Annotated in this window: 56 protein-coding genes and 1 other annotated feature (1 of these 57 running past the window's edge); of the genes, 51 read left to right on the top strand and 5 right to left on the bottom strand. The window is 56.7% G+C overall.

Annotated features, from left to right (window positions below; genetic code table 11):
• The 3 genes from BUB44_RS08860 to BUB44_RS15985 all read right to left on the bottom strand — a co-directional run.
• Positions 1-802: the 5' portion of a polysaccharide deacetylase family protein gene (locus BUB44_RS08860; RefSeq protein WP_073165313.1), read on the bottom strand. It extends 503 nt beyond the left edge of the window; only the first 802 of its 1305 coding nucleotides appear in the window; its start codon is at positions 800-802; its stop codon lies off the left edge, out of view.
• A gap of 119 nt (positions 803-921) precedes the next feature.
• The gene (locus BUB44_RS08855) at positions 922-2097 is read right to left on the bottom strand and encodes an MFS transporter (protein WP_027356117.1); all 1176 of its coding nucleotides are present in this window, start codon (positions 2095-2097) and stop codon (positions 922-924) included.
• Between the two features lie 411 nt (positions 2098-2508).
• On the bottom strand, positions 2509-2643 hold the full coding sequence (locus BUB44_RS15985) for a hypothetical protein (RefSeq protein ID WP_259497669.1): 135 nt from the start codon (positions 2641-2643) through the stop codon (positions 2509-2511).
• 176 nt (positions 2644-2819) lie between these two features.
• Between BUB44_RS15985 and BUB44_RS08850 the strand changes: the two genes are divergently transcribed.
• The 36 genes from BUB44_RS08850 (at position 2820) to BUB44_RS08680 (ending at position 40760) form a co-directional block, all read left to right on the top strand.
• Entirely contained in the window at positions 2820-4049 is a 1230-nt protein-coding gene (locus tag BUB44_RS08850) for a D-alanyl-D-alanine carboxypeptidase family protein (protein WP_027356116.1), read from the top strand.
• Positions 4050-4162: 113 nt separating this feature from the next.
• Complete coding sequence (locus BUB44_RS08845) at positions 4163-4624, top strand: Fur family transcriptional regulator (protein WP_027356115.1); 462 nt, start codon at positions 4163-4165, stop codon at positions 4622-4624.
• Positions 4625-4795: 171 nt separating this feature from the next.
• A complete protein-coding gene (locus tag BUB44_RS08840) occupies positions 4796-5245 on the top strand; it encodes a DUF4912 domain-containing protein (RefSeq protein ID WP_073165311.1) in 450 nt (149 codons plus the stop codon).
• A gap of 27 nt (positions 5246-5272) precedes the next feature.
• Entirely contained in the window at positions 5273-8107 is a 2835-nt protein-coding gene (locus BUB44_RS08835) for a 1,4-alpha-glucan branching protein domain-containing protein (RefSeq protein WP_073165308.1), read from the top strand.
• A gap of 56 nt (positions 8108-8163) precedes the next feature.
• Complete coding sequence (locus tag BUB44_RS08830; RefSeq protein ID WP_073165305.1) at positions 8164-9081, top strand: patatin-like phospholipase family protein; 918 nt, start codon at positions 8164-8166, stop codon at positions 9079-9081.
• An 82-nt stretch (positions 9082-9163) separates the two neighbouring features.
• Entirely contained in the window at positions 9164-10234 is a 1071-nt protein-coding gene (locus BUB44_RS08825) for a uroporphyrinogen decarboxylase/cobalamine-independent methonine synthase family protein (RefSeq protein ID WP_073165302.1), read from the top strand.
• 2 nt (positions 10235-10236) lie between these two features.
• Positions 10237-11040 (top strand): histidinol-phosphatase, encoded by an 804-nt coding sequence (locus tag BUB44_RS08820; RefSeq protein WP_073165299.1) that lies wholly within the window; start codon positions 10237-10239, stop codon positions 11038-11040.
• Positions 11041-11197: 157 nt separating this feature from the next.
• Entirely contained in the window at positions 11198-11620 is a 423-nt protein-coding gene (gene mraZ, locus BUB44_RS08815; protein ID WP_027356110.1) for a division/cell wall cluster transcriptional repressor MraZ, read from the top strand.
• Between the two features lie 67 nt (positions 11621-11687).
• Positions 11688-12641 carry a 16S rRNA (cytosine(1402)-N(4))-methyltransferase RsmH gene (gene rsmH / locus BUB44_RS08810; RefSeq protein WP_073165296.1) on the top strand — a complete coding sequence of 318 codons (954 nt, stop codon included), beginning with the start codon at positions 11688-11690 and terminating at the stop codon, positions 12639-12641.
• Between the two features lie 23 nt (positions 12642-12664).
• Positions 12665-13162, top strand: a complete 498-nt coding sequence (locus BUB44_RS08805; protein ID WP_073165293.1) for a cell division protein FtsL — start codon at positions 12665-12667, stop codon at positions 13160-13162.
• 47 nt (positions 13163-13209) lie between these two features.
• The gene (locus BUB44_RS08800) at positions 13210-15393 is read left to right on the top strand and encodes a stage V sporulation protein D (protein WP_073165291.1); all 2184 of its coding nucleotides are present in this window, start codon (positions 13210-13212) and stop codon (positions 15391-15393) included.
• A gap of 118 nt (positions 15394-15511) precedes the next feature.
• Positions 15512-17005, top strand: coding sequence for a UDP-N-acetylmuramoyl-L-alanyl-D-glutamate--2,6-diaminopimelate ligase (locus BUB44_RS08795; protein WP_114362140.1), 1494 nt, complete (start codon positions 15512-15514; stop codon positions 17003-17005).
• A complete protein-coding gene (locus BUB44_RS08790; RefSeq protein ID WP_073165289.1) occupies positions 17002-18405 on the top strand; it encodes a UDP-N-acetylmuramoyl-tripeptide--D-alanyl-D-alanine ligase in 1404 nt (467 codons plus the stop codon). The genes BUB44_RS08795 and BUB44_RS08790 overlap by 4 nt, the downstream gene beginning before the upstream one ends.
• A 77-nt stretch (positions 18406-18482) precedes the next feature.
• Positions 18483-19484 (top strand): phospho-N-acetylmuramoyl-pentapeptide-transferase, encoded by a 1002-nt coding sequence (mraY, locus tag BUB44_RS08785; RefSeq protein WP_073165287.1) that lies wholly within the window; start codon positions 18483-18485, stop codon positions 19482-19484.
• Between the two features lie 34 nt (positions 19485-19518).
• The gene (gene murD / locus BUB44_RS08780) at positions 19519-20910 is read left to right on the top strand and encodes a UDP-N-acetylmuramoyl-L-alanine--D-glutamate ligase (protein WP_073165285.1); all 1392 of its coding nucleotides are present in this window, start codon (positions 19519-19521) and stop codon (positions 20908-20910) included.
• A 30-nt stretch (positions 20911-20940) separates the two neighbouring features.
• Positions 20941-22050, top strand: a complete 1110-nt coding sequence (gene ftsW / locus BUB44_RS08775; RefSeq protein WP_073165283.1) for a putative lipid II flippase FtsW — start codon at positions 20941-20943, stop codon at positions 22048-22050.
• Positions 22051-22064: 14 nt separating this feature from the next.
• Positions 22065-23177, top strand: coding sequence for an undecaprenyldiphospho-muramoylpentapeptide beta-N-acetylglucosaminyltransferase (gene murG / locus BUB44_RS08770; RefSeq protein WP_073165280.1), 1113 nt, complete (start codon positions 22065-22067; stop codon positions 23175-23177).
• A gap of 134 nt (positions 23178-23311) precedes the next feature.
• A complete protein-coding gene (murC, locus tag BUB44_RS08765; protein WP_073165277.1) occupies positions 23312-24694 on the top strand; it encodes a UDP-N-acetylmuramate--L-alanine ligase in 1383 nt (460 codons plus the stop codon).
• Positions 24691-25602, top strand: a complete 912-nt coding sequence (gene murB, locus BUB44_RS08760) for a UDP-N-acetylmuramate dehydrogenase (protein WP_073165274.1) — start codon at positions 24691-24693, stop codon at positions 25600-25602. Before murC ends, murB begins: the two co-directional genes overlap by 4 nt.
• A 14-nt stretch (positions 25603-25616) precedes the next feature.
• On the top strand, positions 25617-26873 hold the full coding sequence (murA, locus tag BUB44_RS08755; protein ID WP_073165272.1) for a UDP-N-acetylglucosamine 1-carboxyvinyltransferase: 1257 nt from the start codon (positions 25617-25619) through the stop codon (positions 26871-26873).
• Positions 26874-27078: 205 nt separating this feature from the next.
• The gene (locus BUB44_RS08750) at positions 27079-27789 is read left to right on the top strand and encodes a cell division protein FtsQ/DivIB (protein WP_073165269.1); all 711 of its coding nucleotides are present in this window, start codon (positions 27079-27081) and stop codon (positions 27787-27789) included.
• Positions 27790-27816: 27 nt separating this feature from the next.
• On the top strand, positions 27817-28527 hold the full coding sequence (locus tag BUB44_RS08745; protein WP_375167396.1) for a DUF881 domain-containing protein: 711 nt from the start codon (positions 27817-27819) through the stop codon (positions 28525-28527).
• Positions 28524-29243 (top strand): DUF881 domain-containing protein, encoded by a 720-nt coding sequence (locus BUB44_RS08740; protein ID WP_073165266.1) that lies wholly within the window; start codon positions 28524-28526, stop codon positions 29241-29243. Before BUB44_RS08745 ends, BUB44_RS08740 begins: the two co-directional genes overlap by 4 nt.
• 5 nt (positions 29244-29248) lie before the next feature.
• A complete protein-coding gene (locus tag BUB44_RS08735) occupies positions 29249-29596 on the top strand; it encodes a small basic family protein (protein ID WP_073165263.1) in 348 nt (115 codons plus the stop codon).
• Positions 29597-29673: 77 nt separating this feature from the next.
• On the top strand, positions 29674-30891 hold the full coding sequence (gene ftsA / locus BUB44_RS08730; protein ID WP_073165260.1) for a cell division protein FtsA: 1218 nt from the start codon (positions 29674-29676) through the stop codon (positions 30889-30891).
• A 33-nt stretch (positions 30892-30924) separates the two neighbouring features.
• The gene (ftsZ, locus tag BUB44_RS08725; protein ID WP_073165257.1) at positions 30925-31977 is read left to right on the top strand and encodes a cell division protein FtsZ; all 1053 of its coding nucleotides are present in this window, start codon (positions 30925-30927) and stop codon (positions 31975-31977) included.
• 93 nt (positions 31978-32070) lie between these two features.
• A complete protein-coding gene (locus BUB44_RS15390; RefSeq protein ID WP_162164751.1) occupies positions 32071-32208 on the top strand; it encodes a hypothetical protein in 138 nt (45 codons plus the stop codon).
• Between the two features lie 135 nt (positions 32209-32343).
• Positions 32344-33279 (top strand): sigma-E processing peptidase SpoIIGA, encoded by a 936-nt coding sequence (gene spoIIGA, locus BUB44_RS08720; protein WP_073165254.1) that lies wholly within the window; start codon positions 32344-32346, stop codon positions 33277-33279.
• 34 nt (positions 33280-33313) lie between these two features.
• On the top strand, positions 33314-34045 hold the full coding sequence (gene sigE / locus BUB44_RS08715; RefSeq protein ID WP_051617891.1) for an RNA polymerase sporulation sigma factor SigE: 732 nt from the start codon (positions 33314-33316) through the stop codon (positions 34043-34045).
• Positions 34046-34163: 118 nt separating this feature from the next.
• The gene (gene sigG, locus BUB44_RS08710; RefSeq protein WP_073165251.1) at positions 34164-34937 is read left to right on the top strand and encodes an RNA polymerase sporulation sigma factor SigG; all 774 of its coding nucleotides are present in this window, start codon (positions 34164-34166) and stop codon (positions 34935-34937) included.
• Between the two features lie 116 nt (positions 34938-35053).
• Positions 35054-35842, top strand: coding sequence for a stage II sporulation protein R (gene spoIIR / locus BUB44_RS08705; RefSeq protein WP_073165248.1), 789 nt, complete (start codon positions 35054-35056; stop codon positions 35840-35842).
• Between the two features lie 83 nt (positions 35843-35925).
• Entirely contained in the window at positions 35926-36222 is a 297-nt protein-coding gene (locus tag BUB44_RS08700) for a YlmC/YmxH family sporulation protein (RefSeq protein ID WP_073165246.1), read from the top strand.
• A 238-nt stretch (positions 36223-36460) separates the two neighbouring features.
• Complete coding sequence (gene nrdR, locus BUB44_RS08695; RefSeq protein ID WP_027356089.1) at positions 36461-36916, top strand: transcriptional regulator NrdR; 456 nt, start codon at positions 36461-36463, stop codon at positions 36914-36916.
• A gap of 92 nt (positions 36917-37008) precedes the next feature.
• Positions 37009-39027 carry an anaerobic ribonucleoside-triphosphate reductase gene (gene nrdD / locus BUB44_RS08690; RefSeq protein ID WP_073165243.1) on the top strand — a complete coding sequence of 673 codons (2019 nt, stop codon included), beginning with the start codon at positions 37009-37011 and terminating at the stop codon, positions 39025-39027.
• A 24-nt stretch (positions 39028-39051) separates the two neighbouring features.
• On the top strand, positions 39052-39564 hold the full coding sequence (gene nrdG / locus BUB44_RS08685; RefSeq protein WP_027356087.1) for an anaerobic ribonucleoside-triphosphate reductase activating protein: 513 nt from the start codon (positions 39052-39054) through the stop codon (positions 39562-39564).
• Complete coding sequence (locus BUB44_RS08680) at positions 39549-40760, top strand: BsuPI-related putative proteinase inhibitor (RefSeq protein WP_073165239.1); 1212 nt, start codon at positions 39549-39551, stop codon at positions 40758-40760. Before nrdG ends, BUB44_RS08680 begins: the two co-directional genes overlap by 16 nt.
• A gap of 43 nt (positions 40761-40803) precedes the next feature.
• Here the strand turns inward: BUB44_RS08680 and BUB44_RS08675 are convergent, their stop codons facing one another.
• The gene (locus BUB44_RS08675) at positions 40804-41034 is read right to left on the bottom strand and encodes an FmdB family zinc ribbon protein (protein ID WP_073165236.1); all 231 of its coding nucleotides are present in this window, start codon (positions 41032-41034) and stop codon (positions 40804-40806) included.
• Between the two features lie 194 nt (positions 41035-41228).
• On the opposite strand from BUB44_RS08675, the gene BUB44_RS08670 reads away from it, so the two are divergent.
• The 15 genes from BUB44_RS08670 to BUB44_RS08600 all read left to right on the top strand — a co-directional run bounded on the left by BUB44_RS08670 (position 41229) and on the right by BUB44_RS08600 (position 55929).
• Positions 41229-42791 (top strand): MBL fold metallo-hydrolase RNA specificity domain-containing protein, encoded by a 1563-nt coding sequence (locus BUB44_RS08670; protein WP_073165234.1) that lies wholly within the window; start codon positions 41229-41231, stop codon positions 42789-42791.
• A 74-nt stretch (positions 42792-42865) separates the two neighbouring features.
• Complete coding sequence (gene pgeF / locus BUB44_RS08665) at positions 42866-43684, top strand: peptidoglycan editing factor PgeF (RefSeq protein WP_242655909.1); 819 nt, start codon at positions 42866-42868, stop codon at positions 43682-43684.
• A 29-nt stretch (positions 43685-43713) separates the two neighbouring features.
• Complete coding sequence (locus tag BUB44_RS08660) at positions 43714-44415, top strand: response regulator transcription factor (protein WP_073165231.1); 702 nt, start codon at positions 43714-43716, stop codon at positions 44413-44415.
• 3 nt (positions 44416-44418) lie between these two features.
• Positions 44419-45810: a two-component system histidine kinase PnpS gene (gene pnpS, locus BUB44_RS08655; RefSeq protein WP_114362138.1), complete on the top strand. Its 1392-nt coding sequence runs from the start codon at positions 44419-44421 to the stop codon at positions 45808-45810.
• A gap of 32 nt (positions 45811-45842) precedes the next feature.
• A complete protein-coding gene (gene pstB / locus BUB44_RS08650; RefSeq protein ID WP_073165228.1) occupies positions 45843-46604 on the top strand; it encodes a phosphate ABC transporter ATP-binding protein PstB in 762 nt (253 codons plus the stop codon).
• Positions 46605-46665: 61 nt separating this feature from the next.
• Entirely contained in the window at positions 46666-47325 is a 660-nt protein-coding gene (phoU, locus tag BUB44_RS08645) for a phosphate signaling complex protein PhoU (protein ID WP_027356080.1), read from the top strand.
• A gap of 84 nt (positions 47326-47409) precedes the next feature.
• On the top strand, positions 47410-48315 hold the full coding sequence (locus tag BUB44_RS08640; RefSeq protein WP_073165225.1) for a biotin/lipoyl attachment domain-containing protein: 906 nt from the start codon (positions 47410-47412) through the stop codon (positions 48313-48315).
• A gap of 19 nt (positions 48316-48334) precedes the next feature.
• Positions 48335-49018, top strand: a complete 684-nt coding sequence (locus BUB44_RS08635; protein WP_073165222.1) for a YggS family pyridoxal phosphate-dependent enzyme — start codon at positions 48335-48337, stop codon at positions 49016-49018.
• Positions 49019-49035: 17 nt separating this feature from the next.
• A complete protein-coding gene (locus BUB44_RS08630; protein WP_034634503.1) occupies positions 49036-49467 on the top strand; it encodes a cell division protein SepF in 432 nt (143 codons plus the stop codon).
• Between the two features lie 14 nt (positions 49468-49481).
• Entirely contained in the window at positions 49482-50303 is an 822-nt protein-coding gene (gene proC / locus BUB44_RS08625) for a pyrroline-5-carboxylate reductase (RefSeq protein ID WP_073165219.1), read from the top strand.
• 12 nt (positions 50304-50315) lie between these two features.
• The gene (locus BUB44_RS08620; RefSeq protein WP_073165216.1) at positions 50316-50579 is read left to right on the top strand and encodes a YggT family protein; all 264 of its coding nucleotides are present in this window, start codon (positions 50316-50318) and stop codon (positions 50577-50579) included.
• A gap of 19 nt (positions 50580-50598) precedes the next feature.
• Positions 50599-51387, top strand: a complete 789-nt coding sequence (locus BUB44_RS08615) for a YlmH family RNA-binding protein (protein WP_083543171.1) — start codon at positions 50599-50601, stop codon at positions 51385-51387.
• 14 nt (positions 51388-51401) lie between these two features.
• A complete protein-coding gene (locus BUB44_RS08610) occupies positions 51402-51713 on the top strand; it encodes a DUF167 domain-containing protein (RefSeq protein WP_073165213.1) in 312 nt (103 codons plus the stop codon).
• 133 nt (positions 51714-51846) lie between these two features.
• Positions 51847-52084 (top strand) — a binding site (T-box leader).
• Between the two features lie 60 nt (positions 52085-52144).
• Complete coding sequence (gene ileS, locus BUB44_RS08605; protein WP_073165211.1) at positions 52145-54925, top strand: isoleucine--tRNA ligase; 2781 nt, start codon at positions 52145-52147, stop codon at positions 54923-54925.
• 686 nt (positions 54926-55611) lie between these two features.
• Positions 55612-55929 carry a hypothetical protein gene (locus BUB44_RS08600; protein ID WP_073165208.1) on the top strand — a complete coding sequence of 106 codons (318 nt, stop codon included), beginning with the start codon at positions 55612-55614 and terminating at the stop codon, positions 55927-55929.
• 297 nt (positions 55930-56226) lie between these two features.
• Here the strand turns inward: BUB44_RS08600 and BUB44_RS08595 are convergent, their stop codons facing one another.
• The gene (locus BUB44_RS08595) at positions 56227-57435 is read right to left on the bottom strand and encodes an IS110 family RNA-guided transposase (RefSeq protein ID WP_073162470.1); all 1209 of its coding nucleotides are present in this window, start codon (positions 57433-57435) and stop codon (positions 56227-56229) included.
• Positions 57436-57671: the final 236 nt, after the last annotated feature.

The raw sequence follows: 57671 nt of genomic DNA, 5'->3' as shown, positions 1-57671 counted from the left end.
TGGAGCGTCCTTCATGGTAGAGGTCCTCTATACCGGACAACCTCACAACAAGGGAATCTATTTTCTGGCCCAGGCGCTGCCAGAAATTTTTCCGGGGCGCGTACAGTTCCGCCAGCGGGGCCACGGAAAACCCCCGCTGCCGGAGCCCTTCAATAATTGAGGGCAGGGCGGCCAGCATCTTTTCGGGCGCCCCCGAAGCCGCCCCCGGGGTATCGTCGCTATCGTGAAAAACCAGGATGGAGCCCTCGCGCACCCGGGAGAGAACCTGGCGGGTTATGGATTCGGGAGTGCAGCGCCGCCCCCAGTCCCAGCTCATAAATGACCACAGCACCACCCGCTGGCCGAACAGGTGGCTGTGGAGGAGGGAGAAAAGATTGAACAGGCCCCAGGGGGGCCGGTAAAGGCGCGGTGGCCGTCCGGTTATATCCGCTATTACCCGGCTGGATTCCCTTACTTCCCTGAACAGGGCCCGCGGTCCCAGAAACCAGGGGAAATGGTGGCGAAAACCGTGGCTGGCCACCTCGTGTCCCTCGGCAACCATCCTGGTGATTAACTCCGGGTAGGCCCTGGCCTTGTATCCCAGGACAAAAAAGCAGGCTTTAATGCCGTACTTTTTCAGGATATCCAGAACCCGGGGAGTGTAGGTGGGATCGGGACCGTCGTCGAAGGTAATGGCCACCTTCTTGCCGTTCCGGGGCCCCTGCCAGATAACCCCGATATGGCACAGGCGGGCCAGAACGGTGGGCAAGAGGGCATAGACGCCCACCAGGATGGTAATGATCTTAAAAAGGGATTGGGTCATGGTTTTTTCTCTCCTGTCCACAGTTCTCCGCTTTAAATTTATTCTTATTGGGCAGTTGCTTTTCTCATACCGTTGCCCGAACCGGGATGGCGGCCGTCGTTGTTGCCCCGGAACTCCTGTTATTTGACTATGGATTTTTCCAGCGGATAAAAGATGTAAAAAATAGCAATGGTTATGAGAAGAAATGTGGACAGCAGTATGGGAGCCGAGATACCGGCGTACCTGGCCACCAGGCTGCCCAGGGCCGGGCCAATGGCTGCCCCCAGGCCTTCAACGGTGGCGAAAAGCCCCCATCCCGTGGCCTGCTGATCCGGGGGGATGATCCTGGCCAGCAGGGTGTTCCAGGCGGGCAGGATTATGGCGTAGGAAAAGCCCACCAGGGCCGCCAGGATAAAAGCACTGTGGGGATTGTGGCTGGCGGCGAGCAGGCCCAGGCTGACGGCGCACAACCCGAACCCGGCGGCCAGGAAATTCTTCAGAGCCGTGTACCCCAGCAGCATGCCCATGGGGAGAAATGCTATCAGGGCGGTTCCGCCGCCGGTCAGGAGCAGGAGCCCGTACTGGTTATAACTCAAGCCCAGCTGGTTCTGAACAAAAAGGGGCAGGACGGGCAATAGCAACCCGGCGCAGAAGGTCTGCAGGAACATCCCCGGAATCAGGATTCCCAGCACTGCCGGGCTGGCCGCCATGCGAGCCAGGGAAAGGATAACGCCCCGCGCGGTTTGTACCCTGCGCCCGACCCCGGCCGGCAGGATGAACAGGGTCAGGATTAAGGAGGCCAGCCACACAAGGATAATGGCGGAAAAGGCTACATTAACCCCCTGGTGCAGGATAAAGTTTACGGTCACCAGGCCGGCGCCGGAACCTCCCAGCCAGGCGGCAAAAACCAGCCCTATGCGCTTATTCCGGCCGGGCAGGTCAACCGGGGCGACCTCGCTCATCACCCCCAGCCAGACCGGGGACATGCCCAGGCCCCAGAGGGCGGAGGCTATCACCAGGACCGGCGGCAGGGGCCACAGCTTCATGGTGAGCAGCGAAAAGAGGCCGGTGAGCAACCCGATCAGCAGCACCGGCCTGCCCAGCCGGTCGAAGTGCCAGCCCGCGGCCGTTTTAAATATGGTTTCGGTAAGGTAATGGGCGGTTACGGCCAGGCCGGCGGCGGTTATGGGCAGTCCCAGGTGCCGGACGGCATAAACCGGTAGAAAGGAAAGAAAAAAGGCTCCTCTGGCATATTCTGTCGCAAAAAGGATCGCCAGCAGCACCCATTCCTGGCGTTTCAAATTAAGGGGCAGCAATGAATCCTTTAACCTCCTGATGCGAGGCTTGTCTACATTATAGCGTAGAACAACAAATACCACAAGAAACCATGATTTTTCACCTGACAGAAAAAGGAAGTGGCCCGCCCCTTCCGGGACGGGCTCAGCTTGCAGACAAATTATTTCCGGGATGTGCCCTGGTTTTAGTCGTCGCTCCCGGTCGTATCGCTGGCCGGGCCAAAAGGCCCCGGCTCCGGTCTTCGGCGGGTACCGGCCACATTCACACCTCCTGTGTTCAGGTGGCCTCCGCGGACATCCTGTCCGCGGCACGTGGCCTGGCCCGGCAGCGCTCACTCCAGGTCGCTCCTCCTGTAAAACCAGGGCACATGGGGTGTTTGTCAACAGCCTGAGCCCGCTCCTTCCGGGACGGGCCGACCAGAATGTCTACCCTTATGATTCGCGGGTAAAGGCCAGAAGAATTATTTCCCTGCCCTGACGGCCGGCATTCAATTTTTTTTCCGCTTCCTGCAGCTGGCTGATCTGGACGTCGTTTAAAGTGGCCAGCTGTACACCCTGAAGGTCCATATGAATTTAATTCCCTCCTTTCCCGGGTCTATAATTAGTATTTCCCCGGAAAGGGGGATTAGCTTGCAAATTTCTGTTGAAAACGGGCTAAAATTTGAATATAATTAAGTCGCTTGATTTCCGCCAACCCATAATTATCTAAAAGTTGTTCATAAATGTTCTAAAAGGAGTAAATTATGCGTCGCTGGTGGTTGATCTTTTTTTGTTGTTTGATGCTTTTACTGGCTGAGGAGGCCCGGGCAGCTTCGCCAGCATCACCACCAACACCGCAGGTTACGGGAAAAGCGGCTGTATTGATGGATGCCCGGAACGGTCAGATTTTATACGAGAAAAATGCCGACCAGCCCATGTACCCGGCCAGTACAACCAAGATTCTTACCGCGATCATCGCCCTGGAGCGTTCCCGCCTGGATGAGGTGGTTACCGTTTCCCGAAAGGCCACCCTGGTGGAAGGTTCTGCCATCGGCCTGCAGGAAGGTGAAAGGGTCACCATGGAGGACCTTCTTTACGCCCTGTTGCTGGCTTCAGCCAATGATGCTGCGGTGGCCATTGCCGAGCATGTTGCCGGGTCGGTTCCTGCTTTTGCGACGCTGATGAACGAAAAGGCCCGCTCCATTGGGGCAAAGGAAAGCAATTTCCGCAATCCCAACGGCCTTCCCGACCCGCAACATTACACCACTGCCCACGACCTGGCCCTGATTGCCAGGTATGCCATGCAGAACCCCACTTTCAGGACCATTGTTTCCACCCGGCTGAAGCAGATTCACCGCCCGGACGCGGATAGAAGCAAGGGACCGCCCCAGGAGCACCTCTGGAATCATAACCGGCTCCTCTCCAGCTACGAGGGAGCCATTGGAATTAAGACCGGTTATACCGTTGAAGCGGGGCAATGCCTGGTAGCCGCCGCCCGCCGCGGTAACCGGGAGCTGATTGCCGTAATTATGAAAAGCCAGGGGGCTGCTGTTTACAGTGATGCCAGGTCCCTGCTCGATTACGGTTTTTCGGCCTTCACGCCTGTGAAAATGGTGGACAGGGGAGAGAAGATATCATCCTATTCCGTGACCGGGGGGGCTGAAAAAGTCGAAGTGGTTGCCGGGAACAGCCTGTTTGTTAATCTCCCCGCCGGCCGGGAGCCGTCCGTTGAACGGCAGGTTGTCATGCACCGGGACCTGAAAGCCCCCATAACCCGGGGCCAGGAACTGGGGGAACTGGTTATTACCGGGGAAGGTAAAGAGCTGGGGCGGGTGGAGCTGGTAGCGGCCAACGACGTGAAGGTAAGTGCCATCAGGCGCTGGCCTGTCTGGCTCCTGGGGGCCCTTGTCCTGGTGGTATCCCTGCGCTTGAGAAAAATAATGGTGCGCCGGCGCCTGCGGCGGCAGCCGCGCTACCTGCGGTACCTGCGCTAGTGCCCGCCCGGCCAAAATAAAAAAAACGGGGGCCTGGAGAACGGGCCCCCATTGACTTTTTTCATTATGTTCATTATACTTACACCAAGGGTTTGGTGGCGGGGTGAGCTAAAATGCAGAAGGTCATCGATGAAGTGGAAGAGAAGCTCCGCGCCGGCGATTCCAGGCTTACGCCGCGCAGGGAACATATCCTGCGCGTGCTTTTGGAAAATAAGGACAAGCATTTGAGCGCGGAAGAAATTTATAACCTGGTCAAGCAAAAAGCTCCTGACGTGGGGCTGGCTACTGTTTACCGTACTCTGGAACTCTTCCTGGATTTCGACATCATTCACAGCATTGACTTCGGAGATGGGCGCAAGCGTTATGAATTTGGTGGGGAACGGGGCGAAGGGCACCACCACCATCACCTGGTCTGCAACGGCTGCGGGAAGATTATCGAGGTTAATGAGGACCTGCTGGAAGATCTGGAGAAGCGGGTTACGGAGGCCTACAACTTCGTTATTACCGACCACGAATTGAAATTCTTCGGTTATTGTAAAGAGTGCGCCGCTAAAAAGGCTGAAGGAGGCAGGTAGGTGTTTTTTTGCCGGGGATTGTGCAATTTAGCACAATATTTTTCTCGGTATGTATGTGAAAAAAGGAACATGTAACCTTCAATTATTAATAAAATTAACTCGAGATGGTTGTAATGGTACAAGCTGGTGAAGTATGATAAATATGATAAAGGGTTGAAGGGGGTTATATCCGTGGAACTGCCGCCCTGTTACAATGAGAACCGGCTGGTGCTGATGGTGCAGGAACCTGCCGTTATCTTCAGTTACTGGGAACTGTCCCGCGAGCAGTGGGAGTCCTTGCGAGGGGAGCATTTTTTGTTTTTGCGGCTTTATATTTCCGCTTCCAGTGGGGAAAGCGCCTCCTGGCGCGAAATATCCCTTCCCCCCTTCACCGATAACTGGTATTTCCGGGACGTGCTTCCCGAACAATCTTATTATGCCGAGATTGGTTATTACGGGCCGGAGGGGGAATTTTACCCCCTGGTTCGCTCCAACCGGGTTACCACGCCCCGTACGCGGAAGGTGGCGGGAGTAGCCCGGTTTTTAAAAGCAGATTCGCCCTTCCAGCTAACCACGGGCGAAGATGGGGAGGGTGTCCCGGAAGAAGGATACAGTTCGGCGGATTTATGGTCAAGAAGTTAATTTGTTGACCGGAAAGGGGAAGCCAAAATGCCTGCTGGTTACCTGGCTCTGGTGCTGCATGCCCACCTGCCCTTTGTAAGGCACCCGGAAGTGCCGGAGCGCCTGGAAGAACGCTGGTTTTTTGAGGCTGTGACCGAGTGCTACATACCTTTGCTGGAAGTGCTCCATGGCCTGGACCGGGACGGTGTTCCCTTTAACCTGACCATCTCCCTTTCCCCGCCCCTTCTGGCCATGCTGGCCGACCCGCTGCTACAAAAGCGTTACCTGGACCACCTGGAAGCGATGATCCGGCTGGGGGAAGCGGAGTGCCGGCGTACGGCGGGGGATCGTAACTTTTATCCCCTGGCGGCCATGTACCTGGAGAAATTAAACGGCGTCCGGCGGGCTTACGTGGATAAATACCGGGGCGATCTGGTCGCTGCTTTCCGGAAATTGTGGATGACGGGAAAGGTAGAGCTGATTACCACCTGTGCTACCCACGGTTACCTGCCGTTGATGCAGACCAGGGAGGCCAGGAAGGCTCAAATTGGTGTGGGGGTGGACTTTTTCACGCGGCTGTTTGGCAGGCCTCCCCGGGGGTTCTGGCTGCCGGAGTGCGGTTATGCCCCCGGCGTGGAGGAGCTGTTAAAAGAGTTCGGTATCAGGTACTTTTTCGTGGAAACCCACGGGCTGTTGAACGGGAACCCCCTTCCCCTCTACGGGGTGTTTGCCCCGGCCAGCTGTAACAATGGAGTGGCTGTTTTTGGCCGGGACCCGGAGAGTTCCCGGCAGGTTTGGGACAGGCATGCGGGTTATCCGGGCGACTACTATTACCGGGAGTTTTACCGGGATATAGGTTTTGATCTGGACCTGGAATACCTGCGCCCTTACCTGCCGGGGGGTGTGATTCGGGTGGACACCGGGTTCAAATACTACCGCATTACCGGCCCGGGTTCCTGCAAAGAACCTTACCTGCCCGATCGGGCCCGGGAACGGGCGGCGGAACATGCCGCGCATTTTCTTTCCCGGCGGCAGCAGCAGATTCTCCGCCAGGGGGCCGGGATGGGCCGCCCCCCGCTGGTGGTCGCGCCCTATGATGCGGAATTGTTCGGTCACTGGTGGTACGAGGGGCCCCAGTGGATAGATTTCCTCTGCCGTAAAATCTGCTTTGACCAGGATATCATCGAGATGATCACCCCCTCCCGTTACCTGTCCCTGTACCCGGATATGCAGGTGGTCGAACCTTCCCTGAGCAGCTGGGGGGAGGGCGGGTACAGCCGGGTGTGGTTGAATCAGGATAACGACTGGATATACCGCCATCTCCACCGGGCGGAAGCCGTTATGGTCGACCTGGCCGCTCTTTACCCGGAGGCCGGGGGCGTGTTAAAACGGGCCTTAAACCAGGCCGCCCGGGAGCTGCTTCTGGCCCAGAGCAGTGACTGGCCTTTTATTCTCAAAATGGGCACGGCCGTGGAATATGCCCGGGAAAGGCTGGTGGAGCATATTGGCAGGTTTAACTTCCTGGTGCAGCAGCTGGAAAAAGGGCCTATAGATGAAGAAACGCTCCGGGAAATTGAGTACCGGGATAATATATTCCCCCACCTGGATTATCGCATTTTCAACCGCCACCGTTTTCCCGGGAGGGTGACCGGGGGAAGCGATGCGTCCCTGCGCATCCTGATGCTTTCCTGGGAATATCCGCCGGCCACCGTGGGCGGCCTGGCCCGGCATGTTTGCGACCTCTCCCGGGCCCTGGCCCGGCTGGGGGATGAAGTGCACGTCATTACCGGTCCCGTGGCCGGGGAGGGGACATATTCTCTCCAGCAGGGGGTGCACGTGCACCGGCTCCTGCCCGGGCAGCTCAACGCCGGGGACTTCCTGCGCTGGGTTGAACAGTTCAACGAGGGCGCGGTGGAGCTTACCGGGAGCGTAATAGAGAGGTGGGGGAAGCCGCACCTGGTTCATGCCCATGACTGGATGGTGGGTGCGGCCGGTGAGCGCCTGCAGGTGGAGTACCATCTTCCCCTGGTGGCCACCATCCACGCCACGGAATACGGGAGGAACAGGGGTATCCATACGGCGCTGCAGCGCCGCATTCACGAGCAGGAATACCGGCTTGTGCAGGAAGCCGGCCTGGTCATCTGCTGCAGCGAATATATGGCCGAAGAAATAAGCCGGCTGTTTGCCGTGGGCCGGGAAAAGATAAGAGTGCTTCCCAACGGGGTGGATCCGGCCAGCTTGCTTGCCGGCCGGGAGAAGGAGCCGGACTGCCGGGATCTTTACCACCGGGAACCGAATATTGTATTCCTGGGTCGCCTGGTGCCCGAAAAAGGGGTGCAGGTGCTGCTGGAGGCCATGCCCGCCATCCTGAGGCAGGTGAGCAACGCCCGCCTGCTGGTGGCCGGCCGGGGCCCCTACGGCGATTACCTGCAGGCCCGCGTCCGGGAACTGGGGCTCCAGGACCATGTCCGGTTTGTGGGGTTTGTGGATGATCTGGGGCGGAACCGGCTTCTGGAGATGGCCCGGGTGGCGGTGTTTCCCAGCCTTTACGAGCCCTTTGGCATCGTGGCCCTGGAGGCCATGGCGGCCATGGTCCCGGTGGTTATAGCCGATACCGGGGGGCTGGCTGAAATTGTGGAACACGGGGTGGACGGGTACAGGGTGCCGGCTGGCAGGCCGGATATGCTGGCCCATTACATAACCCGGGTACTTCTATATCCCGGCCTGGCTGTGGAAATGTGCCGGCGTGCCCGGCGCAAGGTGCTTACCCTGTATGACTGGCAGTATATTGCCGGGGAAACGCGCCGGGTTTACCGGCAGGCCCTGGACAGCCCGGAACCATCCACAGAGCCGCTGCCGTCTCTGCCGGCCAGAACCATTTAGCTCCGGCTTTAATATGATGGTTAAAAAGTGGCGCAGTTAAAGTGGGGGGTTATGTTATGGGGCGCGGGGTTAAACTGGGCCTGGCCCTGGGCGGCGGTTTCCTGCGGGGTATCGCCCATATTGGCGTTTTGAAAGTGCTGGCCGCGGAGGGGATTGAACCGCAGCTGGTAGCGGGAACCAGCGCCGGCAGTATAGTTGCCGCCCTGTACTGCAGCGGCTGGAGCATCCGGGAGATGGAAAAACTGGCCCTGGAATTAAGTCCCCGGGATATTTATGACGGGGGGTTCATGTTCTTTAATCTGGGAGCCATGGCCGCCAAAGCCTTCTTTGATTTACTTCACCTGCCCGTTCCCATCCCCACTCCCCTGGGGTTGATGCCGGGTTGCAGGCTGGAAAGCTGGGTGGAGCACCTGGTGGAGCGAAAAACATTCCGCCAGCTCAGCAGGCTGCTGGCCATTACTTCGGTGGATATTCATGCCGGGGACCGCGTTATTTTTGTCAGTGAGGATGTGAGCTACAGCCCTCCACCGGGGGATATTTTTTTTATCTCCGGGGTGCCGGTGGCCCGGGCGGTGCGGGCCAGCTGTTCCGTGCCGGGGCTTTTTGAACCAAAGAAAATTGGCAACCGGCTGCTGGTTGATGGAGGCTTGCGGGAAAACGTACCGGTGGAAGTGCTCCACCTCCTTGGCGCCGATGTGGTGGTGGGGGTGGATCTGGGATACGAAGGTGAATATCACAGGTCTATCAATAACATCTTCCAGTTATTGACCCAGTCGGTGGACATCATTGGCAACGAGGTGACCCGGGTCAAGCTGCAAAATTATGCCCATATTGTCATCCGCCCCCTTTTAGCCGGGGTTTCACCCTGGGACTTCTCACGGAATGCCTACTGCATTGAGCAGGGGGAAAAAGCAGCCCGGGAAGTGCTGCCGGAGCTGAAGCGCATCCTGCGGGAGAAGAAGAGCCGCCGCTAGCCCCTGCCTGCGGGCGGGATAAAAAGATGGACGCCGGGAGCGGGCCGTTATATAATTACTTTGTTAAAAGGAGGGATTGGTTATGACTTTTTCTCCCGGCGGCCTGGCCACCGGTATTGGGAGCCTGCCCTTTACCGACCCGGGACAGGCTCTCCCCCTGATTAAAGAAAATATGCCTGAAATTCCCCACTGGCCCCAGCTCCCCCGCAGGGGCAAGGTGGAAGGTTTTGTTTACCAGTTTTTGCAGCCGCTGGTTCACTTTAATCTCCTGGTAATGGAAGAGGAGCGGGCTGTCTTTGATGATGAGAACCCCAGCTGGCCGGAGAGGCTGGCCGATTTTTATACGGCCTACCTGGCCGTGGAAGAAGGGGATCTCGCCGCCCTGGAGTACTTCGCCCTGCCCCGGCAGGCAGCGGCGGGCTTTTATGCCTTTCTGGAGGAAATGGCGACGGACACGGGGGAAGCCCTCTACCTGAAGGGGCACCTGGCCGGCCCCCTGACCATTGCCTTTCAATTGAAGAACCGCCGGGGCCGGCTGGCCTATTACGAGGAACAGCTGCGGGACCTGGTGGTCAAGACCCTGGCGGCCCATGCGTGCTGGCAGGCCCGGGCCCTGGCCGCCCTCAACCGGACGCCCATCATCTTTGTGGACGAGCCGGCAGTCAGCGTCTACGGCCAGTCCAGTTACATTACCGTCACCCGGGAGATGATCAAGTCCGATCTGAACACCATCTTTCAATTTATCCACCGGGCGGGAGGACTGGCCGGGGTGCATTCCTGCGATGCCATAGACTGGTCCATCCTCTGCGAATGCGACCTGGACATCATCAATCTCGATGCCTACAACTTTGGCTCATCCCTGAAAATTTACGCCCGGGAATTGAGGGGCTTCCTGGAAAATGGCGGAGTGATTGCGTGGGGTATCGTGCCTACCTCGGAAAAGGCCTTTGAGGAGGACGACGCAAGCCTGCTGGAACTGTGGCAAACCCTTGTCCGGGAACTGGCCGGGCGGGGAATACCCCTGGAACTGCTGCACCGCCAGTCCCTGATCACCCCGGCCTGCGGTACCGGGCTCCTGGAACCGGAACTGGCCGGGCATATCTACCGCCTTACCCGCCGGGTGTCGGAACGGGTCCGCCGGGGGGTGTTTTAACCGTGCTGCCCGACCTGCACCTGCACACCGGCCGCTGCGGGCATGCCGGGGGGACCATGGAGGAGTACGTCGCCGCGGCCCGCCAACGGGGCCTCGGGCACATCGGCTTTGCCGATCATCTGCCCATGTACTGGCTGCCCCCCGCCCGGCGGGACCCGGGACTGGCCATGGCCGAAGAAGAACTGCCCGGGTATATTGAAGCGGTTCAAAGGCTCGGCCGGGAAAATCCCGGCCTGACCATTTCCCTGGGCATAGAGGCGGATTACATACCGGGTTGCGAAAGACAGCTGGAGCAGTTCCTTGCCCGGTATCCCTTTGACTACGTTCTGGGCTCGGTGCATTATCTGGACGGATGGGGTTTCGACAACCCGGAACTGGTGGGTGAATACTCGCGGAGGGATATCGATGAGCTTTACCGCCAGTATTTTCAGCAGGTGCAGCAGGCGGCCCGCACGGGCCTTTTTGACGTCATCGCCCACCCGGACCTGATTAAAAAGTTCGGCTACCGGGCCCGTATGGACCTGCGGGAGCTTTATGAAGAGACGGCCCGGGTTTTTGCAGAAAGCGGTGTATGCGTGGAGGTGAACACGGCGGGCCTGCGCGCCCCCGCCGGGGAAATTTACCCTTCCCTGGAGTTCCTCAGGCTTTGCCGCCACTACCATGTTCCGGTATCCACGGGTTCCGACGCGCACCAACCCGCCCAGGTTGCCTTTGGCTGGGAAAGGGCGAGGCAGTGGCTGGAAGCTGCCGGTTACCGTGAGGTGGTGGTTTTTAAAAAGCGGGTGAGGAAAGCGATTCCCCTTTAGAAATTCCGGGCGTGTCTTTTCGTCGAACGAAGCCAGCGCGGCTGGCTTTTTTATTTTTTTTTAATAACTGGCAGGAGTTTTTTTCTTCCTGCAGAATTTAGGGTGGTAAGATGTGGAGTAAAAGGGAAACAAAGTGGATCATAGTGGGGCATCCGGCATGTTTCTGGGAGAATACCGGCATACTATCGATGCCAAGGGACGATTGATTATACCAGCCCGCTTCCGCGAAGGCCTGGGCGAAAAGTTTGTTTTGACCAAGGGTCTGGACGGATGCCTTTTCGCCTACCCCCCTCAAGAATGGGCGGAAATGGAAAATAAAATGCGGTCCCTACCCTTGACCAGGGCCGACGCCCGGGCCTTTGTGCGTTTTTTCTTTGCCGGTGCCTGTGAATGTGAGATAGACAAACAGGGCAGAATACTTATTCCAGGTAATTTGAGGGAATATGCAGGTATTGAGAAAGATGTCGTGATCATCGGTGTTTCCGTCAGGGTGGAGATCTGGTCTGCCGAGCGGTGGGAGGCCTACAATTCCCAGGCTGCCGGTCAGGTGGAAGAAATCGCGGAAAAAATTGTGCTTTAACACGCCGCAGGAAAGGGCGGCGCCATACGGCGCACTTTAAAGGAATTACGTTTCAGGAAGGTTCGGGATGGAAGACAGGAACTTTGTGCATCAACCGGTAATGCTGGAGGAAGTGGTGGCCTGGTTGAACCCGCAGGACGGGGGAACCTACGTGGACTGTACTGTGGGAGGAGGGGGACATGCGGCGGCCATTCTGGAAAAGAGCGGCCCGGGGAGCCGCCTGATCGGGCTGGATCAGGACCCCCTGGCCCTGGAGGCGGCCGCCCGGCGCCTGGCTCCTTACGGGGAGCGGGTGACCCTGGTGAAAGAAAATTTCGTCAATTTGGCCCGGGTTCTGGATGAACTGGGTGTTGCTGCCGTAAATGGCGTGCTCTTCGACCTGGGCGTGAGCTCCCCGCAGGTGGATGTCCCGGAAAGGGGTTTCAGCTACCACCACGATGGCCCCCTGGACATGCGCATGGATCCATCCTCACCCTGCACTGCCGCCGACCTGATCAATAAACTGCCCGAAGAGGAACTGGCCGGCATCATTGCCCGCTACGGCGAGGAGCGCTGGGCGAGGAGGATCGCCTCTTTTATTGTCCAGAAAAGGCAGCAGGAGCCCGTAACATCCACCCTGCAGCTGGTGGAAATAATTAAAGAAGCAATTCCGGCCAGGTACAGGCGCAGCGGGCCCCACCCGGCCCGGCGTACCTTTCAGGCCCTGAGGATTGCCGTAAACCGGGAACTGGAAGTTCTGCCCGGTGCACTGGACCAGGCGGTGGATCTGCTGGCGCCGGGGGGGCGCATTCTGGTAATCACTTTTCACTCGCTGGAAGACCGGATTGTTAAAAATTTGTTTCGCCGGCGGGCAAATCCCTGCACCTGCCCGCCGGGTTTTCCCCAGTGCACCTGCGGGCAAAAACCGGCTTTGCGGGTGCTTGTTCCCGGGGGCATAACGCCTTCACCGGAGGAGATAGAAGCAAATCCCCGCTCCCGCAGCGCCCGCCTGCGGGTGGCGGAAAAGTTGCAGGTGTTCTAAATAATACGGGGGGTGAATAAGCTTTGATAGTAGCCAGGGAAAAACCATATTACCACAGCCCGCCCGAAAAAGGATCGGTTCCTGCGGGTTACCCCCGGCCACAGGAACGACCCCGGGAATATCTGGCCTTGGCGCTGGTCATCGTACTCGTTTTTGCACTGGGTATTATCATATCCATTTTCTATTCCCGGGTTCTTATCACCGGGTACCAGATAACCCGCCTGCAGGAAGAGCTGAACGAAATGGAAAGGGAAACCAGGAACCTTGCCGAGGAGGTGTCCAGGCTATCCTCCCTGGAAAGGGTGGAGGTCGTGGCCACTACCCGCCTGGGCATGGTGAAGCCGGGCGAAGACCAGGTGTTGCTGGTGAAAGCCACGGGCGACTCCCGGGAGCGCCAGCAGGAATCCAGGCCGGCCAGAAAGCCCGTGTCCGGCGGAGAGGAGAGGTCGCGTAACGCCGGTGAGCACCACTGGATCCTGCAGGCTCTGACCGATCTGGTCATGCACCGCCTCTCCGGGTAGCCCTGGAAAACCTTTTTACGGGTGGGCGCTATCTGGAGGAGAAGGATATGCGTGCCACCAGAATTGTTATTCGCCGCAGGCTGACCTTGCTGTTTCTGCTGGCCACTGCGGCCTTCGTTGCTTTAACGGGACGGCTGATCTGGATTCAATTTGTGCGGGCGGATGAGCTGCAGCAGAAGGCCCTGGAAGTAAGGATGCGGGATATCCCGGTGGAAGCCAGGCGAGGAGATATTTACGACCGGAACGGCCAGTTGCTGGTGACCAGCGTCAGCACCGAGTCCCTCTACGCCATTCCCTATCTGGTAAAAGACCCCCGGCGAACCGCGGAACAGTTAGCCTCCCTTCTGGATATGAAAGAAGAACGCCTGTATCAGATTCTTTCCCGCAAATCGTGTTACGAATGGGTTGCCCGCAAGTTAAAACCTGAAACGGTAGAAAAAATAAAGGGACTTAATCTGCCGGGCCTCTTTTTTGTCGAGGAGAACGTCAGATATTATGAATACGATTCCCTGGCTGCCCACGTGCTGGGGTTTACGGGTATAGATAACCAGGGACTTACTGGTATTGAAAAGACCTTCGACCGGGAACTGCAGGGAACCCGCGGGCGTATTGTGGTAGAACAGGACGCTACCGGGCGCGAGGTTCCCGGAGCATTGCACAAATATATTCCCCCCCGGCAGGGAAACAGCCTGGTGCTGACCCTGGATCGGACCATCCAGCAGTTTGTGGAGCGGGAGCTGGACCGGGTGGTGGAAAAATACAACCCCAAGCTGGCCGTGATTATAGTGATGGATCCCCGGACGGGGGAAATACTGGCCATGGGCAACCGCCCCACCTTTGACCTGAAGAACTGGATGACCGCTCCGCAGGGGGTCTGGGACCGTAACCCGGCCATCTGGTACAATTACGAGCCGGGTTCCACTTTCAAGATTATTACCACCTCGGCGGCCATCAGTGAGGGAGTGGTTAAGCCCGATGACCAGTTTTTCGATCCGGGTTACATAAAGGTTGCCGACCGCTATATCCGCTGCTGGGCCGATGGGGGCCACGGCAGCCAGACCTTTGAGCAGGTGGTCATGAATTCCTGCAACCCCGGCTTTGTGGAGGTGGGCCTGCGCCTGGGGAAGGAGAAATTTTACTCGTATATCAAGAAATTTGGATTTGGGGAGGTCACGGGTATCGACCTGCCCGGCGAAGCCTCCGGCATCATGATCCCCCAGGAAAAGGCGACCAACCTCAACCTGGCCACCATGGCCATCGGCCAGTCCATTGCGGTGACGCCCATACAGCTGCTCACGGCCACCTGCGCCGTGGCTAACGGCGGTGTTTTGCTGCGCCCCCACCTGGTTAAGGAAATCCGTGATCCGGAGGGCAATGTGCTCAAAACCTTCCAGCCCGAAGTTGTGCGCCGCGTGCTGGATCAGGACAAAGCACGCCAGGTGGCTGAGCTGCTCCAGGCCGTGGTCATGAAGGGTACCGGCCGCAACGCCTTCATTGACGGCTACCGGGTGGCCGGTAAAACAGGTACGGCCCAGGTGGTGGGGGAAGGGGGCGGCTATGTGAGCGGGAAATATGTGGCCTCCTTCACCGGCTTCGCCCCCGCAGACAACCCGCGGGTGGCTGCCCTGGTGATGGTTGCCGAGCCCCAGGGTGGTATTTATTACGGCAGCCAGGTGGCTGCCCCCGTATTCCGGGAAGTGGTTCGCGACACCCTGCATTACCTGCAGGTGCCTGAAACTCCGGGCCTCGAAAAGCCTAAAGATCCCTTCGTATACTTTGATCAGCCCCCGGTGAAGGTCCGGGTGCCCAATGTGGTGAATTACCCCCTGGAAACGGCTCAAAATATCCTGCGCGAAGTGGGCCTGTCTTTTGTGGTCCGGGGGGAGGGGAGTATTGTTCAGGCCCAAATGCCCAAAGCGGGAGCCGAGGTGTTGAGCGGGACATCGGTGGTGCTGGACCTGCAGCCTCCCGGCGGGAAGTCAAAAGAGGGGCTGGTTACCGTTCCCAACCTCACAGGGCTGACCATTACCCAGGTAGCCACACTGCTGGCAAGCATGGACCTCCGCCTGGAGGCTGTGGGGGTGGGGGAAGCGGCCAGCCAGAACCCCCGGCCCGGGGAAAGGGTTCGCCGGGGTACTGTGGTAAGGGTGGAATTTAAACCCGGAACCTCATCGCTCCAGGCTCCCCCTGCCATTGCCCGGCCGGTCAGGGAGTTTGTGGAAAGGCCTTGATTAGCTGTAAGTGAACTGGTAATAATACCATAAAAGGGTAAACGAGCTTCTATTGCAAAGTTAGATCAGGGGTGGTAGTATAACCACGGGAATCCATTGGTAAGAAGGAGGATTTCACTTGCTGTTTAGCGAGTTGATGGAGGGGCAGGCCTGCCTGTCCACAGGGGGCAACCAGCAGGTAGAAATTAAAGGTATTTCCAGCGATTCCCGGCAGGTGGAGCCCGGCTTTCTTTTTGTGGCCGTAAAGGGTTTTACCACCGACGGGCACCTCTATGTGGAACAGGCGCTGGCCCGGGGAGCGGCAGCCGTGGTGGTGCAGAAGGAGGTTCCCCTTCCTGCCGGCGTTACCTTCGCGCGGGTACCCGACAGCCGCCTGGCCCTGGCCCTGCTGGCAGCGCGTTTCTACGGCTACCCGTCGCGGAAAATGAAACTGATCGGGGTTACCGGTACGAACGGGAAAACCACCACCACTCACCTGCTGGCGGCCATTTACCGCCTGGCCGGGAATAAGGTGGGGCTTATCGGTACCATCGCCAACCGGATCGGTGACCGCGTTCTACCGGTGGTCAATACCACCCCGGAATCCCTGGACCTGCAGAGACTGCTGGCGGAAATGGTCGGTGAAGGGGTCACGGTGGCCGTAATGGAGGTGAGCTCACACGCCCTGGCCCTGCACCGGGTGGCCGGTTGCGAGTATGATGCCGGGGTATTCACCAACATCACCCAGGATCACCTGGATTTCCACCGCGATATGGAAGATTACCTTTCGGCCAAAATGCTGTTATTCCGCAATCTGGGCCGGGGTGGTAAGCCCGCCCTGGCTGTGATAAATATTGACGATCCGCAGGCGGAAAGGATTATGGCTGTAACGGGAGTACCCGTTTATACCTACGGGCTTTCCGCAGGGGCGCAGGTACGGGCCCGTGAGGTCCGGGTCACTCCCCGGGGTGCCCGCTTTACCGTTACCAGCCCCTGGGGGGAGTGCCGGGTTCACCTGAAGCTTACCGGTTACTTCAACGTTTACAACGCCCTGGCCGCCCTTACGGCGGCAGGAGCCGGGGGGGTCCCCCTGCCCCTGGCGGCCCAGGCCCTGGAAACAGTGGAAAATGTGCCCGGACGTTTTGAACTGGTTGACCGGGGACAGGATTTTGCCGTGGTGGTGGACTATGCCCATACCCCTGACGGGCTGGAGAATATATTGACCACCGCCAGGGCCATAACCAGGGGCAGGTTGATAACCGTTTTTGGCTGTGGTGGCGACCGGGATCCCTCCAAGCGGCCCGTTATGGGTGAAATTGCGGCGCGCCTCAGTGACCTGGCGGTAATTACCTCCGATAACCCGCGCACCGAGGATCCCATGAGGATTATTTCCCAGGTGGAAGAAGGGGCGCGGCAGGTCCGCCGGGATTACCGGGTGGTGCCCGACAGGCGGGAGGCCATCCGCTTTGCCCTGGAAAATGCCGCCCCGGGGGATACGGTTATCATAGCCGGCAAGGGGCATGAAAATTACCAGATCATCGGTACCACCCGCTATCCCTTTGATGACCGCGAGGAAGCAGTTAAAGTGCTGGATGAGCTTTTAAAAAAACCAGTTAGAGGAGAGACACCATGAAAACCATGACCCTGGGGGAAATAGCGCGTGCGGTTCAAGGAAAGCTCCGGCAGGGGGATGAAGGTACCCCGGTCCGGGCTGTTTCCATAGACAGCCGCAGTATTGCGGGAGGCGAGCTGTTTTTTGCCCTCCGGGGGCAAAGGCATGACGGCCATGATTTCGTGCCCGGAGCCCTGGCCGCCGGTGCAGCCGGGGCGGTGGTGGAGAGAATGGTACCCGGTGTGGACCCGGGAGTCCCTTTAATTCAGGTGGAAAACACCCTGACGGCTTTACAGCGGCTGGCCAGCTATAACCGGAATGCTTACCGGGTTCCCGTAATCGGTATAACCGGCAGTTCCGGCAAGACCAGTACCAAAGACCTGGTGGCGGCCGCCCTTTCGCGGCGGTTTATCACCCTGAAGACCACGGGCAACCGGAACAACGAGATCGGCTTGCCCCTCACCCTTCTGGAACTGGATGAGCGCTTCCAGGCAGTGGTGGTGGAGATGGCCATGCGGGGTCCGGGAGAAATTGCTTTCCTGTGCCGGCTGGCCAGGCCTACGGGGGCGGTAATTACCAATATCGGGGAAGCCCATATAGAACGCCTGGGGTCGGTGGACAACATTGCCCGGGCCAAGGGGGAAATCCTGGAGGCCATCGGGCCCGGGGGGTTTGCCCTCCTGCACCGGGACAGTCCCTATATTTCCAGGGAAGCAGCCCGCTGCCGGGGGCGCGTTTACTTTTTCGGTATTGATGGCGAGGCGGATATCCTGGGCCGGGATATCCGCGCGGAAAAAGGTGGCAGCAGGTTTAAAGTGAGGGTGCCCGGGGAGGAGGAAAGGGAAATCTTCCTGCCTTTGCCGGGGCGGCACAACGTGGAAAACGCCCTGGCCGCCATAGGGGTGGCCTGGGCGCTGGGCATCTCCCTGGAGGATATTGCCGCCGGGCTGGCCGGTGCGGCACTGACACCCATGCGGCTGGAACAAATTAACTGCCGGGGTCTGGTCATACTGAATGATGCTTACAACGCCAACCCGTCCTCAACCCGGGCCGCCCTGCAGGTGCTGGCCGGATGGGAAGCCGAAGGCCGCCGCATTGCCGTCCTGGGGGATATGCTGGAGCTGGGTAGTGAAGCCCGGCGCGCCCACTACCGGGCAGGCAGCGAGGCGGCCGGGGTGGCGGATTACCTGGTTGTGGTGGGCTCCCTGGCTCGCTTTATGGCTGACGGAGCCCTTGCAGCCGGCATGCCCGGGGAAAATATCTTCCGGTGTGTGAATAACGCGGAGGCCGCGGAGATACTGGAAACCCTGGCCCGGCCCGGGGATGTAATCCTGGTTAAAGGTTCCCGGGGTATGCGCATGGAAGAAATCGTACAGGCCCTGATCCGGGGACAAAACACATCCGCGGGGGGGAAAACATAATCTGGCAACGGCTGCCGGGTTATACCTGTAATTCAGGTATATTGAGGGGAGGAACACCGCTGCAGGTGGTAACAGAGATGGGGTACAGTGATCTGTGGTTGCTTTTAAGCAAGGCTTTCCTGATTTCCCTGGCCGTAACCCTCCTTTTGGGCCCCGTGACCATACCTTTCCTGCGCCGGCTCAAGTTTGGCCAGAAGGTCCGGGATGATGGTCCGGCCACTCACCTTGCCAAGAGCGGCACCCCCACCATGGGTGGAATCATGTTCCTGGCCGGAACGGCTGTGGCCGGGTTGTGGCTGGCCCACCGGTTTGCCGACGGCCTGTTGCTGCTGGGAGTTACCCTTGGCTTCGGGTTGATTGGCTTTCTGGACGATTATATAAAGGTGGCCCTCAGGAGATCCCTGGGCCTGCGGGCCAGGGAAAAACTCCTGGGCCAGACCATCTTGAGTTTCCTCCTGGCCCTGGTGGCTGTTTCCACCTTCGGCCGGGGTACGGATGTGGTTATCCCCTTTAGCGGTTTCTTTGTTCCCGGCGGGATAACGCTGGAATTGAACAGCTGGGGCTTTATTTTATTTGCGGTCCTGATGGTGGTGTTCACGGCCAACGCGGTAAATCTTACCGACGGCCTGGACGGCCTGGCTGCCGGAGTAACCATACCCGTGGCTGCCGCCCTCGTTCTGATCTCCCTTTTAATGGAGAAATGGGGCATTGCCATTGTTCTGGCCGCCCTGATGGGGGGCTGCCTGGGATTTCTCGTCTATAACCGCCATCCTGCCCGGGTATTTATGGGGGATACCGGCTCCCTTGCCCTGGGAGGGGCCCTGGGAGCAGCGGCGGTATTGACCAGGAGTGAATTATTCCTGTTGATCATCGGGGGCATTTATGTGCTGGAAGCCCTGTCCGTGATTATCCAGGTCATCTCCTTCCAGCTTTTTGGCCGGAGGGTATTCAGGATGAGCCCCCTGCACCATCATTTTGAGCTGGGCGGGTGGAGTGAACAGCGGGTAGTCTACACTTTCTGGGGAGGGGCTATAATACTGGCCTTCCTGGGAATGGCCGGCCTGTACCAGCTGGGTTGATAAAGCTTAAACTGCGGGAAGGAAGGTAAGTGACGTGGATTTTAAAGAACGGAGAGTCCTGGTAATTGGAGCAGGTAAAAGCGGTATAGCGGTGAGCTGTTTTCTGGCCGGTAAGGGAGCGCGGGTGGTCCTGACCGACCGGAAGGAGGCAAACTCTTTTTCCCCGCCCCTCCAATCCCTCCTCCCCCCACAGGTGGAGCTGGTGCTGGGGCATTATCCTGAAGTGGTGGCAGGCGTATTTGACCTGGTTGTGGTCAGCCCGGGGGTTCCTCTGACCATCCCGCCGGTAATGCAGGCCCGGGAGCTGGGCATTCCGGTGACCGGTGAGCTGGAGCTGGCTTACAGGCTGGCCAGGGCGCCCATCGTGGCCATTACCGGGACCAACGGGAAAACCACTACCACCAGCCTGGTGGGCGAGATTTTTAACGGGGCCGGCATAAGAACCCTGGTTGCCGGTAATATAGGGCGGCCGCTGATTACCGAGGTGGAGAAGTACGGGCCCGGGGACCTGCTGGTCCTGGAAGTCAGCAGTTTCCAGCTGGAAACCACCAGTTTATTCCGCCCCCGGGTGGCGGCCATTTTAAACATAACCCCCGACCACCTGGACCGGCACGGTAATATGGAGAACTATTTGGCGGCCAAGGCGCGCATTTTTGCCAACCAGGGGGGCGGGGACTATGCCGTTTTAAATTACGATGATCCCCTAACCAGGGATCTGGCCCCCCTTTGCCCGGGAAAAGTAATATTTTTCAGCAGGCGGCATAACCTGGAAGAAGGGGTGGTCCTCAGCAACGGTTTCCTGGCCGTCAGGGAAAAGGGCAAAACCCACCCCGTTCTTCCCGCCACTGCCCTGCGCATTCCAGGCGCGCACAATCTGGAAAACGCCCTGGCTGCCGCGGCCTGCGGCTGGGTCCTGGGTGTCCGGGAGAAGCAGCTGGCAGCCGCCCTGCAGCACTTTTCCGGCGTGGAGCACCGCCTGGAATTTGTGGCCGAAATCGGCGGGGTGAAATATATCAACGACTCCAAGGGTACCAATCCCGAAGCCAGCATGAAGGCCCTGCAGGCCTATGACCAGCCAATTGTACTGCTGGCCGGAGGCAGGAATAAGGGCAACGACTTTACTGCTTTTATGCAGCTGGTAAAGGAAAAGGTAAGGGTCCTGGTTGTGATGGGCGAATGTGCCGGGGAAATTGAAACCGCTGCCAGGATGGCCGGCGTAAGCCGGATTGTCCGGGCAGGGGATTTTCGGGATGCGGTCATAAAAGCCCACCGGGCGGCCCGGCCGGGGGATGTGGTGCTTTTGTCCCCGGCCTGCGCCAGCTGGGATATGTTCAAAAGCTACGAAGAGCGCGGGGAAATGTTTAAGAAGCTGGTGCACGAATTGATCTTGCAGGAAATGTCCGGGGGCAGTGAATTATCTTGCTGAACATTCACCCGGAAAAGGCAGGGAGAATCCATGCGTTTACGCAGGCGTCCACCGGATTTTATCCTCTTCCTGACCGTACTTACGCTTTTGAGCATCGGCATCGTGATGGTTTTCAGTTCCAGCTACTACTATGCCATGTTTCCGCCCTTTAACAACCCTTTTCATTTCCTGGTCCGCCAGTCCATCTGGGCCATCATCGGCCTTACCGGTATGTTCGTGATGATGAATTATGATTACTGGCACCTGAAAAGGTGGGCAGGAATACTGCTGGTCCTGGCCTTTGCCCTGTTAATTGCCGTGCTCATTCCGGGAATCGGCACTTCCAAGCTGGGAGCCCAGCGCTGGCTGAACCTCGGGCCTTTAAGCTTTCAGCCTTCGGAATTTTCCAAGCTCTGCCTGGTCATTTTTACAGCCTTCGGCCTCTCCCGGCACCCCGAGCGGATTACTGATTTTCGCCAGGGCCTGCTGCCCTACCTTATAATTATGGCGCTGGCCGCGGGGCTGATCCTGATGCAGCCGGACCTGGGGACAGCCGTTACCCTGGCCGGGACCATCGTGCTGATGCTTTTTGCTGCCGGCGCTTCCCTGGTGCACCTGGGGGCCCTGGGAGTTCTGGGCATAGCGGCTGTGGCCCTGGCCATCTGGACGGAACCCTACCGCATGAAACGGTTCCTGGCCTTTCTTGATCCCGAGAAGGACCCCTCGGGGTCGGGGTGGCATATTTTAAACTCCCTCATGTCCCTTGGTTCCGGCGGCCTCCTGGGGACCGGGCTGGGGCAGGGCCGCCATTCCAAATTTCTCTACCTGCCCGAAAGACAGACCGACTTTATTTTTGCCGTAATCGGTGAAGAGCTGGGCTTCATTGGCGCCTGCCTGGTGATCCTGCTGTTTGTGCTGTTCATCTGGAGGGGATTAAAAGTGGCCATTACCACCCCGGATACTTTTGGCAGCCTGCTGGCCGCCGGTATTGTTTCCGGAGTGGGCATTCAGGCCATCATCAATATCGGTGTGGTTACAAGTTCCCTGCCAGTAACCGGTATCACCCTCCCCTTTCTCAGCTTCGGGGGAACATCTCTGGTATTCACCCTGCTGGGGGTGGGTATTTTGTTGAACGTATCCCGCTACAGTGCCCCTAAATGACGGGAGGTGAGCCCTTGCGTTTTGTAGTTACCGGAGGTGGTACGGGGGGGCATATTTACCCCGCCCTGGCTATTGCCCGGGGAATACTGGCCAGGTACCCTGAAGCACGGGTTCTTTACATCGGCCGTGAAGGGGGCCTGGAGGCCGAGCTGGTGCCCAGGGCGAACCTGCCCTTTTATGCCATCCCAGCAGCCGGCTTAAAACGCAGCCTTACCTTGCGCAACCTGCTGGTATTCTGGCAGGCGACCAGGGGGATTCTCCTGGCCCGGAAGATCCTGGCCGGGTTCAAGCCGCAGGTGGTGGTGGGCACGGGTGGTTATGTTTGCGGCCCGGTGGTCCTGGCGGCGGTAATGATGGGCATTCCCACCATGATTCACGAGCAGAATGCCCTTCCCGGTTTGACCAACAGGCTCCTGGCCCGGTTTGTCAACCAGGTGGCGCTGACTTTTGAAGAGGCCCGAAAATACATGCCCCGCAGAGCCCGGATTAAAGTGACCGGGCTTCCGGTGCGTCCTGAGATCATGGGCTGGCAAAAGGACGAGGCCAGGCGGGCCATGGGTCTTCCGGAAAACGCCCGGCTGATTCTTTCCTTTGGTGGAAGCCAGGGAGCCAGAACAATTAACCGGGCCATGATTGAGGTTTTAAAACATTTTTATAACCGGGATGGCGTCTATTTTCTTCATGTGACCGGTCCCCGGCATTACAAGGAGTTCTGCCAGCAGATGGGGGAGGCGGGTTTAAGCAGGCCTGAAAATGGCAATATTATCCTTGTACCTTATCTTGATGAGATGCCCCGGGCCATGGCCGCGGCCGACCTGGCCATCTGCCGGGCCGGCGCAGCCACCCTGTCGGAACTGACGGCGGTGGGACTACCGGCCATTCTCGTTCCCTATCCCCACGCCACCGGGAATCACCAGGAGTACAATGCCCGTTCCCTGGAAAGGGAAGGCGCAGCCCTGGTCATCAGGGATCAGGATTTGACGGGGCCGGTACTGTGTGAGAAGCTAACCCGGCTCCTGGAACGGCCTGCTGAACTGGAGGCTATGGCCCGGGTCAGCCGCCGCCTGGGGCGCCCCCGGGCGCTGGAAGAGATAGTGGAAATTATAAGTGAACTGGCCCGGCAGTAGAAGCGGTTCACCGGGCGATACCGCTGGACAAGCCCGGTAAAGCACACCTTATTTGTTTCAGGCATAGTATGATGGTGTATCGCGAAGCTTTATCTACGGCCAGGAGCTGTGACCCGGAAAGGAGATGAAAGTCATTGCAGGCACTACCCCGGCGGGTACATTTTATTGGTATTGGTGGAGCTGGCATGAGCGGCCTGGCCAGCATCCTTCTCGATTTGGGCTATGAGATCAGCGGTTCGGATCTTTCTTCCACGGATATCACCCGCAGGCTGGAGTCACGGGGAGCCGTTTGCCACGTGGGCCATGCTTCCCGGAACCTGGATACCTCGCAGCTGGTGGTTATTTCTTCAGCGATCAAACCGGATAACCCCGAATTGCTGGCCGCCCGGGAAAAAGGCATACCGGTTATACACCGGGGAGACCTGCTGGCCTGGTTGATGCAGCGGCAAAAGGGTATTGCCGTGGCAGGAGCCCACGGTAAGACCACCACCACTTCCATGCTGGCCCTGGTGCTGGAAAGAAGCGGGTTTGACCCGACTATCGTTATCGGAGGTGAATTGAACGATATTGGTGGAAACGCCAAGCTGGGCCGGGGGGAATACCTGGTGGCCGAAGCTGATGAAAGTGACGGTTCGTTTTTAAAGTTGCAACCGCTGGCCGCAATCATAACCAATATTGAAGATGATCACCTGGATCATTACGGCTCGGTGGAAGAGATAAAAAAAGCCTTCCGGCAGTTCATGCATAAAGTGCCGGAGCACGGTCTGGTCGTTGCCTGTATTGATGATCCCAACGTACGGGAAACAATCCGGGATCTGGAGCGCCCCCTGATAACCTACGGCAGCGAGGGGTCCGGTGCCAGTTATACCCTGCGCCAGCTATCTCTGGATAGCAGAGGCAGCCGCGGGGATGTATATTATGAAGGCCGGTTCCTGGGTACCCTGGAACTTTACGTTCCCGGAAGGCATAATATGCTCAATGCCCTGGCCGTGGTGGCAGCCGCTCGCTGGCTGGGCCTGGATTTCAACCTGATAGCTTCCATTCTCAGGGAGTTCCGGGGCGCCAGGAGAAGGTTTGAGCTGCTGGGGGAGGTGGGGGGTATACGGGTGGTGGATGATTACGCCCACCATCCCAGCGAGATCAGGGCCACCCTGCAGGCCGCCCGCCAGACGGAGCCCGGGCGCCTGGTGGTGGTATTCCAGCCCCACCGCTATACCAGGACGCTTTTGTTAAAAGAACAATTTGGCAGGTCCTTTGCCGATGCCGACCTGGTGATAGTAAATGAAATATACAGTGCCGGAGAAACACCTATTGAAGGGGTCAATGCCCAGTTAATTGTCCAGGCTATAAAAAATTACGGCCGCCCGCCTGTGGTTTACCTGCCCACCAGAGAACAGGTGGTCAATTACCTGGTCGCTGAGGCCCGCCCCGGTGATTTAATTTTGACCATGGGAGCAGGTAATATCTGGCTTTGCGGGCTGGACCTGCTGAAAAGGTTGAGGGAGAAAACAGCATGATTTCACCAGCCGGCTATAAAGAATTGAACGCCCTTTTACCCGGACAGGTCAAGGTTTTCGAGCCCATGGCCCGCCATACTACCTGGCGTATCGGCGGGCCGGCGGATATCTTTGTGGAACCGGCGGGGGTTAAGGAGCTGGCCCGCCTGGTAAGCTGGGTGCACCACCGCGGTCTACCCCTCTATTTTATCGGGAATGGTTCCAACCTGCTGGTAAAGGATGGCGGCATCCGGGGCGTGGTGGTAAAAATTGGCCGTGCCCTCGGCAGGGTACAGGTTTGTGAAACAACCATCACCGCAGGGGCGGGGGCCATGCTGGGCGTGCTGGCTTCCGCCGCTCAAAAGAACGGTGTGGGCGGCCTGGAATTCGCCACCGGTATTCCGGGAACGGCCGGCGGGGCGGTGGTGATGAATGCCGGTGCCAACGGTTCTTCCATGGCCGACCTGGTGCGGGAAGTTATGGTGATGAACCCGTCCGGCGATCTGGAGCGGAAGAAGGCCCATGAATTAAATTTCGGTTACCGTACCAGCAATTTGCTGGGCGGCTCGCTGGTGGTTGTGGAAGTGACCTGCCGGGGCATTTCCCGGGATCCGCAACGGATCCGGGCGGATATGGAGGAGTATCTTGCCCGCCGCCAGGCCACTCAACCCCTGTCCTACCCCAGTGCCGGCAGCGTTTTTAAGAATCCTCCCGGGAAGTCAGCAGGCTGGTTAATTGAGCAGGCCGGGTGCAAGGGCATGCGCCAGGGTGACGCTCAGGTATCCACGGTCCACGCCAACTTTATCGTTAATCTGGGGAGGGCTACCGCCCGGGATGTGCAGGCCCTGATTCACCGGGTCCAGCAGCTGGTCTACAAGCGCTTCGGGATATCTTTAGCTCTTGAGGTACAGGTTCTCGGTGAGGATTGAGCGGGGGTGACAGCATGGAGAGATTTTTCATTACGGGCGGTAATCCCCTGCAGGGTAGCGTGCGGGTCAGCGGGAGTAAGAATGCCACCCTGCCTATACTGGCCGCCTGCCTCCTGCACGGGGCACCGGATATCATCCGGCAGGCACCGGCGTTGAAGGACGTGGAAACCATGTGCGATGTCCTGGAATACCTCGGGGCCAGGGTAAAAAAAGAGGGGGACTCCATTACCGTTGATACCACGCACATCCATTCCGTGGAAGTGGGAGAAGAATTAATGCGCCGGATGCGGGCGTCCAACCTGGTGCTGGGCCCCCTCCTGGGACGCTTCCACCGGGTCAGGATTTCCCACCCCGGCGGGTGCAATATCGGCTCCCGGCCCATGAACCTCCACTTAAAGGGACTCCGGGCCCTGGGTGCCAGGATCGAGGAGAAATTTGGCTATATTAATGTTGTGGCAGACCGGCTGGAGGGGGCGAAAATCCACCTGGATGTTCCCAGTGTGGGCGCTACCGAAAATATTATGATGGCTGCCGTGCTGGCCAGGGGTACGACCGTCATCCGGAATGCGGCCAGGGAACCGGAGATCGTTGACCTGCAAAATTTTTTAAACCGCATGGGGGCACGCATCAAGGGGGCGGGGACGGATGTAATTCGCATTGAAGGGGTTGAACATCTTGAATCCGTGGAACATACGGTCATTCCCGACCGCATTGAAGCCGGAACGCACCTTGTTGCTGCCGCCATTACCGGTGGTGAGGTAACGGTAACCAACGTTATTCCCGAACACCTCGAAGCCGTGCTGGCTAAATTAAAGGAAATGGGTTTCCAGGTGGAAGTGGGTGATGATTGGATCCACCTGAATGCCCGGGACATGCGGCCGCGGCCGGTAGATATAAAAACACTGCCCTATCCCGGTTTCCCCACCGATATGCAGCCCCAGATGATGGCCCTGGCCTGCCTGGCGGAAGGAACCAGCGTGATTACCGAAACAATTTTTGAGAACCGCTTTAAACATGTAAGTGAGCTCCTGCGCATGGGTGCCGACATAAAAGTGGAAGGGCAGGCGGCCATTGTCAGGGGGGTAAAGAAGCTGACCGGAGCGCCGGTTATGGCTACGGATTTGCGGGCAGGTGCCGCGCTGGTCCTGGCCGCCTTTGCCGCAGAAAACGGTTCTGTGATTGAGGGTGTGGAACATATCGACAGGGGCTATGAAAAAATAGAACAGAAATATACCGCCCTGGGAGCCAGGATAATCAGGGTATCTGATTAACTTGCTTTTTTTAGCTTTTTAATGGACAAGCTTTTCCGGTTGTTATAAGATTTTGGTATAATAATCCGGGAACGGAAAATCACGATAAAAAGCAGCCCTTAAAATTTAACAGCTGGAGCTATCCGGAAAGGTACTAAGGAAGTGCCGGGTATCCGCGGGCATCAATTCAGCCGGTTCCGGGGCAAAATATTAGGAGTGGTGGGCCTTGAGCATTCCGCGGTATACCGGAAGATTTCTTGCGGAAAGGATTTTCTTTGCCTTACTGATTCTTCTGGCCGCTTTTATCCTTCTGGGTTCACCCCTGTTTGAGGTTCGCGAGATAGAAGTTACCGGTAACAGAGTTGTGCCGGAGGAAAAAATTTTAGAGCTTGCCGGAATAAATACGGGAATAAATATTTTCAAGGTCAATTTAAAAGAAGCGGAATCCCGTATTCTTATCATGCCGCTCATTAAAAACGCCAGCCTGGTCCGTAAATTCCCCTCCCGCATTGTTATCCGGGTTGAGGAAAGAAAAGCACTGGCTTTGCTGCCTGTAAAAGATGGCTTTATACAGGTTGACGGGGAAGGGGTATGCCTGAAAGAAAGCGGCGTGGGCGGTTCCCTTCCGGTGGTGACGGGGGTGGCGGTACCGGACCCCGCTCCGGGTGACGTAATCCGGGACGCAAAACTTGCCACGGCTTTAAAGGTGCTCGGCCAGCTTCCCGGCTCCCTGTACAGCAAGCTCTCGGAAATACATATCACTGCCGGTGGGCAGGTGGTGCTCTATACCCTGGAGGGAATTGAGTGCCGCCTGGGCGCTCCAGCAGATATCCGGAAGAAGGCAGGAATTATTCTTCAGGTGCTGGAGCAGGTTAAGGGGCGGCAGATAGCCTACATAGATCTTACGGGCGTTCCTGTGGTTAAATACCTGGAATAGGGCAAATGGGGGCACGGTTTTGTGAAAATGAGGGGATTTCACTGGGCGCTGATCCTGGTGGGGCTTGTTATGGGTTTAATGCTGGCGGTACAGTTTCGTTTGACCAGGGATATTCAGGAAACCCCACCGGTTAAGCAGGCACAGAACCTGGCCGCTCAGGTTAACCAGGCCAGGAAAGAACGGGATGAACTCCAGCGGCAGGTAACCGAGCTGCGGGCACACCTGGATGAGGTAACGGCCGGACCCCGCCTGGACGCGCTGAAGGAGGAGCTGAACCGGGTGCGCATTGCTGCCGGGCTGGTAGAGGTCAGCGGACCCGGGGTGATGATAACTTTAAATGATAGCAACCAGGTTATCCAGCCGGGACAAAATCCCAACCTTTATGTCCTGCATGATGAGGATGTGCTGAAAATTATCAATGAATTGAAGGCTGCCGGAGCAGAAGCCATATCCATTAACGGCCAGCGTATGCTGGCAACCAGCGAAATACGCTGTATCGGCCCCACCATCCTGACCAACCGCAACCAGCGTTTGACCCCTCCTTTTGTCATCTCCGCCATTGGGAATCCTGATAATTTAGTTAACTCCCTCCTCATGCGGGGTGGAGTTGTGGAACAGCTGCGCTTCTGGGGCATTCAGGTGGAAGTTAAAAAAGTGGCCCAGCTTACGGTGCCTGCCTATACGGGGGGAGTGCGTTTTGATTTTGCCCGCCCGCTGGAGGGTGGTGAAAAGCAATGAAACTACCGGCAAAATTACCTGCTTACCTGTCCCTCGCACTGGTGGCGGTGGTTCTGGGTATACTGATTGCGTTCCAGTTCCGGGTTACCAGGCATATTGAACAGGGCGTCCCGGCCGGGCGGGCGCAGGAACTGGCTCTGGAACTGCGCCAGCTGGAAAAAGACAAGAGCAAGCTTAAAGCCGAGGCCAGTGACCTGAACCTCAAGCTGGACCGGGCTACCCGTGGCCAGGCCGAGGCGGAGAAAGCCCTTGAAGATGAGCTGGCCAAGGCCAGGCTGCTGGCCGGACTGGTTCCCGTAACCGGTCCCGGCATTGAGGTAACCCTGGACAACCCTCCCCAGCAACCTGATGGAAAGGGGCCGGCCAGCCTTTATACCATCCGGGACGAGGATCTCCTGCGGGTGATCAATGAACTGCGGGGTGCAGGGGCGGAGGCCCTGTCCATAAACGGCCAGCGCATCGTAGCCCAAACGGAAATCCGCTGGGCGGCCCCTTTTATCAATGTCAACCTGACGAGGGTAGTACCCCCGTATCATATACTGGCCATTGGTGAACCGGAGAACCTGAAAAGCGCCCTGGAAATACCCGGCGGGCTGGTGGAGTACCTGCGGGATCTGGGGGTTCAGGTAAGCATCCGGCCCTATGAACGGCTTACCCTGCCGGGTTATACCCGGCCGATGGAATTTCGCTATGCCAAACCAGTATTAAAAGGGTGAGAAATATGTGGTTGGGCATCTGGCTGGCCGTTGCCGGCCTGGTTTTAGGTGTGCTGCTGGGGCTCAACATTCCCCTGGTACTGCCCCAGGTTTATGCCAAGTACCTTTCCGTGGCCGCCCTGGCCGCCCTGGATTCGGTTTTCGGCGGGATCCGGGCGGCTATGGAGGATCAATTTGACAATACCGTTTTTATTTCCGGTTTTTTCAGCAATGCCCTCCTGGCTGCCGTCCTGGCTTTTATCGGGGAGCGCCTGGGGATTGATCTCTACCTGGCTGCTGTGGTAGCCTTCGGGGTGCGTTTATTCCAGAACCTGGCCATTATCCGGCGTCACCTGTTTAAAAAAATAAAATAAAAGCTGGCTTTTAGAGGGAAAAAAGTACCGGTGTAGAATTTTACATTTTTAGTAACTGTTTGAGGGGGGTGCCCCGCTTGACTGCAAGGGGCTTTATGGCCGGCCTGGATGTGGGGACATCCAGCGTGGTGGCGGTGGTAACCCGGGTTGCCGATCCGGAACGGGTAGCTGGAATGGGCTGGTGCCCGTCCCTGGGGATGCGTAAAGGCATCGTGGTGGATATGGAAGGCGCAGCTCAGGCTATCAGGCGGGCTGTGGAAATGGCCCGGGAAGCGGCCGGGTGCAGGATCGGTACTGTAAGCGTGGGGTTTTCCGGCCATGGTGTAAATATACTCACCAGGCATGCCGATATAACTATTGGAAATAATAAAAAAATTACTGCCGGTGATATATCCACCCTGATGCAGTTAATCAGGCAGGTGGAGATACCTGCTGGAAGGCGGGTTTTACAGGTAATTCCGGTGGAGTTCAAGGTTGATGGCCTTCCTGTGAGGGGCAACCCCGCCGGCCGTACTGGTTCGCGATTATCCCTGGAAGCACGGGTGATAACTGCAGATAGTCAGATGGTTGAGCAGCTGGTTACGTCGGTGGAAAGCGCAGGTTTGCGGGTTAAGGAGGTTGTGGTAAACTCACTGGTACTGGCCCGGGAGGTTTTAACCACCGTGGAAAGGGAACTGGGTGCGGTGCTGGTGGATTTTGGTGGCGGGACAACTGCTGTCACTTTCTGCAAGGGCGGCGCCCCCGTGGATTTATGCGTTATTCCTGTGGGTGGGGAACACATTACCAGTGACGTGGCCATTGGTGTGCGAACATCCCTGGAAGCAGCGGAACGAATGAAAAAGGAAATTGGTCTTTTGCCCCAGGAAGCGAAGTGGGTGGAATTACCAACCATGGATGGCCGGGCCTCCCGGCGGGCCAGCCTTGCTCTCGTGAGGCAAATAATCGAGTCCAGGGTACTGGAGATCCTTGATTTGATTAAGCAGAGCATTTACAGGCTCGCCCCGGGGGAAGCTCTGCCGGGTGGAGTGGTATTCACCGGGGGTGGTTCCCTGTTAAAAGGGTTGCCGGACCTGGCTTCCCGGATTTTACAGTTACCTGTGCGGGTAATAACAGAAGGACCGGAACTCCAGGCTGCCCGCCTTCTGGCCAGGCGTGCTGCGGTGGAAGCAGCCGGCCAGGGAGAGCAAAAGCTGGCGGTGGCGGCCGGGGATTTCCGGCTGGGTGCAAGGGGTGTAAAACAAATCTTTGAGTATATACGCCGGGGTTATCCCCGTGGCAGCGGTTTGGAGAGCTAATCTTGTTTTCAGGAATTCTAGAGGGGGATTGTCATGCTCGATTTTGAACTCGAGAACAACCAGCTTGCCAATATTAAAGTAATTGGAGTGGGAGGAGCAGGTAACAACGCTGTCAACCGGATGATCATGGCCGGCCTGCGGGGAGTGGAGTTTATTGCCGTCAATACCGATGCCCAGGCTCTCCAGCTGGCCCAGACGAGCAATAAAATTCAAATTGGGGCCAAGTTAACCAAAGGGCTGGGTGCCGGTGCGAACCCGGAGATCGGGCAGAAAGCCGCTGAAGAAAGCCGGGATGAAATTATCCAGGCTTTAAAAGGAGCGGATATGGTTTTTGTCACTGCCGGTATGGGAGGGGGAACCGGCACCGGAGCGGCACCGGTGGTGGCTGAGGTGGCCAAAGAACTGGGTGCCCTGACCGTAGGTGTGGTCACCAAGCCCTTTACCTTCGAGGGCAGGAAGCGGATGAACCAGGCGGAGATGGGTATTCAAAACCTGAAGGGGAAAGTGGACACCCTGATTACCATTCCCAACGACCGCCTGCTGCAGGTTATAGATAAGCACACCTCCATTGTGGAAGCCTTTCGCATAGCGGACGATGTCCTGCGCCAGGGGGTACAGGGTATTTCGGACCTGATTGCCGTTCCCGGCCTGATTAACCTGGATTTTGCCGACGTAAAAACGATTATGAAGGATACCGGGTCCGCCCTCATGGGCATAGGGCTGGCCAGCGGGGAGAACCGGGCCACGGAAGCCGCCCGGATGGCCATTTCCAGCCCCCTGCTGGAAACATCCATTGAAGGGGCGCGGGGAGTGCTGCTGAATATAACCGGAGGGACATCACTGGGTCTTTTTGAGGTCAATGAGGCGGCTGAGATTATCTCCCAGGCTGCCGATCCCGAGGCCAACATAATTTTTGGTGCTGTAATCGATGAACGTATGGAAGACGAGGTGCGGGTGACGGTTATAGCCACCGGCTTTGACCAAAAGGTGGTTAAAAAAGAGAGGCCCAGGGATGAGCTGGAGATTAAACCCTTTACCAACCACGATGATCTTGATATCCCCGCCTTCCTGCGCCGGCGCGGTTAAGCGCTATTTTGCCGGTAGTTTTTGAAAAAGCCTGTCTTGATGACATGGCTTTTTATTTTTTGTGCACACTAAGCACAGAAGGAGGGAATGAACTTGGAACACCCGGAGCATGAAAAAACTGTGGAGGTTAAGGGAAATCGCAAGGAGGACTTGAACCGCATCAGGGGTACCCAGCTTCTGGTTGATCCCGAAAGAGGGCCTGAAAACAAGAAAAAAAGGGGAACCCGGTAAACATGGAATGACATTTATTACCAGTCTGGTGGTGTATAATTAACCCAGGCTTTTCTTTTGGCCTGTGGAAATGCTGGATTAATAAGGTTGTCATAGAGTACCGCGGGCGGTCATATAAATGGTAGAGGGCTGTGCATGGCCGTTGTGGGAGTGGGCTGGATGACCGGCTACGTTGTTTATGTGGATCAGGTCCTGGCGGGCAACTTGCTCCTCAACTATATTTTATTGTGGACTGCCGGGCGGCTGTCACAGGTAAGGACAAGTATATTTCGCCTGGTTTTATCCAGTGCTCTGGGCAGCTTATACACATTGTTCTTTTTTCTTCCGGGTTACAACCAGTTATTCAGTTTACCTTTTAAATTGTTCTTTTCTTCCATCATGGTTTTAGGAGCCTTTGCCCCCCTTCCCCTGAAGAGATTGCTCGCCTGTATGCTGTTTTTTTACCTCTCCTCCTTTGCCCTGGGGGGGCTCTGGCTGGGAATTATATATTTCCTTTATTCCAGCTGTGGGTTTACCCCCGCCGTCAACCAGACCCTGAATATTATCCAGCGGTATTTCTGGCCCGGCCTTTTACTGGCGGTTGCGGCTCTGGTAGGTGGGGGACGTGTGCTGGCTTTAATCATGCACCGGCGGCTGGAACAGCAGGGATACATGGTGAAACTGGCAGTGGAAATGGCTGGCCGGCGGGTGGAAGTGCAGGGCCTGGTGGATACGGGCAACAGTTTGCAGGACCCCCTTACCGGTTACCCGGTGATTGTCGTGGAATACAGCGCTCTGCTGCCCGCCCTGCCCCCATCCCTGCAGCAGGTTATTGAAAGGTGGGGGGATTACGGCGACCCCTCCCTGCTGGTAGCCCTGGCCGGTACCGGCTGGGCGTCCCGCATCTGTTTAATTCCTTTCCGCTCTGTGGGCCGGGAGCAGGGAATGATGGTGGGCATTCGCCCGGACCGGGTGGAAATTTACCGGCGGGACGGCCGGGCCCGCATCCAGCAGGTAGTGATAGGCATTTACAGGCATGCACTGGGAAGTTATCAAGCGCTGGTGCCCCCGGCACTGGCCGGGGCGGCCTGAGGTATAGAGGTCAGATTGAGGTGGGGGTGGAAATATGTCTTTGCCGCCAATTGTACAGTTGAAATGGCATTGCCGCCTGTTTTTGATCAGGTTGACAACCTGGCTGGGCTGGCGCCGCGAAGTATTTTATGTGGGCAGCAGTGAGGCGCTTCCACCACCCCTTTCCAACGATGAGGAATCTTTTTTGATCAACAAGCTGGAGGCCGGGGATACCGCTGTACGTACCGTGCTCATCGAACGCAACCTCCGCCTGGTGGTGTACATAGCCCGCAAGTTTGAAAATACGGGTGTGGGTATAGAGGACCTGGTTTCCATAGGAACCATCGGGTTGATAAAGGCGGTGAACACTTTCGACCCGGCCAAGAAGATTAAACTGGCCACCTATGCTTCCCGCTGTATTGAAAACGAAATTCTCATGTACCTGCGGCGCAACAATAAAACCAGGGCTGAAGTGTCTTTTGACGAACCTTTAAACATTGACTGGGAGGGCAACGAGTTGCTGCTCTCCGATGTCCTGGGTACGGAGAACGATATTATTTATAAATATATTGAGGATGAAATAGATAAAAAGCTCCTGTACATGGCGCTGAACAAATTGAGCGGCCGCGAACGCAAGATTATGGAGCTGCGGTTTGGTCTGAATAACGGGGTGGAAAAAACCCAGAAAGAAGTGGCCGATATGCTCGGTATTTCCCAGTCCTATATATCGCGGCTGGAGAAGAGAATAATCAAGCGGTTGAAAAAAGAGATGCACCGGCTGGAATAAGATTCCGTTGTTCCCGGCAAGCCGGGTTTTTTTATTTATGTATAAGAGCAGGTAGCCGGGGTAATAATGAGGTTATGGCCAAGCGCAAAAAAATTTGAAAAGAGGTGGGCGGTCTTCCATGCTGCTGAACAAGGTAGAGATCAGTGGTGTGAACACCTCCAGGTTACCCCTGCTGACGGGGGCCCAGATGCGCCAGTTGTTCGAAGCAATGCACAATGGAGACCGGGAAGCCCGAACCCAGTTGATAAATGGCAACCTGCGCCTGGTACTTTCGGTAATCCAGCGCTTTACCAACCGCGGTGAATATGTGGACGACCTCTTTCAGGTGGGTTGCATCGGATTGATGAAGGCCATTGATAATTTCGACCTCTCCCAGAATGTCAAGTTTTCCACCTATGCAGTTCCCATGATTATTGGTGAAATCCGCCGTTATTTAAGGGATAATAACTCCATTCGCGTGAGCCGCTCTTTACGGGATATCGCCTATAAAGCCCTGCAGGTAAGGGATAACCTGGTCAACAAATATTCCCGCGAACCCTCGATTAATGAAATTGCCGGGGAGCTGAAGTTGCCCCGGGAAGAGATAGTTTTTGCCCTGGACGCCATCCAGGAGCCCATCTCCCTTTTTGAGCCCATATATCATGACGGAGGGGACCCCATTTTTGTCATGGACCAGATTAAAGATGAAAAGAACCACGATCAGAACTGGCTGGAGGGTATTGCCATAAGGGATGCCCTGGGGAGATTGAGCGAGCGGGAAAAATTAATTCTCACCCTCCGTTTTTATGAAGGTAAAACCCAGATGGAAGTGGCCGAAGAAATTGGCATTTCCCAGGCCCAGGTTTCCCGCCTGGAGAAAGCTGCCCTGAATAATATGCGCAAGTATTTATAGGTTCTGTCGTTCCTTTTTCATTTCCCCCTTTTGACAGCAACGTTTAAAGTGTCGAAATACGGGTAAAACTAGGATTAGAACAAACATTTGCAGATTGAATAATGGGGGAACAAGGAATGTTTTCACTAAAGCGGATCGGATTCTGGGTTTTACTGATGTGTATTTTACTGGCCGGGTGGGGCTGGTACCGGCAGGTTGTGGATTATCCCTACCGCCCCGATCATCTGATCCGCTTCCATGTTATGGCCAACAGCAATTCACCTGCCGATCAGGCTTTAAAATTGCGGGTCCGTGATGTTCTTGTGCAGGCCATGACCCCTTATTTCCAGCAGGCTGGCAGTGTGGAAGAAGCCAGGGCCATTGCCCGGGATAAGCTGGATTATATGGAGCAACTGGCCAGGCAAACCATTCGCGAGTCCGGTGCGGATTATCCCGTTGCCGTATCGCTGGGGCGTTATCATTTTCCAGCCCGGACCTATCATGTGGCCGGTGCCGGACCGGGGGCAATTCACGACCTGATCCTGCCCGCCGGTGAGTATGAAGCGGTGCGGGTGGTTATCGGTAAGGGTGCGGGTGCCAACTGGTGGTGCGTGCTGTTCCCTCCCCTTTGTTTTGTGGATGTTCAGGATAACCGGCAGGAGCCGGAAGTAACCCGCGAACCGGCCGGGGATAAAAAGGATTTAACCCCGCCGGAGGAAGGTGCTGCCGGAAAGGCGGAACCGGCTTTTAAGTGGTCCGGGCCGCCCGCCGTGGCCACCCTGGCCCCTCCCCGTGAAGCCAGCCGGGATGAAGGTGCTGTTTTGAAAGTAAATTCCCCCGATGGTACTACCGTGGAATTTCGCTTCCGCATCCTTGATTTCCTTGCCGGTACGCGTAGCTGGCTGGATCATCTCTTCCATGTTTAGGCTGCTGTGAACAATTTTTCAGCGCGTGCCCGGTTCAACCTGCCCGCCCGGTGGCATATAATATGCCAGGGGGTGCAGGGAAGGTGGTAAAGGTATCGGATCTGCGCATGCGGGAAGTGATCAATATTGCCGACGGGCGCCGCATGGGGCCAATTAAGGATATCGACATTGACCTGGAGCAGGGGCGGGTCAGCGCCATCGTTCTCCCCGGCCAGAGCAGCCGTTTTCTGGGTTTGTTCGGCCGGGAGGAGGAAATTATAGTTCCCTGGCATAAAATAAAAAAAATCGGCCTGGACGTAATCCTGATCGACCTGCGGGATATTACGGAAGTAAGGCCAGATAACAGTTCTGCGGGTAACGGGAAGGAAAGGTTTTTCTAAGGGCCCGCCGGCCGGTGATGTTTTCCCCTGGAAGGGGAGACAAGCATTCCGGATAAGGGAAAAATATGAAAAGGGTGCCTCCGGGGAACAGAGAAGGAGTAAATGATTTATGTTTGGTCAGGAGGTGCCCTTTTTGCGTTTTTGCTTTTACCCCAATATATAGTATAATATCTCTGCCAGCTGTACTACATATATAAAAATCCGTTCCAGGCCTGTGATAAGAGAGTGGTGAGGCAGCGTGCGCTGTCCCTTTTGCGGTTTTTCGGAAAGCCGGGTGCTGGATTCCCGTCCGGCGGAGGACGGTTACTCCATCCGCCGCAGGAGGGAATGTGCAGGTTGTGCCCGGCGTTTTACCACCTATGAAAGAGTGGATGAACTGCCCCTGGTGGTGGTCAAGAAGGACGGCCGGCGGGAGGTTTTCAACCGTAACAAGCTCCTGGCCGGACTGGTGAAGGCCTGCCAGAAACGTCCCGTATCCATGACCACCCTTGAGGCCATGGTGGACGAGGTGGAGCGCACATTGCGCAGCACGGCGGAGCTGGAGGTTTCCAGCCGGCAAATTGGCGAGATGATTATGGACCGGCTGCGGGTTCTGGATGGGGTGGCCTACGTGCGCTTTGCCTCCGTTTACCGGGAGTTCCGGGACGTGGAGGAATTTTTGCGGGAAATCCAGCGTCTGTCCGAAAAACCGTAAGCGAACCGTTATTTGCAGCTGGTGTATTCAGTTAATCATTAAATTTTAATCGTAGCATTTTTTCACATCAGGTTATAGAGGAGGCTGCCAGCTTGTTTAAGGTTATCCGGAAGCGGGATGGGCGGGAAGTGCCCTTTGACGAGACCAAGATTACCGATGCCATCTTCAAGGCTGCCCGGGCGGTGGGGGGCGAGGACCGCCAGACGGCCATGGAGCTGACCATTGAAGTTCTCAAGATGCTGAAGAAAAAGTACAACGGCCAGGTTTTTGGCGTGGAAGATGTTCAGGATGTGGTGGAAAAGGTGCTCATTGAGGCCGGTCACGCCCGCACCGCCAAGGCTTACATCCTTTACCGGGATAAACGAACCCGCATCCGGGAGGCCAAGGGCGACTTAATGGATGCGGTGGAGGAAATCCTGGCTGAAACCAACCGGGAAAATGCCAATGTGGGTAATTCCCCTTCGGCGAAAATGCTGCAGATTGCCAGTGCCGCCAGCAAGAAATATTATCTCACCCGCCTCCTGGATGAGGATTTTTCCGGCGCCCACATGCGGGGGGATATCCACATTCACGATCTCGACTGGTACGCCAAAACCCTGAACTGCCTGCAGATACCGCTGGACAGGCTCCTAACGGAGGGTTTTAACACCGGTCACGGCTATATCCGGCCTCCCAGGCGGCCCACCTCGGCCACGGCCCTGGCAGCAATTATCCTGCAGAGCTCACAAAATGACATGTTCGGGGGGCAGTCCTTTCCTTTCTTTGACCGGCAGATGGCTCCCTTTGTGGAGAATGCGGATGAAAACGAGACATACCAGGCCATGGAAGCGCTGGTGTACAACCTTAATTCCATGCATTCCCGGGCCGGGAGCCAGGTGCCATTTTCCAGCATCAACCTGGGCACCGACACTTCCGAGGCCGGTCGCAAGGTAACCCGCAACCTGCTTCTGGCCTATGAAGCCGGGCTGGGGCGGGGGGAAAATCCCATTTTCCCCAATATCATCTTCCGCCTCAAAAAAGGGGTTAACTTTGAGCCGGGAGATCCAAACTATGACTTATTCCAGCTAGCTATCCGGGTAGCCAGTAAGAGGCTGAATCCATCCTTTGCCTTTATGGATTCTTCTTTCAACAGCCCTTACGGGGACCAGGTGGCCTACATGGGCTGCCGCAGCCGGGTGATGGCCAACCGGAGGGGTCCGGAAGTGACGCCGGGAAGGGGTAATTTGTCCTTCACCACCATCAACCTTCCCCGGCTGGGTATTAAAGCCGAGCGGAATATCAAGCGGTTTTATGAGCTCCTGGCGGAGGTTATGGAGCTGGCCATAAGGCAACTTTATCACCGGTTCCGGGTACAGGCCAGGCTCAGGGTTAAGGACATGCCCTTTGTCATGGGACAGGGGCTCTATCTCGGTTCGGAGGGTCTGAAGGAAGAGGACTGTATCGAGCCGGCCATTGTCAACGGTACCCTGGCCGTGGGGTTTATCGGCCTGGCCGAAGCCCTGGTAGCCCTGACCGGCCAGCATCACGGCCAGAGCGAGGAATCCCAGGCCCTGGGCCAGGAGATTGTAGCCTTTATGCGCCGGCGCATTGATGAGGCCTGTGAGGAGTACAACCTGAACTATACCCTGCTGGCTACACCGGCCGAAGGGCTCTCCGGGCGGTTTGTACACCTGGACCGGCGGGAGTTCGGTATTATTCCCGGGGTGACAGACCGGGAATATTACACCAATTCATTCCATATACCGGTTTATTATCCCATAAGCAGTTTTGAGAAGATCAGCCTGGAGGGGCCGTACCACAAGTACTGCAACGCCGGGCACATCAGCTATGTGGAAATGGCCTCGCCGCCGGTACATAACCTTGAGGCGGTGGAAGCCATCATTCGGCACATGGCGGCCTGCGACATGGGTTATGCGGCCATTAACTTCCCGGTGGATTTCTGTACCGGATGCAACCTGACGGGTGTGATCAATGAAAGCACCTGCCCCCGCTGCGGGTCGGCTGCCATCCGGCGGGTGCGGCGGATAACCGGTTATCTTTCCACCGTGGATCGTTTCAATGACAGCAAGGTGGCGGAATTGAACGACCGCCTGCCCCACAGCCTGCGTTAGAGATTTTTCGCGGGAGAGATGAACATGCGCTTGCGCGTAGCCGGGATAATTGAAGAAAGTGTGGTGGACGGGCCCGGCCTGCGGCTGGTGGTTTTTGTCCAGGGCTGTCCCCATCGCTGTCCCGGTTGCCATAATCCCCACACCTGGGACCCGGCCGGGGGCACCCTGATGGAGGTGGAAGAAATCCTGGCCATGGTTAAAAGGAATCCCCTGTTAAAAGGGGTAACCCTTTCCGGGGGTGAGCCCTTTGCCCAGGCCGGTGCCCTCGCTGTTCTGGCCCGGCAGGTGCGTGCCCTGGGCCGGGATGTAATTACGTATACAGGTTATACCTGGGAGAAGCTCCTGGAACTGGCCGGGAGGGACGGGGCGGTAAAAGAGCTGGTGGAGCTTTCCGATTATATTGTGGATGGACCTTTTATCCAGGAAAAAAGGGATCCGGAACTACCCTTCCGCGGCTCCAGCAACCAGCGGGTGATCGATGTACCCGCATCCCTGGCCTGCGGGCGGGTGGTCATTGCCCCGTGGGGTGGACAGTAAAAGAGAACGGGGCAGGTGCTGTGGCGGTACCTGCCCTTTACTTTTACGGTGAACCCTCTGGTCCCCGCCAGCATATAATGAAGCATCACAGCCATGCTACCGGGGAGAGGGTTAATATGCTGACCTATGTGGTGCAACCGGGGGATACACTGGCCTCAATTGCCCGGCGTTTTAATACCACCGTGGAAAGGCTGGTGGCCCTGAATAATATTTCCGATCCCGATCGTATCGATGTGGGAATGGTTTTAACCATTGAGCCGGAGGAAAACGGGGATGCCGGGGGGGACCCGGTGGCCACCCGGATTATCGGCGGTCTTTTATACGTTTTATCCACCCCGCGCCGGACTTACCGGCGGGGGGAAACGATAAGTTTGACCCTGGCCAAAGTCAACATTCAAAACAGTCCTGTTACCCTGAACTACCCCACGGGGCAGCGGTTTGATTTTGTCGTTCTGCGGGACGGCCGTGAGGTTTGGCGCTGGTCCCATGGAAGAAGCTTTACCCAGGTTGCCGGCCGGGTGGTTCTCCGGCCGGGGGAAAGCCAGACTTTCAGGGTTACCTGGGACCAGCGAAACAACGCCGGTAACCTGGTGGTGCCCGGCAATTTTGTCGTCCGGGGCTATAACGTGGCCCGGGGGCTGGCCCAGCAATTTGTTTCCCTGCCCGTAAGTATTGCGCCGGGGATGGCGCCGGCGCCACCGCCTCCGGCCGGTGTATGCCCTCCCGGAAATTTGCTGCGGAACCCGGACCTGGAGGAGTGGCGGGATGTAAATACGCCTGATTCCTGGAACGGGACCAACATTTTCCGTACCCCTTTGAGCTGCAGGGGGCGTTTCGCTGCCGGTATGGGGGCTATCCCCGGCCGCCAGGCCACCCTTACCCAGTCGGTGCCGGGGTCGCCCGGCCGGTTATACCAGCTGAGTTTTTCCGCCCGGGAAATTCCCGGCCGCCCGCCCCGCGGTGACTTTACCCTGGAAGCGGCGGTGTTTTTCTACGATGCCCAGGGGCGGCTGATCAGCAGGGCGGATCCCGTTTTCAGCGAGACCAGCATACCGGAAGCCTGCCGGCGCTTTTCCCTTACCACCGGCCTTTCCCCGGCACGAACGGGGCGGGTGGAGGTGCGGTTTATTTTCACCCCGGCGGCCGGCAACAATAACCCCGTAGCCATCGATGAGGTGGATCTGCGCTGCATCTAACATGTCAGGACCAGTAGGAAAGGGGCCTGTCCGGCCCCTTTTTTCAGTGCCCGCAGGTGGCGCAGCTTCCTCCGGAGCAGCCGCTGCAACTACTGCCGCTGCCGGGGCTGCCGCCCGCATCCCGGTTGCCCGGTGAGGCGAAGCTGCTCATAACCCGTTCCGCGCCGGTGGCCCGGCATGCCGGGCAGACCTGGTGTTCTCCACCTTCTCCCAGCGGGCATAATTTTTCAAAGCGGTGACCGCAGGTATGACAGCGAAATTCGTAAATGGGCATCTGGTAACACTCCTTTCTCCATGGACGGGCCGGACTCCCCGGCTATTTTTAGCTTACGCCGCAGATTGTCCCCTGTCAAGGCAAGCTTTTTCACCCGTCCGGGGAGGGATTGGCCGAGGGGAGAGGGAATTATTAAAAAAAGGGAGTAGTAATTGAATAGCCGAAAGAATATATAAGCAGTTAGGAGGGTTTACATGCGCGTTCGTTTTCTGGGAGCCGCGCAGACGGTTACAGGCTCCTGTTATTTACTGGAAACAGGTCCTCTCAGGATAATGGTGGACTGCGGGATGTTCCAGGGGCCCCGGGCCTTACGGGAGCGTAACTACCGCCCTTTTTCTTTTTCGCCACTCAGCGTGGATTATGTTCTGCTTACCCACGCCCACATAGACCACAGCGGTTTGATTCCCAAACTGGTGAAACATGGTTTTCGCGGAAAGATTCTGGCTACCCCGGCTACCATCGATCTGTGCGCCGTCATGCTGCCCGACAGCGGGCATATCCAGGAAATGGAGGTGGAAAGGCTTAACCGCAAGGCTGCCCGGGCCGGCCGCCAGCTCATAGAACCTGTTTATAACGTTGAGGACGCCCACCGGGCCATGGCTTTCTTCCAGCCGGTGGATTACGGTCAGGTGGTAAACCTTACCAGCGAGGTCAGCGTGCGCTTTCTGGAAGCAGGGCACATCCTCGGCTCGGCCATGGTGGAGCTTGCGATAAAGGAAGGGGCGCAGGAAACCAGGCTTCTTTTTACCGGCGATCTGGGGAGAAAAAATAAGCCTTACCTGAACGATCCTTCGTATGTCGAGCAGGCCGATTTTATCTTTTTGGAATCAACCTACGGTGACCGCCTGCATGCGGAACAGGAGGAGCATTTGAACCTCCTGCACGATATTATCTGGGAAACTTATCGCAAGGGCGGTAATTTAATTATTCCTGCTTTTGCTGTGGAGCGTACCCAGGATTTAATTTATGATCTCAATCTCCTGATTACCAGCAACCGTTTCCCGCCCATGAAGGTTTATATTGACAGCCCCATGGCGGTGGCGGCCACGGAAGTTTTCAAGAAATACAGGCCTTATTTTGACCCTGAAACCCAGGAGCTCATGGCCAGTGGAAAGGACCCCCTGTCCATGGCCGCCCTGGAGTTTGCCCGCACCACCGAGGAATCCATGGCCCTGAATAATATAAAAAGCGGTGCCATTATTATCTCGGCCAGCGGTATGTGCGAGGCCGGCAGGATTAAGCACCACCTGCGTCACAACCTGTGGCGTCCAGAATGCACCGTTTTATTTGTCGGCTACCAGGCTCCAGGAACCAAGGGCCGCAAGATAAAGGATGGGGCCAAATTTGTGCGCCTGCACGGGGAAGAAGTGGCCGTACGGGCAGACATCAGGAGTATCGATAGCTATTCCTCCCATGCGGATAAGGAGGAACTGCTGGATTGGCTGGGGCACCTGCAAAAACCGCCTCAAAAAGTTTTCCTGGTTCATGGAGAACCTTCCTCCATGAGTGCCCTGGCCCGGGATATAGCCCTGCGCTACGGTTTTGCGGTGCACATCCCCGTGCTCGAGGAAGAAGTCCAGCTTACCCCGGCCCTGCCGGTGGGTGAGGAAGAACTGCGCCGGGCATATGATGCTGTGGCCAGCCGCCTGCAGGATGTGCTGGCCAGCGGCCTGGGCAGGGGATATTACAGGGAGATAGTGGAACAGCTGGATCATTTGAACGCCTTGCTGGCATCCATTCAAAAGCAGGCCCAATAATTTTATTATTGCCTGCATGAGGGTAGAAAGCTTAAAATTAATCAAACAAAAATCAAGCGGGAGGATTGACTCTGGTGGTCCCTTACCTGTGGCAGGAAAAGGGAATGGTTAAATGGCTGGCCTGGAAGGCCTTTCTGGATACCGGCCTGGTGAGCCACGGCTTTACCGCCCGCCATGGCGGTATCAGTACCGGGGAGTTTGCCACTTTAAATATGGCTCTGCACGTGGGTGATGATCCCGAACGGGTTTTGAGCAACCGGGAGCGGACCTGCCGGGCTTTGCATATTGACCCCGCCCACCTGGTGGCCGGCCAGCAGGTGCACGGGGACCGGGTGGCGGTGGTGGGAGTGGAGCACCGGGGCCTGGGAGCCCGTACCCAGGAAGACGCCCTGCCGGCCACCGATGCCCTGATTACCGGTGAGCCCCTGGTTCCCCTGTCCAGTTACTACGCTGATTGTGTGCCGGTTTTCCTCCTTGACCCGGTCCGGCGGGTGGCCGGCCTGGCCCACGCCGGCTGGAGGGGAACTGTTCTTGATATTGCGGCCAAAACGGTGGAAGCCATGGGCCGTTATTTCGGTACCCGGCCGGCGGATTGCCTGGCGGGCATCGGTCCTTCCATCGGGCCCTGCTGCTATGAAGTGGGTGCACCTGTGGCTGACCTTTTTAAAGAGCATTTTCCGCCCTGGCAGGAACTCCTAATACCCAATCCAGCGGGCAGATGGCAGCTCAACCTCTGGGAAGCCAACCGGTGCATCCTGCTTAAAGCAGGTCTTTTACCGGAAAATATTTTTACGGCCGGTATCTGCACCTGTTGCCGGCAGGATCTCTTTTTTTCCTACCGGGGCAGTGGCGGTCGAACGGGGAGGATGGCGGCCCTGCTCATGCTGACCTGAAAGCTTTTTTACCGGGGGAGGGTGAGTATATGGCGAAGATCCTGGTGGTCGATGACGAAGAACATATCCTCGAGCTGATCCGTTTCAACCTGGAGAAAGAAGGTTACCAGGTGGTGACCGCTACCGATGGGAATACGGCTGTGGAAATAGCTCGCTCCCAGCGGCCCGATCTCATCCTCCTGGATGTAATGCTGCCGGAGCAGGATGGGCTGGCCGTCTGCCGGATCTTACAGCAGGAAGCTGCCACCCGCCGCATTCCGGTTATTATGATCAGCGCCCGGGGGGATGAACTGGATAAAGTCCTGGGTCTGGAAATGGGAGCCGATGATTACGTGACCAAGCCCTTCAGTCCCCGGGAGCTGGTGGCCCGGGTTAAAGCTCGCCTGCGCCGGTCCGGGGAAGACAGGCGTGCTCACCACCGTGGAGGGAGCCTGGTTCGCGGCCGGCTGGTAATTGATCCGGAACGTTTTCTGGTCACCATTGACGGTGTAAAGCAGGATCTGACCCCGAAAGAGTTCGAGTTGCTCCGCCTGCTGGCCAGTGAACCGGGAAGGGTATTTTCCCGGGATTACCTCCTGGAGCAGATCTGGGGTTACGACTATACCGGTGATTCCAGGACGGTGGATGTTCACATCCGCCATATCCGCCAGAAGCTGGAGCAGGTACCCGGTGCCTCCCGGTATATAGAAACGGTGCGCGGGGTGGGTTATCGTTTCCGGGAGGTGCCTTAGAGGGTGAAGCTCAACTTCCTGCAGGGTGTATCCTGGCGGCCGGTGGTCAGTTATTTTTTCCTGATGGTTATCTTTTTTGCCCTCCTGCAGCTCTATGCCGCCAAAAAGTTGAGCGTCCTGGGGGCCTTGTTAATCATCCTGCCCCTATCGGTATTGCTGGCCTGGCTTTTATACCGGAGGGTTATCGGCCCGTTAAATGAAATAATTGCCGCGGCCAGGGATATGGCCCGGGGTAACCTGGACCGGGAATTGCACCTGTGTACACCCGATGAAATAGGAGAACTGGCCCGCAGCATTAACGAAATGGCCCGGCAGCTGCGGGAAACTATAGCTATGATTACCGAGGAAAAGAACAGGGTGCGGGCCATTTTGAACAGTATGGCCGACGGTGTAATTGCCCTGGACCGGGACGGTCGCGTGCTGCTTGTAAACCCGGTGGTAGAAGAAATTTTTGATTTAAGGGAGGAGGCCTGCCTGGGGAAAAAAATCCTGGGGGTTATCCGTAACTATGACCTTGAGCGCCTCCTGAGCAGGACTCTGGAGTCGCAAAACTCCACCAGTGAGGAAATAAAAATTCTGGGGGCCGGCTCGGAGCCGCGTTTCTTTCGCCTCCAGGCCACCCCTCTGAAAAGTTGCCACGGGGAAACAGGCGGGGTAGTGGTGGTCCTTAGGGATATCACCGAACGCAAAAAGCTGGAGCAAATGCGAACCGAGTTTGTGGCCAACGTTTCCCATGAGCTGCGCACCCCTTTAACCTCCATTAAAGGATTTCTGGAAACCCTGCTCGACGGGGCGATTGATGATCCCGGGACATCCCGTCATTTCCTGGAAATAATAAGCCAGGAAACAGAGCGCCTGACCCGCCTGGTTGATGAGCTGCTCAACCTGTCTAAAATAGAGGAACGGCGGGTGGTGCACCGCTGGCAGCGGGTGAACCTGGAGGACATTATCAGCCGCGTGGTTTCCCTCTTCCGGCCCCGGGCCGGGGAAAAATCGCTCACCCTTATCCTGGAAGTATCCCGGGACCTGCCTGCGGTTTACGGTGACCCCGATATGCTCGCCCAGGTGTTGATTAATTTGCTGGATAATGCCGTTAAATATACCCCGCCCCGGGGCAGCATAACCATCCGGGCCATGGTCCGGGGGGATCAATTGAGAGTGGAAGTGGAGGATACCGGCATCGGTATTCCAGCTGAAAGCCTGCCCCGGGTTTTTGAGCGCTTCTACCGGGTGGATAAGGCCCGTTCCAGGGAACTGGGGGGGTATGGGATCGGCCTGGCTATTGTGAAGCATATTATCCGGGCCCACGGTGGGAAAATTGATGTACAAAGCACGCCCGGGAAGGGAAGCCTGTTTTTCTTCACCCTGCCCCTGGCAGAAAATGTATCCGGTTAAAGCAGCAGAAAAGTTCATGTGGGGGTGCCCTGATGGAGAACCGGGTAAAAATTGATATTAAGAATTTAAACCTCTATTATAAGGATTTTCAAGCTTTAAGGGATATAAATTTAAGCATTCAGGCCAACAAAATAACTGCCCTTATTGGCCCTTCCGGTTGCGGCAAATCAACCTTCCTGCGCACCTTGAACCGGATGAATGATCTTGTCGAGGGTGTGCGGGTTGAAGGCCAGGTCCTGCTGGACGGCCAGGATATTTACGCCCGTGATGTGGATGTGGTTCACCTGCGCAAGCGGGTGGGCATGGTCTTCCAGCGTCCCAACCCCTTCCCCATGTCCATTTATGATAATGTGGCTTATGGTCCCCGGGTTCACGGTATTAAGAACCGGCGGCTGCTGGACGAAATTGTTGAAAGAAGCCTGCGGCAGGCGGCCCTGTGGGAGGAGGTGCGGGACCGCTTGTTCAAGTCGGCCCTGGGTCTTTCCGGCGGCCAGCAGCAGCGCCTCTGCATTGCCCGCCTCCTGGCGGTGGAACCGGAGGTCCTGTTGATGGACGAACCCAGTTCAGCTCTGGATCCCATTTCCACTTTAAAAATAGAAGAATTGATTCAGGAGCTGAAAAAAGACTATACCATTGTTATTGTGACCCATAACATGCAGCAGGCTGCCCGGGTTTCGGATATTGCCGCGTATTTTTTAAACGGTGAAGTGGTGGAATGGGGGGCAACGGAAGAAATTTTCACCCGTCCCAGGGATCGGCGTACGGAAGATTACATTACCGGAAGATTCGGTTAATTATATTTACTGTATTCTGGCTCCCAGGGGATAAAGTTTATATTTTCCGGGAGGGATGACCGTGAGTCCCCGTTCTTCCTTTGAAAGGGCCCTGGCCGAACTACAGCAGGACATCCTGCGCATGGCCAGCCTGGTGGAGCAGGCTATCTACGATTCGGTACAATCCCTGATCAGGCTCGACGTGGCCGGTGCGGCCCAGGTAATTATGAGCGATGAAATGATTGACGAACTTTACCTGGAAATTGAGGATAAGTGCGTCAAGTTAATTGCTACCCAGCAACCCCTGGCCCGGGATTTGCGAGTGGCCATTACCGGGATCAAGATTCTTTTGAGCCTGGAGCGAATGGCCGACCATGCGGTGGATATTGCCCGGGCTACCATGTGCCTGAGCGGCCAGCCTTTAACAGTAAAATGCCTGGATTATATCCCGCGGATGGCCCGGCTGGCCCAGCAGATGGTCAAGGACGGGTTGGATGCCTATGTCAATGGCGATGTCCAGAAAGCCAGGGAGATGTGCGCCCTGGACGACGAGGTGGATTATATTTTTGCCAGGGTGTTCCGGGAACTGGTCAACAGCATGAGGGAAGATCCCCGGACGGTAATGCAGTCGGCCTACCTTTTATATGTCAGCCGCTATCTGGAAAGAATAGCCGATCATGCCACCAATATCGGGGAAGCGGTTATCTACCTGGTTACCGGTGAGCGCTGGGAGCTGAACTGATTCTTAACTTTGGCGCAGGATTTACCCCGGGAAACGTCGAATAAACCAAGTTGCATCTACATCCAGGTTTGGCAGGTGACGGGATTGACTTCCCTGCCCCGGATCAGAAGAATATATTTCCTGGTCGTCCTTGTCCTGATGATCATATTTTACCTGTGGAATCTGGTCAGGGTACGGCTGGTAGATATAGAGTGGTTAAAGGAAGATAATATTTCCCGCACCGTGGCCACCTCCGGGTGGCTGATCAAGGAAGAACAGTTGCTTCTCTCACCGGGGAGGGGCCAGTTAAGACTGCTGGTAGATGATGGGGAAAGGGTGCGGGCCGGCGCTCCGGTGGCAGAAGTCATCCTCTCACAGAACGGTGGTGCAGGGGAAAAACGGGTTGTTTACGCCCCCCGGGGAGGGGTTTTTTGCAACCATATTGATGGCCTGGAAGAGTTGCTGCGGCCCGCAAATGCATTGAAAATGGAGGCTGTGGAAAAACTGGAAGTGAAACCCGTTTCTCCCCTTACCGGGAGCAGGGTGGAAAAGGGAGAGCCGGTGGGCAAGCTGGTGGATAACCTTTCCGGTATATGGTACTGGTGCCGCGTTGATGGGGAAGGAAACCGGGCGGTAAAATGGCCTGCCGGTCAGCAGGTGGTTATCCTGTGGCAGGGGCGGCCGGTGGAGGCCCGTCTGGAGAAGGTTGCCGGAGAGGAAATGCTTTTTCTGTTACCCGCTTATCCCGGTGACCTGATTCACCGGCGCCAGGTTCAGATGGAGCTGAAGGTAGGGGAACTGTCCGGATATGCAGTTCCTTCCCGGGCGCTGGTGAAAAGGGGGGAGGAGCAGGGAATTTATATTGTCTCCCGCCGCCGGGTCGCGTGGGTTCCCGTACGGGTCCTGGGGGGGACGCCGGAGCGGGTAATTATTGCCGGGGAGCAGCTGTCTGCCTGCACCCGCTACGTGGCCAACCCGTTCTGGGTACGGGAAAGCGATGAAGTGGAGTGAGGAGCTGGAGGGACGGATATTGGGAATAAGGGAGAACCTTGCCCGTGTATGGGAACAGGTAGCAAGGGCAGCACTCAAAACCGGCCGGGATCCCGGTTCGGTTAAACTGGTGGCCGTAACCAAAAATGTTTCCCTGGAAGTTATGCAGGAAGCCTTGGCGGCAGGAATAAAAGTTTTTGGTGAAAACCGGGTGCAGGAACTGGTGGCCAAACAGCCCCGTCTGCCGGGAGATATTGAATGGCATATGATCGGGCATTTGCAAACCAATAAGGTAAAGTATATTATTGGTAAGGTGAGCCTGATCCATTCCCTGGACAGCCTGCGCCTGGCCCGGGAAATCAGCCGCCGGGCCCGGGAACGGGGGCTGGTGGCGGAAGTTCTGGTTCAGGTGAATATTTCCGGGGAAGAAACCAAATACGGTGTGCCGCCGGGAGAGGTAAAAAGCTTTATTGAAGAAGTGGCCGGCCTGGAGGGTGTCCGCGTGCGCGGGTTAATGACCATCGCTCCCTTTGTTTCCGATCCCGAGCAGGTGAGACCGGTTTTCAGGGAGCTGAACCGGATGGCCGGCTGGCTCAAGCGGGAATTGCCGGGATTGCCCCTGGATTATTTATCCATGGGGATGAGCAATGATTTTACCGTAGCCGTGGAAGAAGGGGCAAACATAATCCGGGTGGGTAGCGCCATTTTTGGCCCCCGACCATAATTCCAGGAGGGATAACCATGGCCAGAAAACTGGTGGACAAAGTCTTGGGTTTTATGGGTTTTGAAGAGGAGCCCGTGGAGGAAGAGGAAAAGGAGCATTTCCGGGAAGAAGATCCGGTGCCCCAGGTAAAACGCAAAGGCCAGGTTTTCAGCCTGCACACCCAGCGCCAGGTGCGGGTTATTGTGGCCGAACCCAGGGTTTTTGAAGATGTGCAGGCTATAGCCGATCATTTGAAAAACCGTCGCCCGGTGGTGGTTAACCTGGAGAGGGCGGAAAGCGATCTGGCCAGGCGCATAGTGGATTTTATCAGCGGCGCCACTTACGCGCTGAACGGGAGCATGCAAAAAGTGGGTAATGGAATTTTTCTCTTCGTTCCCAGCAACATGGATATTGCAGGAAACATTAAAGAATATGGGGAACGGGGAATTTTCCCCTGGAAAGATGAATAACGGGGGTGTTCTTTTTGCCGTTAACGGGACTTGCCATTGGCTGCCTGGGGGGCGGGGCCATGGCCCAGGCCCTGCTTACGGGGTTGATTAAAAGCGGTATTCAGGCCCGTAACCTGTATGTGAGCGATACCCGCCACGAGAGGCTGGATTACCTGAGCCGGGAGCTGGGTGTTAATGGACGGGAAAGTAACAGGGATCTGGTCAGGGAGTCGGATGTGGTTATCCTGGCGGTTAAGCCCCAGGTGGTGGAGGAGGTTTTAAAGGAAACGGGGGACCTGTTCCAGCCCCGGCAAACGCTGATTTCTATTGCCGCCGGTATTACCACCCGGTTCATTGAAAAATTTCTCCCTGAGCCGGTACCGGTTATTCGTGTTATGCCCAATACGCCGTGTCTTTTGGGGTGCGGGGCCAGTGCCCTTTGCTCCGGCACCAATGCCGGCGACCGGGACCGGGAGCGGGCGAGAGCCATTTTCAGCGCCGTAGGCCGGGCGGTAGAAGTACCGGAAGGGTTGATGGATGCTGTAACAGGACTCAGCGGCAGCGGGCCTGCCTATATGTATGTTATCCTGGAGGCGCTGGCTGATGCAGGTGTGCGGGTAGGCCTCCCCCGGGATGTGGCTCTTCTGCTCAGTGCCCAGACCATGCTGGGGGCAGCCCGGATGGTCCTGGAAACCAGTGAACACCCCGGCCGCCTGAAGAATATGGTTACCACCCCGGGAGGGACGGCCATTGCGGGTGTTTATGCCCTGGAAGAGGGAGGGTTACGGGTAACCCTGATGCGGGCGGTAGAAGAAGCCACCCGCCGATCCCGGGAACTGTCCGGGGGATTAAAATAAAAGGAGAGCGTCATGAGCCTGGAACGTATTATTAATGTCGCATTTCAGGTGTACACCTGGTTAATTTTTATCCGGATTATTTTATCTTTTATCCGTCATAACCCCTATCATCCTCTAATCCGCTTCATTTACGAAATTACCGAACCTGTACTGGGGTTTTTCAGGCGTTTTATTCCCCCTGTGGGTATGCTTGACTTTTCACCCCTGGTAGCCTTTTTTGCGTTGGAACTGCTGCGCCAGATAATCCTCAACTTGATCCGGGCACTGGGATTGTAGACCAGAAGGATGTGAAGACGTGCTGGACAAGGAGTTTTTGCTCTGCCATGCCAGGAACCAGGAGGAAAAAGAGATGCTGGCCAGGATTTATGACCTGGCACAGCAGGTTTTACGTACCCGGCAGCCCCGGGTAACCGATTTCCTTGATCCCTATCACGCCGGTCTGGTGGATATGGCCCTGAAGAGGGTTCCCGATCTGGCAGCCGGAAGCGACGGCGGTTACCCGGCTGCCGAAAGGGTGCGCGTGCTCATTTATCCCGATTACCTGGAGCCCCGGGAGGAAGACTGGCAGCTGGCGTACCTTTCGCTGCGGGGCTCCTTTGCAGAGCAGGAGCTCAGCCACAGGGATTTTCTCGGGGCCCTGCTCTCCCTGGGCCTGCGCCGGGAGAAAATTGGAGACATCCTCCTGCATAACGACCGGGCTCAGCTGGTGGTGGCTGCCGAAGTGGCGTCTTTCGTGCAATCCCAGCTGACCAGGGTGGGTTCCGTCCCCGTGACCGTGGAGGAGATTTCCCGGGAGCAGATCTGCCCTCCCCCCCGGCGGGTCAGGGAAATCAAGGCCACCGTTCCTTCCCTGCGCCTGGATGTAGTGGCAGCCGCCGGCTTCGGCACTTCTCGCACCAGGATGGCCCGGGAAATTACCGCCCAGCGGGTTAGCGTGAACTGGCAGGTCTGCACTGAACTTTCGCGAACGGTGCGGGAGGGGGATATTATTTCCGCCAGGGGACGCGGCCGGGTTCAGGTGACCCGTGTCACAGGAACGACCAGAAGCGGCCGCCTGGCGCTAATCCTGCACCGGTATGTTTAACGGGTGGCGGTTTTATGGTCTTCCTGCGTGAAGAAAAGGAAGCGGTGGTTTTTAAGGTGCGCGTTCAGCCCCGGGCAGCCAGGAATGAGCTGGCCGGGCTGCATGAAGATGCCCTGAAAATACGCCTCACGGCCCCCCCGGTGGAGGGGGAAGCCAACGAAGCCCTGCGTGTTTTTCTGGCCCGGCTGCTGGGGGTACCCAGGTCGCAGGTGGAAATTGCGGCCGGGCAAAAGGGACGCAGCAAGTTAATCAGGGTAAAGGGCATTGCTGCCGGGAGGATACTTTCCCTGCTGGAAACCACCACCGGCGCCAGGAACAACGGATAAAATGGTCGCTGTTCCGGCGCGCCAGCGAGCGGCCTTTGAGCCGGGGAGAAATTAAACTTAACCCCGGCCTAACCGGCCCGTAAGATTGACGCTGGCCCTGTTTTTGTGTATAATACTCCTTGTTTTAAAGCTGTTAAAGCCTGTGAACGGGACGAGTAGCCCGGCACTTCTGTTACAGAGAGCCCGGGGAAGCTGGAAACGGGTACAGGGGTCCGCGGTGAAAATCACCCGGGAGGTTCCGGCTGAACGGCGGTTAACCGCCTATTAAGCCCGGACGGCCAGCCACCGTTACCGGCAAAATGAGGGGACAGGTAGAAAGGCCTTTTTACCTGTCTAGAAGGGTGGTACCGCGGGAATATCCCGTCCCTTTGGGGCGGGTTTTTTCTATTTGGGGACATGCTCGAGGACTATGCTAGCCTGAGGTGGTGCGGATGGATTACAGCCAGACTTTGAACCTGCCCAAAACTGATTTCCCCATGCGGGCCAATCTGCCCCAGCGGGAACCGGAGATCTTGAAGTTCTGGGATGAAATTAATATTTACCGCCTGGTACAGCAAAAGAATGCCGGCCGGCCCAGGTTTATCCTGCATGACGGGCCGCCCTACGCCAACGGACACATCCACCTGGGGACTGCCCTGAACAAGGTGCTCAAGGATATTGTGGTTAAATATCACTCCATGGCTGGCTATGATGCCCCCTATGTTCCCGGGTGGGATACCCACGGGCTGCCTATAGAACAGCAGGCCATTAAAAGCCTGGGGTTAAACCGGCATGCCGTTCATCCCGTGGAGTTCCGGCGCAAGTGTAAAGAATACGCATTAAAATTTGTGGATATCCAGCACCAGGAATTCAAGCGCCTGGGTGTGCGAGGAGATTGGGAACATCCCTACCTCACCCTGATGCCCCACTATGAGGCCGCGCAGATAGGCGTTTTCGGAGAAATGGCCCGAAGGGGTTACATTTATAAGGGCTTGAAACCCGTGTACTGGTGCGCTACCTGTGAAACTGCCCTGGCCGAGGCGGAAGTGGAGTATCAGGATAAAAAGTCCCCCTCCATCTATGTTTCTTTTCCCGTTAAAGATGGAAGGGGCCGCTTGCCGGTTGGTAGCCAGGTGGTTATCTGGACCACCACTCCCTGGACGTTGATTGCCAATGTCGCCGTTTGCCTGCACCCGGAATTTGCCTATGCCCTGGTGGCTGCCGGTGCAGAAAAGTACGTGGTGGCCAGGGAACTGGTGCCTTCATTTGCCCGGGCTACCGGCCTGGAAGAATGGACCATTATAGAAGAGTTTACGGGGAAAGATCTGGAGGGCGTGGTTTTAAAGCATCCCTTTATCGAACGGGATTCTTTAGTCATTTTAGGCGATCACGTTACCCTGGATGCCGGAACCGGTTGCGTGCATACGGCTCCCGGTCACGGCCATGAAGACTACCTGGTTGGGTTGCAGTATGACCTGCCCATTCTTTCTCCCGTTGATGGCCGGGGATATTTCACCGGGGAAGCGGGGCAGTTTGCCGGCCAGTTTTATGCGGAGGCCAACGATAATATTATTGCCGAGCTAAAAGCCAGGGGTAAGCTGCTCAATAGCGGTACCATCAGCCACCAGTACCCCCACTGCTGGCGCTGCAAGAAGCCTGTCTTTTTCCGGGCCACAGAACAGTGGTTTGCTTCCATTGAAGGCTTCCGCAAGAAGGCCCTGGAGGCTATCCGCCAGGTGCGCTGGATTCCGGCCTGGGGAGAAGAGCGCATTTATAATATGGTGGCCAACCGCAGCGACTGGTGTATCTCCCGCCAGCGGACCTGGGGTGTACCCATACCCATTTTCTATTGTCAGGCCTGCGGAAAAGAGATTATTACCCCGGAAACCATATCCCACCTGCAGGGGTTGTTCAGAGAACACGGCTCGGATATCTGGTTCATGAAGGAAGCGGCGGAATTGCTCCCTCCCGGTTTCAAATGCCCGTTCTGCGGGGCTGGTGAGTTTACCAGGGAAACCGACATTATGGATGTCTGGTTTGATAGCGGTACTTCCCATGTGGGTGTGCTGGAGCAGCCGGATATATGGCCGGAACTGAGCTGGCCGGCGGATCTCTACCTGGAAGGTAGCGATCAGCACCGGGGCTGGTTCAACAGTTCCCTTTCCACGGCGGTGGCTGTGCGGGGCCAGGCTCCCTACCGGGCCGTACTCACCCATGGTTTTGTGGTTGACGAGCAGGGCCGCAAGATGAGCAAGTCATTGGGGAATGTTATCGATCCCATGAAGATCGTCGAGCAAATGGGAGCCGATATTTTACGCCTCTGGGTGAGTTCCGCGGATTACCGGGGCGACCTGGCGGTATCGCAGAACATCCTCAAGCAGATGACGGAAGCTTACCGTAAAATCCGCAATACCTGCCGGTTTTTGCTGGGGAACCTTTATGATTTCGGCCCCGGTGATCAGGTGCCCTATGAACAGCTTCCGGAAATGGATCGCTGGGCCCTTTTACGCCTGCACCGGATGATAGAACGGGTGCTGGCTGCTTACAGGGATTATGAGTACCATGTGGTTTTCCACACCATTCATCATTTCTGTACCGTTGACATGAGCGCGCTGTACCTGGATATGATCAAAGACAGGCTTTATACCACTCCCGCCCTTTCCCTGGAGCGCCGGGCGGCTCAAACCGTGCTTTACCAGGTGTTGCATGCCCTGGTACGCCTCCTTACGCCCATTCTGGCCTTTACTACGGAAGAAATCTGGCGTTATGCTCCCAAAGAAAAGGATGCGCCGGTAAGTGTTCAGCTAACCGACATGCCCCGGGTCAATGAAGATTACCTGGATCCGGAACTGGAGACCCGGTGGGAGCGCCTGCTGGCGGTACGGGGCGAGGTTACCCGGTCCCTCGAAGCAGCCCGCAGGGAAAAGCTAATCGGTAACTCCCTGGAGGCGGCGGTGATATTATATGCCCGGGGGGAATTATATGATTTCCTCTCCGGGGTGGACGAGCTGCCGGCAATTTTCATCGTTTCCGCCGTGGAGCTGAAAAGGTGGGACGGGGAATTGCCGGAAAAAGCAATGGCTTCGGAGATGATTCCCGACCTGGCGGTGGCGGTGGAAAGGGCGCCGGGGAAAAAGTGTGAGCGCTGCTGGATGTACCACCCCGGGGTCGGAGAGCATCCGGAACACCCCACCTTATGCCCCCGTTGTGCAAGGGTTATAACCGGGCAGTAAATAAAGAAACCCTTCTCCGTGGAGAAGGGTTTCTTTTTCGAGCCGGTAACAGCCTTCACTACAGCGATTACAGATCCCTGCATAGCCCACGATAACCTTTCGGCTGTCGCAAACCATTACGGAACCCGTAATGACCTTTGCTCGACCATTACAGATACCTGGGAAGCCTGATACAATCTCTCGACTGCACCAAACCTCTCTTTTTTGTCAATGACAAAAACTGTTTGTCAGATGACAAAAACTGCCGGCACCTGTAATGATCTTAGCTCGATCGCTGAACATTCCTTACGACCCGGCAGTAATCCTTCGGACCGCTGCCGAGCCTGCCGGGACATCCAGCGATCTGCCCTCCGGCTGGTAGCGAGCCCTGTGACCCGCTACCAACCTTTGGCCGGCTGCTACAGAGCCATTTTTAACTGACCCTGTAGCAGTCTTGGCTCGGCCATTACCGACCCTGTTGCTCATATTATTACCCCTTTTCTAACCTATATGCACCGGAGCAAACGGTAAATATAGCCATTAAGTATTAAAATTGCTGTGCGTAAATGGTTATCTCCCGGTTACCATTGAACGTTTGATCCCGCCTGCTGGAGGAACTGATCTGGTTACTGGGCTGTAAATAATTAATTCTTAAACATAAGCTTAATAAAATGTAAAAAAGCCCGGAGTAAAGCGAGGTGTCTTCAATGTGCGGCAGTGGTCTGGGGGAGTCAGGCTTTGATACCCTGCTGGCTCAGGTGCAGGCCGAGCTTTCGTCCCGGGACGGGCGGATCACACGTCTGGCCCCGCTGCGTTCCGTGGGTGACCGGGTACACCTGCAGGTTTGTCTGTGCGATGGCGGACGCCCCGAATTCTGCCTTCCCGTGGCTTTGCCACTCAGGGCTGTTCAGGAAAGAGATGTGGGCAGCCTTGCCTCCCAGATTCTCTGGGCGACCGAGCATGGTTTACGGGTAGCAATAGTGGAACCTCTGGAATCCAGCCGCTCATTCCGGATAACGGCTTGATCTGCCCCTCCGGGGCAGTCAGGCTGTAGACATGCTTCCTATGTGCTCTGGTTTTAAAGAGGAGCGACCTGGAGTGAGCGCTGCCGGGCCAGGCCACGTGCCGCGGACAGGACGTCCGCGGAGGCCACCTGAACACAAGACCTTCTATGTCAATAGGTTTATCAAAAAATTTTAGGTAGTACAAATGTTCGTGGTCTTTAAAAAGGACGGGCTTCGCCCGCTCCGCCCGGCGAGGGCCAGATTAAAATCCAGCCCTCGCCGGCGGCTAAAGAACATTGAAAACAGAATAATTTAACATCATGCTGCCCGACTAAGATGCCTGGCGCGGGCTGTGAGAAATGTGGCTTCGTCGTAGCAAGTACGGTTTTTCCACATGGCAAAGATTATTCGTACCCAAATATTTGCCAATGCACGCAAGGCCTCATGGTGGGTTTTACCCTGGCTTCTCTTGGTGTCGTAATATTCCCGTGCCCAGGAAACCTGCCTGATACTCTGGAAGGCAAATAGGTGCATTGCTCGTCGGAAAGGTTTTACGCAGGATCTGCGCTGCCTGGCAAAGCGATACTTGCCGCTTTGAAAGAGAACCGGTGAGGTACCCGCTAAAGCCTGGACCACGGCTGCATTTTCGTAACGTTCCCGGTCGTCCCCCCACTCCGCCAGCAGTCTTGGCGCAAGCCGCTCAGCCGCCCTTGGCAAGCTAGCGAAGATCCTGCTGTCGGAGTGCTGCTGAAAAAGGCGGTTGATCTCCTCGTCGTAAGCAGCGATTTGGTCCTGGACTAATTCCAGCTGTCTCACCAGGGCGAGCATCAAGCGGCATTTTGCCCGCACGGTGGGAGCGCTGGCCTGAAGCTGCGGCTCATGCGCCTTCTGCCAGATGGAGATTGCCGTTTGGTTGGGCCGTGGATGCTTATGCTTTTTCAGAAAAGCGGCCATCTCCGGAACGGTAGCTTCCCTGACCAGATCCGGGGTGGGGTAAAGCTTGAAAAACTCCAGGGCTACCGGCAGGGTTGGCTTCGAGAAGAACTCCAGGGCTACCGGGTAATACTCCTTCAGGCAAGCAATGAGCTTATTGGTGAGCCGGGTGGATTCCTGGATGAGGCTGTCCTGGTCCCGGGTGAGCATCTTTAGTTCCGCGATCAGTTCCGTATCTGGCTTAAGCCTCTTCAACTGCGCCAGGTCGGAGCGGCCGATGTTGGCCAGCAGCCGGGCATCGATGGGGTCGCTCTTTGCCCCGGAAGGTTTTCGCCGGTAATCCACAACCTTCGGGTTAAGCGGGTAAACCGGAAAGCCGGCTTCCAGCAGAAACTGCACTAGAAGACCGTTTTTGGTTTCGAGCAGGCAGGCGAAGTTTTCCGGTTCGGGATCGATGCTTAAGAGCCTTTCCTTTAATAACTCCATGCCTTTCCTGTTGTGAGGGATGGTGAAATATTTAAGCTCTTGCCCCTTTTCATTGAACACAGCTACATCGTGATGCAGGTCAGACCAATCAATCCCTACGAAGTACATGTTGAAAACCTCCGGTATAGAGATTGGCTGCAGACTGGCAGTGGGCCTTATCTAACGTGGTGCTCGAAGCACAACCCTTCTATAAACCGCAGTCTGCAAATTTGATCCGGGAAAGGTAGCTCTTGTGTAAGCAGTCGAACTGTCAGGAGGTGAAATCCTTTTCCCGGAAACTTTGAACTATATTTTGCCAACTTAGTTGAGCATTCCTGCTCTTAAGTTGAGTTTAACAGATAAGG

It is taken from the genome of Desulfofundulus australicus DSM 11792 (genome assembly GCF_900129285.1).
Classification (GTDB): domain Bacteria; phylum Bacillota; class Desulfotomaculia; order Desulfotomaculales; family Desulfovirgulaceae; genus Desulfofundulus; species Desulfofundulus australicus.
The sequence above is the reverse complement of the archived record's forward strand: the minus strand, read 5'-3'. Positions and strand labels throughout refer to the sequence as shown.

Coding starts and splice junctions, on each gene's coding strand:
- BUB44_RS15985 (WP_259497669.1), bottom strand. CDS start 2,643: ATGGACCTTCAGGGTGTACAGCTGGCCACTTTAAACGACGTCCAGATC.
- BUB44_RS08850 (WP_027356116.1), top strand. CDS start 2,820: ATGCGTCGCTGGTGGTTGATCTTTTTTTGTTGTTTGATGCTTTTACTG.
- BUB44_RS08845 (WP_027356115.1), top strand. CDS start 4,163: ATGCAGAAGGTCATCGATGAAGTGGAAGAGAAGCTCCGCGCCGGCGAT.
- BUB44_RS08835 (WP_073165308.1), top strand. CDS start 5,273: ATGCCTGCTGGTTACCTGGCTCTGGTGCTGCATGCCCACCTGCCCTTT.
- BUB44_RS08830 (WP_073165305.1), top strand. CDS start 8,164: ATGGGGCGCGGGGTTAAACTGGGCCTGGCCCTGGGCGGCGGTTTCCTG.
- BUB44_RS08825 (WP_073165302.1), top strand. CDS start 9,164: ATGACTTTTTCTCCCGGCGGCCTGGCCACCGGTATTGGGAGCCTGCCC.
- mraZ (WP_027356110.1), top strand. CDS start 11,198: ATGTTTCTGGGAGAATACCGGCATACTATCGATGCCAAGGGACGATTG.
- rsmH (WP_073165296.1), top strand. CDS start 11,688: ATGGAAGACAGGAACTTTGTGCATCAACCGGTAATGCTGGAGGAAGTG.
- BUB44_RS08800 (WP_073165291.1), top strand. CDS start 13,210: ATGCGTGCCACCAGAATTGTTATTCGCCGCAGGCTGACCTTGCTGTTT.
- BUB44_RS08790 (WP_073165289.1), top strand. CDS start 17,002: ATGAAAACCATGACCCTGGGGGAAATAGCGCGTGCGGTTCAAGGAAAG.
- mraY (WP_073165287.1), top strand. CDS start 18,483: ATGGGGTACAGTGATCTGTGGTTGCTTTTAAGCAAGGCTTTCCTGATT.
- ftsW (WP_073165283.1), top strand. CDS start 20,941: ATGCGTTTACGCAGGCGTCCACCGGATTTTATCCTCTTCCTGACCGTA.
- murB (WP_073165274.1), top strand. CDS start 24,691: ATGATTTCACCAGCCGGCTATAAAGAATTGAACGCCCTTTTACCCGGA.
- murA (WP_073165272.1), top strand. CDS start 25,617: ATGGAGAGATTTTTCATTACGGGCGGTAATCCCCTGCAGGGTAGCGTG.
- BUB44_RS08745 (WP_375167396.1), top strand. CDS start 27,817: ATGAGGGGATTTCACTGGGCGCTGATCCTGGTGGGGCTTGTTATGGGT.
- BUB44_RS08740 (WP_073165266.1), top strand. CDS start 28,524: ATGAAACTACCGGCAAAATTACCTGCTTACCTGTCCCTCGCACTGGTG.
- BUB44_RS08735 (WP_073165263.1), top strand. CDS start 29,249: ATGTGGTTGGGCATCTGGCTGGCCGTTGCCGGCCTGGTTTTAGGTGTG.
- ftsZ (WP_073165257.1), top strand. CDS start 30,925: ATGCTCGATTTTGAACTCGAGAACAACCAGCTTGCCAATATTAAAGTA.
- spoIIGA (WP_073165254.1), top strand. CDS start 32,344: ATGGCCGTTGTGGGAGTGGGCTGGATGACCGGCTACGTTGTTTATGTG.
- sigE (WP_051617891.1), top strand. CDS start 33,314: ATGTCTTTGCCGCCAATTGTACAGTTGAAATGGCATTGCCGCCTGTTT.
- sigG (WP_073165251.1), top strand. CDS start 34,164: ATGCTGCTGAACAAGGTAGAGATCAGTGGTGTGAACACCTCCAGGTTA.
- spoIIR (WP_073165248.1), top strand. CDS start 35,054: ATGTTTTCACTAAAGCGGATCGGATTCTGGGTTTTACTGATGTGTATT.
- nrdG (WP_027356087.1), top strand. CDS start 39,052: ATGCGCTTGCGCGTAGCCGGGATAATTGAAGAAAGTGTGGTGGACGGG.
- BUB44_RS08675 (WP_073165236.1), bottom strand. CDS start 41,034: ATGCCCATTTACGAATTTCGCTGTCATACCTGCGGTCACCGCTTTGAA.
- BUB44_RS08670 (WP_073165234.1), top strand. CDS start 41,229: ATGCGCGTTCGTTTTCTGGGAGCCGCGCAGACGGTTACAGGCTCCTGT.
- BUB44_RS08660 (WP_073165231.1), top strand. CDS start 43,714: ATGGCGAAGATCCTGGTGGTCGATGACGAAGAACATATCCTCGAGCTG.
- pstB (WP_073165228.1), top strand. CDS start 45,843: ATGGAGAACCGGGTAAAAATTGATATTAAGAATTTAAACCTCTATTAT.
- BUB44_RS08630 (WP_034634503.1), top strand. CDS start 49,036: ATGGCCAGAAAACTGGTGGACAAAGTCTTGGGTTTTATGGGTTTTGAA.
- BUB44_RS08620 (WP_073165216.1), top strand. CDS start 50,316: ATGAGCCTGGAACGTATTATTAATGTCGCATTTCAGGTGTACACCTGG.
- BUB44_RS08610 (WP_073165213.1), top strand. CDS start 51,402: ATGGTCTTCCTGCGTGAAGAAAAGGAAGCGGTGGTTTTTAAGGTGCGC.
- ileS (WP_073165211.1), top strand. CDS start 52,145: ATGGATTACAGCCAGACTTTGAACCTGCCCAAAACTGATTTCCCCATG.
- BUB44_RS08600 (WP_073165208.1), top strand. CDS start 55,612: ATGTGCGGCAGTGGTCTGGGGGAGTCAGGCTTTGATACCCTGCTGGCT.
- BUB44_RS08595 (WP_073162470.1), bottom strand. CDS start 57,435: ATGTACTTCGTAGGGATTGATTGGTCTGACCTGCATCACGATGTAGCT.